The following is a 56,729-nucleotide window of genomic DNA, read 5'->3' as shown; positions in this document are numbered from 1 at the left end:
GCCTTGTTGAACGCGGTGTTTAGCTTCGCGATCGCGTCCTTCGGCATCGCCGCGGGGCCCGCCACGCCGAACCAGGTGACGGCCTCGAAGTCCTTGTAGCCGGCCTCGACCATGGTCGGCACGTCGGGCAGGTCGCGGTTGCGCTGCAGCGAGGTCACTGCCAGCGCGCGCAGCTGTCCGCTCTTGATCTGCGCGATGAGCGTCGGCACCGACGACACGTAGATCTGGATCTGCCCGCCGACGAGATCGGTCAGGCCCTGCGACGCGCCCTTGTAGGGCACGTGCGTGAGCTGGATGCCGGCGACCTTCTGGAACTGCTCGGTCGCGAGATGGGCCACGGTGCCGTTGCCCGAGCTCGCATAGTTGAGCGCGGTGGGCTTGGCCTTGGCGGCGGCGACCACGTCGGCGAGCTTCCTGTAGGGCGAGGCGGAGGACACGACCACCACCAGCGGTGCCGATGCGACGAGGCCCACCGCCGCGAGATCCTTCACCGGGTCGTAGGGCAGCTTGGCGTACAGCGAGGGGTTGATCGCGAGGTTGCTGGTCTGGCCCAGCACCAGCGTGTAGCCGTCGGGGCTGGCCTTGGCTGCCGCGTCGACGCCGATGTTGCCGCCGGAGCCGGGCTTGTTGTCGATGACGATGGTCCAGCCTTCGGAAGTAGCGACCTTGTTCGCCACTTCGCGGGCAATGATGTCCGTGCCGCCGCCCGGCGGGAAGGGTACGACGAGCTTGATCGGGCGCGCCGGATAGGCCTGCGCCAGCGCCATGCCCGAGGCGAGAAGAAGGGCGAGGCCGAGGGCCGCGCGGCGAGGGGTGGAGCCGAGGCTCGAGGTACGCATTGATCTGTCTCCGAATCGTTCGTTGGGCACCTGCAGGCCGTGCTGCGAGGCGTGGAGCGACTTTAGGTTTGCGTTCCATTCCATACAATGGTGGTCCACTGAACGGACCTTGGACCACTGTGTGAAACGAAATTCGAAGACTGGATCCGCGCTCAAGGAAGTGATCGAGATGCCCCGCGAGGCGGATGCCGAGGCCTCGGGCGGTGTCACCGCCGTCACCCGCGCGCTGCAGCTGCTCGACGCCTTCGGCATGCAGGACGAGCATCTCTCGCTCGCGGAGCTCACGCGCCGCAGCCAGATGCACAAGACGACCGCTCTGCGCCTGCTGCGCACGCTGGCGCTTGCCGGCTACGTGGTGCAGCGCGAGGACGGCGGCTGGAGGCTCGGCCCCGCGGCGGGTTGGCTGGGCGCGCGCTACCAGGCCAGCTTCGACGCCAACGGCGTGGTGGAGCCGATGCTGCTAGCCCTGTCGCAGGCAACGGGCGAGAGCGCCGCGTTCTACGTCCGCGAGGGAAATTCCAGAACCTGCCTGGCCCGCGTGGAGGGACCGCAGCCCATCCGGCACCACGCACGCATGGGCGCGATGCTGCCCCTGGACCTTGGCTCACCGGGCCGCGTGATCCTCGCGTTCTCGGGCGAGCCCGGAAAACTCTACGAGGACATCCGCAAGAAGGGCTACCACTACTCCATCGGCGAGCGCGAGAAGAACGTGGCGACGGTGTCGGCGCCCGTCTTCGGGCTGCGCTGGGCGTTGCTGGGCTCGGTGTGCATCTCGGGTCCCTCGGACCGTCTGCCCAAGGCCAAACTGCTCGGCCACGCCAAGACGATCATGAAGGCTGCGAACGAGCTCTCCTATGCGCTGGCGGGAAGGCCTACGGCGCAGACGCCTGCGGTGGTGTCGACCTGGCATCCGTGAGGGGGAGGGCTCAGGAACTCTCGCGCTGCTCGATGCGGAACGGAATCAGCACCGTCTCCGCGGGCGGCCGATGTCCCTCGCGCGTGCCGTCGATCACGCGCAGCAGCAGTTCCCCCGCCGCCTTGCCGATGCCCACGCAATCCACCGCCACGGTGGTGATGCGCGGATGGCAGGCGCGTGCGACCTCGAAGTCGCCGAAGCCCGCGATCGCGATGCGGCCGGGCACTTCCCAGCCGCGGCGCTGGCATTCCATCAGTGCGCCGAAGGCCGAGAGGTCGGACACGCAGATCACCGCGTCCACGTCGGGCCACTGGCGGATCAGCTGCGCCACGGCCTCGCCGCCCTGCGCCATCGAGATCGGCGGCTGGCCGAAGCTGATGACGCGGCCGTCGGGCAGGCCGAGTTCGCGGATCGCGTTCGCATAGCCGCGCTGGCGGTCGGCGCCGCGCGTGTCGCGGTTGGAGGTGCCGCCGATGAAGGCGATGCGCCGGTAGCCCTTGGCGTGCAGGTGGCGCACCATCGCGGCGGCGGCCTCGGCGTTCGAGAAGCCTACGGTGTGCTCGATGGGCGTGGCCGGCAGGTCCCAGGTCTCGACCACCGGCACGCCCGCTGCCTGCAGCATGGCGCGCGCGGCCGGCGTGTGCGAGCCGCCGGTGAGGATCACGCCCTCTGGCCGGCGCGCGAGCATGGCGCGCAGCAGGCGCTCCTCGGTCTCCACGCGGTAGTCGGTGTAGCCCAGCAGCACCTGCAGCCCGCGCGCTTCCACGGCGGCCGTGATGCCCTGCGCGGTTTCCGAGAAGTTGGAGTTGTTGAGCGACGGGATCAGCACCGCGACGAAGCCCGATCGCTTGCTGGAGAAGGTGCGCGCCGTCTGGTCGATGACGTAGCCCATCTCCTCGCACGCCTGAAGGATGCGCTGGCGCAGCGCCTCGGAGGTCACGCGGTCGCTGCTCGCGCTGCGGTTGAGCGCGCGGGACACCGTCATCTTCGACACGCCGACGCGCGCGGCCACGTCGGCCATCGTCGCGGGGCGGGTGAGGGCGGGAGCAGGGGCGGCGGAGGCTTTGGTCGGAGGCAAGGAGCTTCTTTCTTTCTTTCTCTCTCGGAAGGCGGGTTCGAGGATATGCGACGAGGGCCGTGCGGTGCGAGATACCGATAACTGTATGAGTGCGTAAATCGATGCGCAAAGAATACAGCGCATACCCTTGAAAGCAGAATGAAATTGCGGTCCCTGCGCCTACGGGAAAAGCCTAAGTTACCGGTATCTTTTTGATGCCACACTGCGATCCCCAGTTCAGGGAAACCAGCGCCGTGGCCATGACCATCGAAGTCTTCGACTCCCGTTTCGCTCCCGTCGCCCAGGGGGCCGGCCCGCTCGAACGCCTGTGCACCGGCGCCGTCTGGAGCGAAGGGCCGGTGTGGATGCGCGAGGACGGCTCGGTGCTGTGGAGCGACATTCCCAACAACCGCATGCTGCGCTGGCACGCCGAAGAAGGCATGAGCGTGTGGCGCGAAGGCGTGGAGTTCACCAACGGCCACACGCGCGAGGCCGACGGATCGCTGCTGCATTGCTCGCACGGCCTGCGCGCCATCGTGCGCACGCGCTTCGCGGGTTCCGGCGAAGGCCTGCAGGCGCTGCCCGACGAGGTGGTGGTCGACCGCTACCAGGGCCGCCGGCTCAACTCGCCCAACGACATCGTCGTGAAGCGCGACGGCAGCATCTGGTTCACCGATCCGCCCTACGGCATCGTCTCCGACCGCGAGGGGCACAAGGCTCAGAGCGAGTTGGGCCGCAACTACGTGTTCCGATTCGACCCGGCGAGCGGCGCACTTCGCTCGGTGAGCGACTTCGTGGAGGAGCCCAACGGGCTGGCGTTCTCACCCGACGAGCGCATCCTGTACGTGAGCGACACCTCGGCCGCGCTGCGCACCGACGGCTCGGGGCATCACCACATCGTGGCGTTCGACGTGATCGGCGGGCAGGTCCTCGCGAACCCGCGCGTGTTCGCGGTGGTGAACCCGGGGCTGGCCGACGGATTCCGCGTCGATGTGCACGGCTTCGTCTACACCAGCAGCGCGGACAGCGTGCAGGTCTACCACCCCGACGGCACGCGCCTCGCGCGCGTCGCGGTGCCGGAGAAGGTGGGCAACCTCAGCTTCGGCGGGACCGACGGCGACGAGCTCTTCGTGTGCGCGTCGACCTCGCTCTACCGCATCCGGCTGAACACGAGCGGGGCGGTGCGCGCATGAGCACGCCGCTGCTGCAGTTCCAGGCCGTGAGCAAGCGCTTCGGCGGCACGCAGGCGGTCGACAAGGTCACGCTGGACGTGCGGGGCGGAGAAATCCTCGCGCTGCTGGGCGAGAACGGCGCGGGCAAGTCCACGCTCATCAAGCTGCTCGCGGGCATCCACGCGGTGGACGACGGCGAGATTCTTTTCGACGGCCGGCCGCAGTCCGAGTGGCGGCGCGCCGACCGGCGCGAGCAGCCGGTGGCATTCATCCACCAGGACCTTGGCCTCGTCGAATGGATGACCGTCGCCGAGAACGTGGGCCTGGGCACCGGCTACCCGCGCCGCTTCGGCCTCATCGACTGGAAGGCGGCGAACGACACGGCGCGCCGTGTGATGGCGCGCGTGGGCTGCGACATCGACCCCGGCCGCCGCGTCTTCTCGCTCACGCGCGCCGAGAAGTCGCTGCTCGCCATCGGCCGCGCGCTCGAGGTGAAGGCGCGGCTGCTGGTGCTCGACGAGCCCTCGGCCAGCCTGCCGATGAGCGACGTGGAGCGCATGTTCGGCGTGCTGCGCGAACTGCGCCGCCAGGGCATGGCGATGATGTACGTGTCGCACCGGCTCGACGAGGTGATGGCCATTTCCGACCGCGCGGCCGTGATGCGCGACGGCCGGCTGGTGGCGGTGAAGACCACGGCGCAGACCAGCGAGAGCGAACTGGTGGGGCTGATCGTGGGCAAGGCGCTCTCGGCCTCGGTGCAGAAGGCGAAGGCGCCCGCGCGAAGCGAGCCCTTGCTGAAGCTCGACGGCGCCGCCAGCGGCAACGCCGGCCCGCTGAGCCTGGCCGTGCATCGCGGCGAGGTGCTGGGCCTCGTGGGCCTGCGCGGCGCGGGGCACGAGGCCATCAGCCGCGCGATCTTCGGGCGCGAGCCGCTGTCGGCCGGGCGCATGCAGCTGCTGGGCAAGGCCTGCGGCTTCACCTGCCCCGCCGATGCGATTCGCGCCGGCGTGGCCTATGTGGCTGGCGAGCGGCTCGAGGAAAACCTGGCCGGCTCGATGAGCGTGCTGGAGAACCTGTTTCCCAATTCGACGCTGCACGGCGACCGCGGCCTGGCCTTCGACCGGCCACGCCGCGAGACCGAAGGCGCGCTCGCGCTCATCCGCCGCTTCGACATCAACCCGCCCGCGCCGTCGGCCGAAGTGCAGCAGCTCTCGGGCGGCAACCAGCAGAAGGTGGTGCTGGCGCGCTGGTTCCATCTCGACAAGCCGCTGGTGGTGCTCGAGGAGCCCACCGCGGGCGTCGACGTGGGCGCCAAGCGGCAGATCTACGGCGTGCTGCGCGAGCGCGCCGAGGCCGGCACCGCGCTGGTCGTCGTCTCCACCGACTTCGAGGAGATCGCGACCGTGTGCACCCGCGTGCTCGTCTTCCGCGACGGGCTGATCGCGGCCGAGCTCACGGGCGAGGCGATCACCGTCGAAAGACTCCTGGCATTGGCAGCAGGCGCGGCGACGCGCGAGGAAGTTCCCGCATGAGCAGCTCTATCAAGTCCACGGCGCTGGAGCCCGACAAGTCCCTCGATGGCGAGGCCGTTTCCCTGGCGCAGAGCCTCGGGCGCGCGATGCCGGTGTACGGCCTCGTCGTGCTCACGGTGGCGCTCGCGCTGCTGTTCTCGGTGCTGCTGCCCGAGACTTTTCCGACGCTGTTCAACCTGCGCGCGATCCTGGCCGACAAGTCGGTGATCGCGCTGCTGGCGCTGGCCGCGACCATTCCGATGATCACCGGCAAGATCGACCTCACCGTGGGCTACGGCATCGTGCTGTGGCACATCCTCGCGATCAGCCTGCAGACGCAGCTGGGCCTGCCTTGGCCGGCGGCGGTGCTGGTGGTGCTGCTGTGCGCGGCGCTGTTCGGGGTGCTCAACGGACTGCTGGTGGAGCTCGCGCAGATCGACTCGTTCATCGCCACGCTGGGTACGGGCACGGTGATCTACGCGATGGCCATGTGGCACAGCGGCGGGCGGCAGGTGGTGGGCGAGCTTCCCGATGGCTTCGTGGGCATCGCGGGCGGCAGCCTGCTGGGGCTGCCGGTGGGCGCGTTCTACGTGCTGGCGGTGAGCCTCACGCTGTGGGTGGTGACCGAGTTCACCCCGCTGGGCCGGGCGCTCTACGTGATCGGCGCGAACCCGAAGGCGGCGCAGCTCAACGGCATTTCGGTGCGCAGGCATGTGATGGGCGCTTTCGTCGCCTCGGGGCTGCTGTCGGGCTTCGCGGGCGTGCTGCTGGCCTCGCGGCTGCAGATCGGGCAGGCGAGCGTGGGGCTCGAGTTCCTGCTGCCGGCGCTGGTGGGAGCGTTTCTCGGCTCCACCACCATCCGGCCCGGCCGCGTGAACGTGTGGGGCACGCTGGTGGGCGTGGCGATTCTCGCCATCGGCATCTCGGGCATCCAGCAGTTCGGCGGTGCCTTCTACGTGGAGCCGCTCTTCAACGGCCTGACCTTGCTGGTGTCCATCGGCATCGCGGGCTGGGCGCAGCAGCGGCGCAACCGCTCGATCAAGCGGCGCATCGCCGAGCGGCAGCTCGATCACGCGCAACCGGTTCCCTCAACGCCGTCGGAATGACTGACGGCCAACTACGACGACTGGAGACAAGCATGAAGAAGAGTGTTCCCGCGCGCACCGTCGCCGCCGCGGTGCTGGCGCTGTGCGCAGCCGCACTGGCACCGAAGGCCATGGCCGACGACTTTCTCGAAGCCGCGAAGAAAAAGGTCGAGGTCGCGACCATGACCAAGGAGAAGTGGGACGGCCCCACCGCCGGCCCGAAGGCGGCGGCAGGCAAGACCATCGTCTTCGTCGCGGGCGACATGAAGAACGGCGGCATCGTCGGCGTCAGCAAGGGGGTGGAGGAAGCGGGCCGGGCCATCGGCTGGACGGTGCGCGTCATCGACGGGCAGGGCACGGTCAGCGGGCGCACGGCCGCGCTCAACCAGGCGCTGGCGGTGAAGCCCGCGGGCATCGTGGTCGGCGGTTTCGACACCACCGAGCAGAAGGCCGCGTTCGCGGGTGCCGCCAAGTCGGGCATTCCGCTGGTCGGCTGGCACTCGGGCGAGCAGCCCGGCCCGAACGACAAGGCGGGCCTCTTCGCCAACGTGACCACGGTGACCGACGACGTGGCCGACGTTGCGGCCTCGTGGGTGGTGGCCGATTCAGGCGGCAAGGCTGGCGTGGTGATCTTCACCGACTCGCAGTACGCCATCGCGCTCTACAAGGCGCGCGCGATGGAGGCCGTCATCAAGAAGTGCGGCGGCTGCACCGTGCTGAGCTTCGAGGACAGCCCGATCGCCGAAAGCTCCACCCGCATGCCGCAGCTCACCACTGCGCTGCTGCAGCGCTTCGGCGACAAGTGGACGCACTCGCTGGCCATCAACGACCTGTACTTCGACTTCATGGGCCCTTCGCTCACCGCAGCGGGCAAGAAGGGTGACGGCGCGCCCAAGGCGGTGTCGGCCGGTGACGGCTCGGAGGCCGCGTACCAGCGCATCCGCACGCAGCGCTTCCAGGCCGGCACGGTACCGGAGCCATTGAACATGCAGGGCTGGCAGATCGTCGACGAACTCAATCGCGCCTTCGCCAAGGAGAAGTGGTCGGGCTACGTGCCCAAGGTGCACCTGGTGACGGTGGGCAACGTGGGCAAGGACGGCGGGCCGAGGAACGTGTTCGACCCGGACAACGGCTACCGCAACCAGTACAAGGCGATCTGGGGCAAGTAGGCCGCAGCCCGCGGGAAGGCCTTCAGCGGATCTCCTGGTGCATGAAGGTGGCGTTGTCGATGACGTTGTGCATCTCCAGCCCCCGCTTGTCGAACAGCTTGATGTCGGTGCTCCCGGGCGTGTATTCGAGGATGCCGAAGTTCTCGCGCTCGCCCGTGAGGTAGTACTTGGTGACGAAGGCGCCGGAGGAGACCACCTCGAACATCTTCGTCTCTCCGGCCGGCGGCAGGAATGCGTTCTCGTGGATGTCGCCGGTCAGGAAGATCGACTTGCGCCCCTGGATGATCGCGCGGAACCTGGCGTAGTCGTCGCGGTAGCGCATCCATCCGTTGCCGGTCGCGCGAATGGGCATGCCTGCGCAGATCAGCACGTAGCCCTGCTCGTCGGCCAGTTCCTGCTTCAGGTAGTCGAGCTGCTTCTGGCCGAGCAGGGGCTTGGAGTCGCCGGGGGCGGTGCTGTACCAGCGGGTGTCGAGGAAGATGGCCTTGCCGATGCGCTGCTGCTGGTGCATCAGTGGAATCGAGTAGTAGATGCCGTCGACGGCCGGGTCGAGATGCGCCGGGTTCTTCAGTTGCTCGATCTGCATGTACTGGGTGAAGAGCCTGCGGGTCTGCTGCTTCACCGGCGCGCTGACGTCCGAGCCCTGCGCGTTGTTCCAGGCGAAGTCGTGGTCGTCCCAGGTGCCGTACACACCGCCGCCGTTGCCCTGCTTCTGGCGCAGCGCGTCGCGCAGGGCCTTGAAGTTCGGCACGTTCCACTGCGCTTCGTACTTGCCCTGCATCACGTCGGCGAACTTCGCCGCGTCCCACTTCGAGGGCTCGCCCAGTTTGGGAAAGTAGTCCATGTAGATCTGGTCGCCCAGCAGGAACAGGTAGTCGGGCTGCTCCTGCGCGATGCGGTCCCAGACGTGCTGGTAGCCGTCGGGGCCGGGCTTGAAGTTCATGCACGACGTGAAGGCGATCTTCATGGGGGACTCCTCTTCCGCCGGTCTGGGCGCCGGGGTGAGGCGGATCATAGGCAGCGGCCGCGCGTTGTCCCTCCGCAGAATATGGGATGGCGCCGCGCCTTCAGGCGCGCTCTTTCTTGAGCTGGCGCAGCGCCGACTGGGCGTGGGCGACGAAGCGGTTCGCCAGCAGCGAGGCCGCGAAGTTCTCGTTGGTCACGGCGAAGATGTCGAAGGAAGGCGCGTTGCGGATCGGCCGGAAGCTGAGCCTGTCGGTCATGCAGCCGCGCGCGGTGAGGTCGTCGACGATGGCCACGCCCGCGCCCGCCGCCGCCATGGCGCAGGCGCTCTGGCCGGCGCGCACCTCGACGCGGGCGTCGGGCTGCAGCCGGTGCTGCACGCACCAGTCGGCAATGATGCGGCCCTGCGGCGTGTCGGGGCTGAAGGAGATCATGCGTTCCTTCAGGATGTCGGCAGGCGCCAGCGTGCGCCGCGCCTCCAGCGCATGGCCGCGCGGGAACACGCCGGCCAGCGTCCACTGGCCGATGGGGCGGGAGCTGAGCAGCGGGTCGTCGATGGCCAGCGTGGAGATCGCCACGTCGGCCTCGTGCGCCGCGAGGCGCTTGACCATCTCCCTCGCGAGCAGCACCTCGAAGTAGATGCGCGCGGAGGGAAACTCCTCGCCCAGCGCGGTGAGCGCACGCGGCACCATGTCCAGCCCGGTGCTGGGGCTGCACAGCACGCGCAGCGTGAGCATCTTGCCGTCCTTCAGCGCCTGGGCGCAGTCGTCGATGCGGGCCACGCCCCGGTACACCTGCTCGACTTCGGCGAAGAGCGCCTGCGCCTCGGGCGTGGCCAGCAGCCTGCCCTTGCGCCGCTCGAAGAGGCGCAGCCCCAGCTGCAGCTCGATGTGCGAGAGCATGCGGCTGATGCCCGGCTGCGAGACGTGCAGCGAGCGCGCGGCATCGGTGACGGAGCCTGCCAACATGACGGCGCGGAAGACTTCGATCTGTCGGAGGTTCATGACATCGCCCGTTCCATCGGCGTGATTCGATAACGCGATGTTATGGCGTTGCCACATGTTGGTATTTGCCGGGCCGACGGCCGCTTTCTAGCATCGGGCTTCTTTTCAAGAACAACCAGATCAAGAGGCAAACAGGACATGGCTACAGCCACAGCCGCGGCGCGCGGCATCACGCGCAGGCATGCGATCTCCGCAATCTCGGCGGCGGCCCTCGGTCGCCGCGCGCATGCCGCCGACGCCTGGCCCACGAAGCCGGTGCGCATCATCGTGCCCTTCGCACCCGGCGGGGGCGCCGACGGATCGGCCCGGGTGCTGGCCGAGGTGCTGGCGCCGCAACTGGGCCAGCCGGTGATCGTGGAGAACAAGCCCGGCGCGGGCAGCGCCATCGGTGTGATGGCGGCGTTGCAGAGCCGCGACGGCCATACGCTGCTGATGGGCAGCAACAGCATGGTGATCAACCCCTCGCTCAACCCGAAGCTGAGCTATGACGTGGCGCGCGACTTCGACGCCGTCGGCATGGTCTCGCGGCAGCCGCTGGTGCTGGTGGTGCCGGCCGACTCGAAGGCGAAGACCCTGGCCGAGCTGGTGGCGCAGGCCAAGGCGCAGCCGGGCAAACTCAGCGCCGGCAACAGCGGCACCGGCACGCTGGCGCACCTGACGGCCGAGCTGTTCGCGCAGGAGACCGGCACCTCGCTGGTCAGCGTGCCCTACAAGGGAGAGAGCGCGCTGATGCCCGACCTGATCTCGGGGCTGGTGTCGATGGGCTTCCTGAACCTGCCGAGCGTGATCGTGCACATCCGCTCGGGCCGGCTGCGCGCGCTGGCCGTGTCGTCGGCGCAACCGGTGGCGGAACTCGCTGACGTGCCTACGCTGCGCAGCCTGAAGCTGCAGAGCCTGGAGGTCGAAGGCTGGGCCACGCTGGTGGCGCCCAAGGGCAGCATTCCGGCCGAAGGGCAGGCACGGCTCGAGAAGCTGCTGGCCTCGGCGCTGCAGTCCGATGCGGTGAAGAAGCGCTTCGACGCGCTGAGCCTCGAGACCTTCATCCGTGGCCGCGAGGCCACCGCGCAGTACCTCAAGGCCGAAGGCAGCCGCTGGGGCCAGGTGGTGAAGAGCCGCGGCATCCAGGTCGAGAACTAGGATGAGCAACGAGAACATCGGAACGAGCCATGCGGTCGAGGCCGACGTGGTGGTGTGCGGCGGCGGCGTCGCGGGCACCATGGCCGCGGTGGCGGCGGCGCGGCAGGGCGCTTCGGTCGTGCTGGTCGAGCGCTATGGCTTCCTGGGCGGCAACGCCACGGCCGGGGCGGTGGCGCAGTTCAACAGCTGGCAGACCGGCAACGGCCGAACGGTGGTTGCGGGGCTGGCCGACGAGGTGGTCCGGCGGCTGCGCGCCTACGGTGGCGCACGCGAGCACGACCGCTTCGTGATGTCCACCGGCCATCACATGGACCGTGTCGAGTACGAGCCCGAGGTGCTCAAGCTGGTGCTCGACGACATGGTGGCCGAGGCCGGCGTGCGGCCGCTGCTGCACGCGAGCCTGCTCGACGTGCAGTGCGAAGCGCGTCGCGTCACGGGCCTGCGCGTGCTGACCAAGGGCGGGGTGCTGTCGTTGCGCCCCGGCGTGCTGGTCGATGCATCGGGTGACATGGATGCGCTGAAGCAGGCGGGCGCGCGCTTCCTCGAACTGGGCGGCGGCGAGGCGCTGCAGCCGGCCACGATGATGTTCCGCTTCGGTCCGATCGATTTCGGGCGCTTCGGCACGCTTTCGAAAGCCGAGCTTGCCGAACTGGCAGCCAGGGGCTATGCGCAGGGCGGGCTCGCGCGGGCGGCACTGCATTCGAGCCGCGTGCCGCATTCGGACGATGCCTGGTTCAACATCAGCCGCCTGGCCATCGATGCCGCCGATCCGATGGCGCTCGGCGGCGCCGAGATCGAAGGCCGGCGCCAGGCATGGAAAGCGGCGGAGTTCATTGCGGCCCACGTGCCCGGTTGCGGCGACGGGCGGCTGAGGGCTTTCGCCACGCAGGTGGGCGTGCGCGAGACGCGCCGGGTGGAAGGCGACCGTGTGCTCACAGCCGCCGAGCTGCTGGAGCCGGTGCAGTTCGCCGACGCCATCGCAGCGGGCGCGTACCCGATAGACATCCACCCGGCAAAGGGCGGCTCGCTGCACTACGTGCCCATGGGCGACGACCACGCCTACCAGATCCCGTACCGCAGCCTGATCCCGTCCACGCTCGACAACGCGCTGGGCGTGGGCCGGGGCATCTCGGCCAGCCACGAGGCGCTGGCTGCCATCCGGGTCATGACGATCTCGATGGCCGTGGGGCATGCGGCCGGCATCGCCGCGGCCATGGCGGCGCGGTCGGCCGGCGAGGGCATGGGTGCGCAGGTGCGGGCGGTTGCCGTGCCGGCGCTGCGCGAGGCGCTGCTGCGCGAGGGCGCCGTGCTCGCCTAGCCGTTCAGAGCCAGTTGCCGCTCTGCGGCATCTGCACCTTCTCGGCGGGGTCGCTGCCGGTCACGAACGATCCGATGACCACGCTCAGCAGCGAGATGAAGATGCTCGCGAAGAGTGCGGTCCAGAAGCCGGACACCCTGAAGCCCTTCACCAGCGCGGCCACCAGCAGGATCATCAGCGCGTTGATCACCAGCAGGAAGAGCCCGAAGGTCACCAGCGTCAGCGGCAGCGTGAGCACGATCAGCAGCGGCTTGACGATGGCATTGGCCAGGCCCAGCAGCAGCGCCGAGACCACCAGCGCGCCGGTGCTGTCGAACTTGAGCCCGCGGAAAAGATGGCTGGCCACCCACAGCGAGATGCCGGTGATGGCCCAGTGGACGAGGAAGGGAGTCAGGTTGTCGAGCATCGGTTAATTCTTCCGGGTTATCGCCCGCATTTTGGGGCGGCGATCGATTGTTACCCGGTGAAACATTGCCGGATGGGCCGTTAAGATCGCCGGCTTATGGCCAATGCGTCGATCGCCAGCATGACCCCCGCCCCGGCTTCGGCCGATGAAGCCGAATCGTGGGTACGCGGCGAGCTCATCCGCAGCCTGATGCGCTCGGCGAAGGGCTCGTACTTTGTCTCCGCCGCGCTGATGCCGGCGATGGTCGGCCTGAACTGGGCCTATGTGCCGCGCTGGGAACTGCTGATCTGGCTCCTGGCCGGCGTCATCGCCACCGCCTGCCGCGCCTGGGGGGCGCGTGTCTATGCGCTGCGCTATGCCGGGCGCAGTGCGGCCGCCCAGCAGCAGTTCACCGAGCGCTACGGCTTCGTCTGGAGCACCAGCGCTGTGGTGTGGGGCTTGTCGGTGCTGCTCTTCTTCGAGCGCACGCCGCAGGTCAACCAGTTCATGAGCTGGCTCATCGTGGCCGGCGTGGGCACCTTTCCGCTCAACGGGCTGGCGCTGCATCCGCCGCTGCTCAAGCGCTACGTCAACACGCTGTTCATCACGATGCTGGGCGCGGTGCTGATACGGCTGGTGTCCATCACGCTGCAGCATCCGCAGTTCCAGTACGGCTACCTGATGCCGATATTGCCGATCCTCCACTGGTTCCTGCTGCTGCGGGCCGGGCGGCACATCCACGAGACGGCGCGCAACAGCCTGGAGCTGCTGTTCCACAACCACATCCTCATCAAGTCGCTGACCCAGCAGCGGCAGGCGGCGGTATCGGCCGTGGCCATGAAGAACCGCTTCCTCGCCAGCGCCGCGCACGACATGCGCCAACCCGTGCTGGCACTTTCGTTGTACGCCGACTGGTTGCGCAATGAGCCCGAACTGGTTCTGGAACTCGCGCCGAAGATCGTGCGCGCCACGCACGCGGTGAATGCGCTCTTCGATTCGATGTTCGACCTGGCGCGCATCGATTCGGGCCAGGTGCGCCTGCACGTCGAGCGGGTCGACGTGCCCGAGCTGCTGCACGACCTGGAGCTGCAATACCGCCCCGTGGCCGAGAGCCGCGGCCTCGACTTCCGCGTGCACATGTGCGAGGGCTCCTTCCTCACCGACCCGATCCGCGTGCGCCGCATGATCGGCAACCTGCTGGCCAACGCGATCAAGTACACGACCGAAGGCGGCGTGCTGCTGGCCGCCCGCCAGACCCGCGACGGCCTGCGCGTGGAGGTGTGGGACACCGGCATCGGCATCGCGCCCGAGCACCTGCGCGACGTGTTCCTGGAGTTCTACAAGGTCGCCGACCACGCCGGCACTTCGGACGGCTTCGGCCTGGGCCTCGCCATCGTCGCGCGCCTCTCGCACGTGCTGGGACACCCGGTGAGCGTGCGTTCGCGCCTGGGCAGCGGCAGCGTGTTCCGCGTGGCGCTGCACGATGCCGATGAAGCGGTGGCGCAGGCGCGGGTGACGGCTTCCGGCGGTTAAGGACGAACTGCTGCTGCGTCCATCCCAATGAAAAAACCGCGCCAAGCGCGGTTTTTTCAATTCGGGAACACCGAGGAGCCGGCTTTGCCGGTCCTCAGGTGTTGCCCCCTGCAAGGGGGTTGGCGCAGCGACACGAAGTGCGCGAAGCCTGGGGGTTAGCCGGACAACAAGCCGTTGGTGCGCGCGTAGTGCAGCGCCTGGGTGCGGCTCTTCACGCCCAGCCTGCGGAACAGGCGCCACAGGTGAACCTTCACCGTGTGTTCGCTGATCTCCAGGTCGGTCGCGATGTCGCGGTTGCTCATGCCCTTGTCGAGCATGGCGATCAGCTGCGTCTGGCGCTTGGAGAGCTTGCCGCTGTTGGCGGCCGGTATCTCGTCGGCTTCGTCTTCCGAGCCGGCCATCAGGAGGCCGCGAAGGGCGGCTGCCAGCTCGTTGGAGCTGGCCGACTTCTCGATGTAGGTGTCGGCGCCGGCCTCGATGCAGGCGTCTTCCATGTCGGCGGACGGCGCGGCCGAGTACACGGCGATCGGCACGTTCGGATAGACCTGCTTGACCGCGATCACGCCCGACACGCCGTTGGTGTCCGGCAGCTTCAGGTCCAGGCAGAAAAGCGTAGGCGCACCACGCTGCTGCACGGAGCCTGCGAGCTTGTCGAGGCGTTCGAGCTCGACGATGTTCTCGGCCGGGCGCAAGCGCCGCAGGACCATCACGATCGCGTCGCGCATCAGGGGGTGGTCGTCGATGACATAAATGCTCATGTTTTCTTCCTTTGTGATCGCACCGTCTTCTCTCGTCGTGCTCACCGGCCGATAAGCCGATGGGCGTTGCCGGATCAACTCCCGCTGGTTGTGCCGGGTGTCGCTTCCGTCAGTGCCTCCAGCGCCTCTTCGACGGCGCGTATTCCTTCTGTACCGATGGGCTCCATCTGGCTGGCCAGCGCGGGCAATGCTTCGCCGCGCTGCGCCTGCAGGATTGCGATGGTACGGCCCGCTTCCTGCGGCGAGGCGAATCCACGGCTTTGCAGCAGGGTTTCGCCGCGCGCATCCAACAGCTTGAAATAGAAAAGTCCGTCCGCCTTCTCGCGGTACTGCTTGAAACTGGGTTTGGCGACCTTGGCCGCCTTGGCGACGCCCTTGTCCTTGCCGGCCGCCAGGTTGCGCAGGCCGACCGCGTGGCGCAGGCTGGCCATGAAAGGCTTCGAAAGCGCCTGCGCCTTCTCGGCGCCCAGCAGCAGGGTGCGCTCGATCTGGGCCGGGTCGTTCATCAGCGCCTCGTAGCGCTGGCGCAGCGGCGCCACTTCGAGGTCGATGCGCTCGAACAGCATCTGCTTGGCGTCGCCCCAGCCGATGCCATCGGCGTACGCCTTGCGCAGCGTCTCGGTTTCCTCGGCGCCGGCGAAGGCCTGGTAGATCTGGAAGAGCGCCGAGCCTTCGGTTTCCTTGGGCTCGCCGGGGGCGCGCGAGTCGGTCACGATGCTGGATATCTGCTTTTGCAGCTGCGCGCGCGGCGCGAACAGCGGGATCGTGTTGCCGTAGCTCTTGCTCATCTTGCGGCCGTCGAGGCCGGGCAGGGTGGCGACCGCGTCGTCGATCTCGGCCTCGGGCAGCGTGAAATGCTCGCCGTAGAGGTGGTTGAAGCGCTGCGCCATGTCGCGCGCCATCTCGATGTGCTGCACCTGGTCGCGGCCCACGGGCACCTTGTGGGCGTTGAACATCAGGATGTCGGCGCCCATGAGCACCGGGTACATGAAGAGGCCGGCCGTCACGTCGGCGTCGGGGTCCTCGCCCTTGGCCACGTTCTTGTCGAGCTGCGCCTTGTAGGCATGCGCGCGGTTGAGCACGCCCTTGCCGGTCACGCAGGTGAGGAACCAGGTCAGCTCGGGAATCTCGACGATGTCCGACTGGCGGTAGAAGGTGACGCGCTCGGGGTCGAGCCCGCAGGCCAGCCAGCTGGCGGCGATCTCGAGGGTGGAGCGCTGGATCAGGGCCGGCTCCTGCACCTTGATGAGCGCGTGGTAGTCGGCCAGGAAGAAGAAGCTCTGCACGCCGGGCGCGACGCTTTGCCGCACCGAGTGGCGGATCGAGCCGACATAGTTGCCGAGGTGCGGCGTGCCCGAAGGCGTGATGCCGGTCAGGACGCGCAGGGGAGCTTTGGAAGACGGAGCCATGGGACGGAGAGACGAAGAATTACTTAAAGCAATCTAGAGCAGGAGTGCCTTGAGCGGAGTGATCAGCAGGTTGATGACGAAGTAGCCCACGTCCATCAGCGGCCGCAGCCAGTATGTGCTGACGATGCCCGCGAGGACGAGGCCCATCACGATGAAAAAGCCGTATGGCTCGATGCGTGCCAGGAACATCTGGGCCTGGCCGCTGGGAAGAAGGCCGGCCAGCACGCGCCCGCCGTCGAGCGGCGGCAGCGGGAACAGGTTGAAGGCCCACATCACGAGGTTGACCAGGATGCCGCCTTGCGCCATCTTGATGAAAAAGGTTTCAGTGACGCCCGCCGCGACCAGCGCCACCAGCAGCAGAGCCCACAGGATCGCCTGGACGAAATTGGAAAGAGGCCCTGCCAGGGCCACCCAGACCATGTCGCGCTTCGGATGGCGCAGCCGCCCGAAGTTGACCGGCACCGGCTTGGCATAGCCGAACAGGAAGGCACCGGAGGTCGCGAAGTACAGCATCAGCGGCATCAGGATGGTCCCGATGGGGTCGATGTGCTTCACCGGATTGAGCGTGACGCGCCCCATGACCTCGGCCGTGTTGTCGCCGAAGTGGCGAGCGACGTAGCCGTGCGCCGCCTCGTGCACTGTGATCGCGAAGATCACGGGCAGCGCATAGATCAGTACTGTCTGTATGAGGTTGGAAATATCCACTGGGCGATTGTGTCAGACGGGGCGTGTTTCTCTGCCCGATTTCAAAGGCCCAGAACGGCCAGCTGGCCGCGCCCTTGGCGCACCACGACAGGGTCGTCGCCGCTGCCCATGGGCGTCAGGTCGACCACCGTGGTCGGCTGCGAAGGGCAGGCTCCGGCATCGATGACGGCGGCGATCTGCTTCTCGAAGCGCTCGCGGATGGTCTGCGCGTCGTTCAGCGCCTCGGTCTCGCCCGGGGCGATCAGCGTGGTGGCGAGCAGAGGGGCTCCGTGCAGCGACAGGAGCTCCAGCAAGACCTTGTGGTCGGGCACGCGCAGGCCGATGGTCTTGCGCTGCGGATGGCTCACGCGGCGCGGCACTTCCTTGGTGGCTTCGAGCAGGAAGGTGTAGGGGCCGGGCGTGGCCGCCTTCAGCAGGCGGTATTGCTTGTTGTCGACGCGCGCGTAGTTGGCGAGCTCGCTGAGGTCGCGGCACAGCAGCGTGAGGTGGTGCTTCTCGTCGACCTGGCGGATGCGGCGAAGCTGGTCGACCGCGTCCTTGTCGTCGAGGTGGCAGGCCAGCGCGTAGCTGGAGTCGGTGGGCACGGCCACGATATCGCCGCGCTCCAGCAGCGTGACGGCCTGCTTCAGCAGCCGCTGCTGCGGGTTCTCTGGGTGGACTTCGAAGTACTGGGCCATGATGAAGAAAGGTTCCTGGTCAGGATTCGGCGGGTTCGATGGGCACGCGGCGCTCACGCACCGTGAGCCACGCGCCGGCCGCGCCGCAGACCGCGATCATCCCCATGCCGATGAGCGAGAAGCGGTCCGGCACATGGGAAAAGACGATCCAGCCGCCAAGCATGGCGAACGCGATCTGCGCATAGAGATAAGGCGTGAGCGTGGACGCCGGCGCGCGCTGGTAGGCCAGGATCAGCATGAAGTGCCCCACCGTGCCCATGAAGCCCATGAGGCACAGCAGCGCCCACCATTCCCAGGAAGGCAGCGAGGTCCACACGAAGGGCACGACGAGCGAGACGATCAGCGTGCCCACCCAGCCGGTGTAGAAGTGCATGGTCAGCGGGTTCTCGGTCTGCGCCAGCTTGCTCGTGAGCACCTGGAACCAGGCGTTGCTCAGCACCAGCCCCAGCGGCAGCAGAACGGCCCAGCTGAACGCGCCGCCGCCTGGCCGCAGGATGACCAGCGTGCCGATGAAACCGCCCGCCACCAGCGTCCAGCGCAGCGGCGAGACGTGCTCCTTGAGCGTGGTGGCCGCCAGCAGCGTGATGACCAGCGGCGCGATCAGCACGATCGAGGTGAACTCCGCCAGCGGCATGTAGCGCAGGCTCAGGAAGGCGAAGATGCTCGATGCCAGCAGCAGCGCACCGCGCAGCGCCTGGTAGCGGGGATGCTTCGTGTGCAACAGCGCCGTGCCGCGCAGCGGCAGCAGCACCAGCGTGGTCGCCACCGCCTGGAAGGCATAGCGGAACCACACGCCCATCAGGATGGGCACGCCCAGCGTGGAGTACTTGGTGGCGGTGTCGAGCGTGGCGAAGCAGGCCACGGCCAGTATCACGAGGCCGATGCCGGCGAGGATGCGTTCCGATTCCTTGCCGAGGCTTCGCTGCTGCGCCACGCGAGCGGCTGCCAGCGCAACGGTCGCCGCGTTGTCGTTGCTGGTCCCGGGGCTTGGGCTCACTGCTGGATACGGTCGCCGAGCAGTTCCCACACGGGAGTGAGCGCGCCGGGCAGGGGCGGCAGCTTGCCGAGATCGCAGTGGCTCTCGTCGGGGCTGTGGAAATCGCTGCCGCGCGAGGCGGCGAAATCGAACTCGAGCGCCTTGTCGGCGTACTCGACGAACTCGGCCGGCGTGTGGCTGCCGGTGACGACCTCGATCGCCTTGCCGCCATGTGCCTTGAATTCGAGGAACAGCGCGTATTCCTCGTTGGCCGTGAACTTGTAGCGGCCCGGGTGGGCGATCACGGCCAGGCCCTTGGCGGCAGTGATCCAGTGCACGGCATCTTTCAGCGTGGCCCAGCGGTGCGGCACGTAGCCGGGCTTGCCTTCGGTGAGGAACTTGCGGAACACCTCGGGCGTGTCGCGGCAATGGCCCTGTTCGACGAGAAAGCGCGCGAAGTGCGTGCGCGAGATGAGTTCGGGATTGCCGACGAACTTGAGCGCGCCTTCATAGGCGCCGTGGATGCCGACCTTGGCCAGCCCCTCGGACATTTCCTGCGCCCGCTTGCCGCGGCCGCCGCGCGTGTCGTACAGGCCCTGCGAGATGGCCGCGTCGTCGGGGTCGAAGCCCAGGCCGACGATGTGCACCGTCTCGCCCGCGAAGGTCACGGAAATCTCGGTGCCGGTGAGGTAGCGCATGCCGTTGGCACGGGCCGCGGCCGCTGCGCGGTGCTGCCCGCCGATCTCGTCATGGTCGGTGAGGGCCCAGAGTTCCACCCCGTTGGCTGCGGCGCGCGCCGCCAGTTCTTCGGGCGTCAGCGTGCCGTCGGAGACCACGGAGTGGCAATGAAGATCGGCATTGAGAATGGAGGACACCCCCGCATTCTATGGGGTCTGGAACCCTGTTGCGGGCGCGTGGATACTGCAAAAGATGCTATTAAATAAATAGCATTAATGCGCCGCTGCATGCGCCTCAGCGCTGCTTGCGGAAAGCCGCCCAGGCCGCCACCGCGGTGAAGGTGGCCACGATCGCCACCACGATCCAGAAACCGTGCTTGTGGTCCGCCAGCGGGATGCCGCCCACGTTCATGCCGAACAGGCCGGCCAGGATGTTGATCGGCAGCGCAAGCACCGTGACCACCGTCAGAACGAACAGGCTGCGGTTGTTGTCCTCGTTGACGTTGGCGGCGATCTCTTCCTGCAGCAGCTTGATGCGCTCCTGCAGCGCCTGCATGTCGCGCAGCACCACCGAGAACTCCTCGGTCGAGCCGCGCAGCGCCTGCGCGTCGGGCTCCGACATCCAGCCCGGCGGCCCCTGCAGCAGCCGGAACAGCGCCGCCGGCTCGGGCGCCAGCAGCCGCTGCAGCCGCACCAGCAGCCGGCGCAGCACGCCCAGGCGCGCGCGCTTGTGGTCGAGGCGGCCAGCGAGCAGTTCGTCCTCGATGCGGTCGATGCGCGAGGTGACGCCGCGCACGATCTTCACCAGCACATCGGCCTGCGCGCGCAGCAGGTGCTCCAGCAGCTCGGTGCTGGAGCGCGGCGCGTCGCCCGCCTTCACCGCGGTGCGCAGCGCATCGACCGAGCGCAGCGGCTTGGTGCGGGCCGTGACCACGAGGCGCGGGCCGACGCCGATCCACAGCGTGGAGATGTCCGAGGGCTCGAAGCTGAACTCGAAGTGCACGTCGTTGATGACGGCGATCAGCGAATCGTCGTCGCGCTCGATGCGCGTGGAGGGCAGGCCCTCGTGCAGCGTCTCGTAGAAGGTGTCGGAGAGGTTCGCGTGCCGCACCAGCCAGCGCTCGGCGTGCGCATGGCTCAAGTTGAAATGCAGCCAGACATAGGCGGGGTTTTCCTGCCCGTCTTCGCCTTCGCAGCCGGCTCGGGCTTCGCTGGCTTCGATATTGCGCTGCCCGGCTAGCCACGCGGCGGCCTGCGCGGAGTCGATGGCCCGCGCGGGTTCGGGCGCGCGGGCGTCGAAGAGGTAGCCGCAGATCAGCCCGGCTTCGTCGCCCCCGTACGACTGGGCCGCGAGATCATGGAATGCCGACAAGATGATAAGTACGCGAGTTCAGAAGATGCGGGTGAACAGCCAGTAGAGCGAGCCCGACAGCAGCATCGCCACCGGCAGCGTCAGCACCCAGGCCAGCGCGAGGTTGCGCAGCGTCGACAACTGCAGGCCCGAGCCGCTGGCCGTCATGGTGCCGGCCACGCCGGAAGACAGCACGTGCGTGGTCGACACCGGCAGCCCGTACATGTCGGCCGCGCCGATGGTGACCATGGCCACCACCTCGGCCGAGGCGCCCTGGGCGTAGCTCAGGTGCGTCTTGCCGATCTTCTCGCCCACCGTGACCACGATGCGCTTCCAGCCGATCATCGTGCCCAGGCCCAGCGCGATGGCCACCGCCACCTTGACCCACAGCGGAATGAAGCGCGTGGCGCTGTCGAGCTCCTGGCGGAAGGTGTTCACGCGCAGCTTCGTCTCCTCGTCGAACCTGGCCGCGCCGCTCTTGTCGAGGTGGCGGATGGCCTCCGAGGCCAGGTACATGTCGTTGCGCACGTTGGCAACGGCCTCCGCCGGAACACCGGCCAGCGAGCCGTGCTGGCGCACCTGGGTGCCGATGCTGCCGGCCGTCGCGGCCAGGGCCGGCACCACGGCCGGCGTGAACTCGCGGGTGCGCACGTAGGTGGAGAGCGTGTCGCGCGCGGCAGCGGGTGCCATGGCCGGCAGCGAAGTCGGCACGCTGCGGTTCAGCGCGTTCTGCGCCATCTCGGCCACGGCCACGAACTTGACGTTCTCGTCGGCGGGCATCGCGCGGTTCAGCGCATAGGCCATCGGCACCGTGCCCACCAGGATCAGCATGATCAGGCCCATGCCCTTCTGTCCATCGTTCGAGCCGTGCGCGAAGGACACACCCGTGCAGGTGAGGATCAGCAGGCCGCGGATCCACCACGGCGGCGGCTCGGTTCCCTTGGGCTCTTCATACAGGGCGCGGTTCTTCACGAAGGCGCGCAGCGCCAGCAGCAGCAGGGCGGCGCAGCCGAAGCCGACCATGGGCGACAGCAGCAGCGAATAGCCCACCTTGGTGGCCTGCGCCCAGTCGACCCCGCTGGTGCCATCGCGCCCATGCATCAGCGCGTTGGCCACGCCCACGCCGATGATCGAGCCGATCAGCGTGTGCGACGACGATGCCGGCAGGCCCAGCCACCAGGTGCCCAGGTTCCAGATGATGGCGGCGATCAGCAGCGCGAACACCATCGCGAAGCCGGCACCCGAGCCCACCTGCAGGATGAGCTCCACCGGCAGCAGCGCGATGATGCCGAAGGCCACCGCGCCGCTGGACACCATCACGCCCAGGAAGTTGAAGAAGCCCGACCAGACCACCGCGAAGTTCGGCGGCAGCGAGTGGGTGTAGATGACGGTCGCGACCGCGTTGGCGGTGTCGTGGAAGCCGTTGACGAACTCGAAGCCCAGTGCGATCAGCAGTGCCACGCCAAGAAGTATGTAGGGCACCCAGGTGGTGACGGGCGCGCCGGAGGCGGTGACGTCGCCGACCAGGCTCCAGGCCGTGAAGAGCAGGCCGGCGGCCAGCAGGCCCACGAAGGTGATCAGCGTGAGCGGACCGGGCTTGGCGTCGAGCTTGGGCCGTTGCGCGGCGGACGCCGACGGCAACTCGGCATGCGGGGCAGCGAGCGTGTTCATGGGATTCTGGGGTGTTGGAATGGCTCCAGATGGTGTTCGCCGCGTATGACAACTACATGTCAACGGCGTCAAAACTGTCACGTAGTCGTCATTTGGGGCGAGCAGCATGCTTTTTCGTCTCCCTCTTCAATCCTTTCTCCTGCCGCCCCACCATGCTGACGAGCGCACTTCCCGACCATGAAGACCTGATGCAACGCATCGCCCGCGACCTGATCGACAGCTACGACGAAGAGCTCGAGCTGGAGATCGAGGACCGCAACATCGACGGCCTCGACCCCGCTTCGGTCACCGCGGCATCCTCCGCCGACAAGACCGCCCGCCAGGCCTACTTCAAGGAGCTGTTCCGCCTGCAGGGCGAGCTGGTCAAGCTGCAGGACTGGGTGCAGCACAGCAAGCAGAAGGTCGTCATCCTGTTCGAAGGCCGCGACGCGGCGGGCAAGGGCGGCGTCATCAAACGCATCACCCAGCGGCTGAACCCGCGCGTGGCCCGCGTGGCCGCGCTGCCGGCGCCCAACGACCGCGAACGCACCCAGTGGTATTTCCAGCGCTACGTGGCGCACCTGCCGGCGGCCGGCGAGATGGTGCTTTTCGACCGCAGCTGGTACAACCGCGCCGGCGTCGAGCGCGTCATGGGCTTCTGCTCCGACGACGAGTACGAGGAGTTCTTCCGCACCGTGCCCGAGTTCGAGAAGATGCTCGTGCGCTCGGGCATCAAGCTCATCAAGTACTGGTTCTCCATCACCGACGACGAGCAGCACATGCGCTTCCTCGGCCGCATCCACGACCCGCTCAAGCAATGGAAGCTGAGCCCCATGGACCTCGAGAGCCGCCGCCGCTGGGAGGAATACACCAAGGCGAAGGAAATCATGCTGGAGCGCACGCATATTCCGGAGGCGCCGTGGTGGGTGGTGCAGGCGGTCGACAAGAAGAAGGCGCGCCTGAACTGCATCAGCCATCTACTGGGCCAGCTGCCTTACCAGGAAGTGCCGCATCCCCCGGTCGAGCTGCCCGAGCGCGTGCGCCATGCCGACTACCTGCGCCAGCCCGTGCCGGCGAACATGATCGTTCCTGAAATCTACTGAGGCACGCGCGGTCCTTGCGGCCGGCCAAGGGTAGGCCGGCCGGCGCTTTGCGGTCACACTGCGCGCCATGGCTCGTCGTTCCACAGCTTCAGTCTTTGCCCGCGCCTACGAGCGCAACCTGCGTGCGCTCACCAAGGCCACCCTGAGCAACAGCAAGCGCATTGCGGGACAGGTCCAGCGCGCGACCGCCAAACGGCTCAAGCCGCCGCCCGGCAGGGGCGACTGGCTCAGCGGGGTGGCTGTCGGGCCGGGCGGCGCGCGCGGCTATCACCTGTTCCGGCCGGCTGGTCTCGAACTGAAGCTGGGCGAGCGCCTGCCGCTCATGGTGATGCTGCACGGCTGTGGCCAGACCGGCCGTGACTTCGCCGCGAGTACCCGCATGAACGCACTGGCCGTGCGCCAGCGCTTCCTGGTGCTCTACCCCGAACAGGACCGGATCGCCCATCCGCAGGGCTGCTGGAACTGGTACGAGCGCCGCTCCGGCAAGGCCGATGCCGAGGCCGCCACGCTGATGGCCGCCATCGACCAGGCCTGCCTGCTCTATCCCGTCGACCGCGACCGCGTGGCGCTGGCCGGCCTTTCCGCCGGCGCGAGCATGGCGGCGCTGCTCGCGACGCGCTACCCGAACCGCTTCCGCGCCGTCGTCATGCACTCGGGCGTGGCGCCCGGTGCGGCGAAGTCGCCTGCCACCGCCCTGGGCGCGATGCGCGGCGAGCACGTGCCGCCCATGCCCACCACGGCCGTCGGCAAGGCGATGGGCGCGGCGGCGGTCTTCACCACCCTGCCGCCGATGCTCGTGTTGCACGGCGATGCCGACGCGGTGGTCGCGCCGAGCAATGCCGCCAGCAGCGCTGCTGTATGGGCGACCGCCGTGGGCGCGCGGCCAGGGTTGACGCGCGAGGTGCAGCGCGGCAGGCGCCGTGCGATGCGGGTGACCGACTTCAGGCGCAAGGGGCGCACGCTCGTCACGCTGTGCGAGATCGCGGGGCTCGGCCATTCGTGGAGCGGCGGAGCGCCGAAGCTGCTGTTCAGCGACCCCGAGGGGCCCGATGCCACGCGCATGGCCTGGGCGTTTGCCGCCGCGCAGTTCAAGGCCGTTGGAGGCCCGAAGAAGGTCTAGCGGAAGGGGCGGCTATGCGGCGACCGCCCCTTCGCGCGCCGCGGCCCGCCACGCACTGGGCGCCATCCCCTTGCTGCGCTTGAAGGCCTTGCTGAACGCTGCCTCCGATTCGTAGCCCACCGCCGCGGCGATCGCCCCCATGGCAGCGTTGCCTTGCCCCAGCATGTTGCCGGCCTTGAACATGCGCCATTGCGTGAGGTACTCCAGCGGCGCCTGTCCCACCCGCTCCCGAAAACGCTGTGCGAAGGCAGAGCGCGACAGGTTCGCGACGGCGGCGAGTGCTTCCACCGTCCAGTCGTGCGCGATCTCCTTGTGCATCGCGCGCAGCGCGGGTCCGATGCGCGCATCGGCCAGCGCGGCCAGCCAGCCCGTCTGGGATTCGGCATTGGCCGCGACGTGCGCGCGCACCGCCTGAACGAACACGATGTCGGCCAGCCGGCTCACGAGCAGGCTGGACCCCAGGCCCGGCTCGCCGGTTTCCATGGCCAGCAGCTGCAGCGTGCCTTGCAGCGCAAGGGCGCGGGCCTGTTCCATCTTCACGTGGAGCAGCACCGGCAGCAGATCGAGCAGCGGCCGCGCGGCGCGCTGGTCGAAGTGGAACCAGCCGCAGATCACCGACGCCGCCGTGCCCGTGCCGCCGAGCTCCACCAGCCCGCCGATGCGGTCGCGCACGACGGAGGCGCAGCTCACGGTCGGCGTGTTCGGATGGTCGCGCAGGATGTAAGGCGTGCCGTGCGCCAGCACATAGCAGTCGCCCGCCGCCAGTGCCACCGGCTGCGCCATGCCCTCGACCTCCAGCAGGCAGCCGCCGCGCACCACGAGCCCGAAGCGTGCGCTCTCGCCCCCGGCCAGGCTCACGCCCCAGGGCGCCCCGGCCTCGAGGCGGGCGTACAGCGCGCTGCGCACTCTCATGGCCGCAAAGATGTCGTCGAGCGGGTCCATCGAAGACTCCTCCAGTGGTGGACGAATGGACAAGATTTTCGGTCTTCCGGGCATTCACTGTCCATCGGCAGCGGCGGAAACTGCGGCCTCACTTATTCAGGAACCAGCAGGAGCAGGGCCATGAACACCAGGACCGATCCCACCGACTTCACCCGACTCGCCGACCGCTACGTCGCCGTCTGGAACGAACCCGATGCCGAGGCGAGGCGCGCCGCCATCGCCGGCCTCTGGGTGCCCGACGGCGAGCATTACGTGCGCACGCTGCAGGCCAGGGGCCACGAGGCGCTGCAGCAGCGCGTCACCGGCTCGCATGAGAAGAACGTGCGCGACGCCGGCTTTCGCTTCGTCCGCGCGGGCGACGCCCAGTTCCTGCACGACGTTGTGATGTTCCATTGGCACATGGTCCCGGCCGCGGGCGGCCCGGTGGCCGCGCTCGGGCTGGAGTTCCTGGTGCTCGCCACAGACGGCCGCATCGCCACGGACTACCAGTTCATCCTGCCCACGCCCGCCGCCGCCTGAGCCTGGCCGATGACCTCCGAGGTCATTGCCTTCACGCCGCTTCCTTCCAACACTCGAATCCATCATGACGCAGTCAAACATCGCTTCGGCAGCATCGCTTTCTTCCACCGGCAGCCAGAGTCCGGACGCGACACGTCCCGGCCGGCTGGGCCTGTGGGTCATGCTCAGCGGCACCTTCCTCGTGGTGCTGGACTTCTTCATCGTCAACGTCGCGCTGCCCTCGATGCAGCGCGAACTGCAGGCGAGCGCGGGCACCCTGCAGCTGGTGGTGGCCGGCTACGGCCTCGCTACCGCCGCGGGCCTGATCACCGGCGGCCGGCTCGGCGACCTGTTCGGGCGCCGTCGCATGTTCATGCTGGGCCTGCTGCTGTTCACGCTCGCTTCGGCCGCCTGCGGCCTGGCGCCGAACGCCGAACTGCTGGTGGCGGCACGCGTGCTGCAGGGACTGGCCGGCGCGCTGCTGCAGCCGCAGGTGCTGGCGATGATCGGCCTGGCCTACACCGGGGAAGACCGGGCGCGCGCCTTCGCGGCCTATGGACTCACACTGGGGTTGGGCGCCACGCTCGGGCAACTGGTCGGCGGCCTGTTGATCCATGCCGACCTGGCGGGTCTCGGCTGGCGCAGCTGCTTTCTCATCAACGTGCCGATCGGCCTGCTGGCGCTGACGCTTGCACCGCGCGTCATTGCGCCGCTGGCGAACAGCGGCAACAGCCGCCTCGACCTCGCCGGCATGCTGCTCGTGGCCGCGGGCTCGGCGGCAGTGGTGCTGCCGCTGGTGGAAGGCCGCGAACAGGGCTGGCCGCTCTGGAGCTGGCTGTGCCTTGCTGCGGCGCTGCCGCTGCTCGCAGCCTTTGCACACCAGCAGCGCCGGCTCGCAGTGCGTGGCGGTGCGCCGCTCGTAGCTCCGGTGCTGCTCGCCAACGGCCGCTTCGGCATGGGCCTGCTCACGACGCTGGCCTTCTACGTGGGCAATGCCTCGCTCTACTTCGTGCTCGCGCTCTACCTGCAGCAGGGCCTGGCCCTCGACCCGCTCAGCTCGGGCATCGTCTTCACGGCGCTGGCGGCCGGCTTCTTCGCGACGTCGATGATGGGTGCGCGCCTCGCGCGCCGCTTCGGCGGCAAGCCGCCCATCGCGCTCGGTGCCCTTGTGCTCGCCACGGGGCATGCGCTGCAGTTCGTCAACGTGGCCGTCTGGCCCGGGCACTCGCACCTCGTGGCGTGCATGGTGCCCTTGCTTCTGGTGCAGGGCGCGGGGCTCGGCATGGTGATGGCGCCGCTGGTCTCCACCGTGCTGGCCGGCCTGCCGCCGCAGCATGCGGGCGTGGCCTCGGGCGTGATCTCGATGGTGCAGCAGGCGAGCAACGCACTGGGCGTGGCGCTGATCGGCATTCTTTTCTACGGGCGGCTCGGCGATGCGCCGGATGCGGGGGCGTATGCGAGCGCCTTCGGGGTGGCGCTGCTGTATCTGACGGTGTCGGCGCTGCTGGTGGCTGGCTTGCATCGCCGGGGCACGCGGACGGCCTAGCTACCGGAGAGCGTGGGGAGTTCCGACAGCTTCTCCGACACCCGCTTGCAGGCGGTGATCAAGTCGCGAACGATGCGTTCCTCGATGTTCATGTCGCCCTCGTATTCGCCGAGATTTCGTATCTCATGTCCCTTGGCGAGCACGCGCCATACCTCCGGCCCGAGCGACAGGGTGTGAGGAAGTACCTGGAAAACGATGAAGCGATTGCTCGATCGATACCCGTGCCATCGCAGCGCAGCGAGGCACATGGCATGCGCCGCGTTGTAGACGAGATCGAAGCGGCTTTCCAGGGAGAGCTGCGCCAGTTGGGCATCTGCCAGACGTGCCTGGCCAGAGCGCATCAGGCCGGCGAATTCACGCGCGTCGGGTGCTTCGGCAGCCAGCGGCTTCGACGGGCCGCACAGGTTTTCAAGTGGGGAGGACATGCGCGTCGCCGATCACCCAGAGCTTGGGCTGTGCCATGACGCGCGTGACGAACGATTCGCCGTCCTTGTGCTTTCGCATGAGTTCTTTCCTCGTGAACATGGTCGGATTCACTGTACGGCCGAGGCGTGCCGATACAGCGTCGAGTGCGAGAAAGAGATCCGAATACGCAAGTTCGTCACTGATCAGAAGCAGATCGATGTCGCTCGCTGCCGTGTCGCTCTTCCTGGCCACCGAGCCGAAGACGAACGCGGCTTCGATCCTGTCGGCCACCGGCGCCAGGGCTTCGCGCAGGGGGCCGGCGAGCCCGAATGTCTTTCGCACGATGCCGCACAGCTCCTCGAAGATCGGCGAGTCCGCATTGGCCTGATAGTGCTTCTGGTTGCCCACGCGCGAGGTTGCAAGCAGCCCGCTGTCGCTCAGGCACTTGAGTTCGCGCTGCACTGCTCCCGACCCGGCGCCGGTAAGCTTGATCAGTTCGCTGGAGAAAAAGCTCCGGTCCGGTTGGCCGAAGAGATAGCCCAGCACGCGCTGCTGGGTTGTCGTGAACAAGGCGTCAGCCAAGCCCGTGGGCATGTCTTGTTCCGGCGGAGGAGGTAGATATTTACCCATTTTGGGCATTTTAATGCCCAAAATGGGTTTTTGACCCGATGTTCCATGACCGGCATGACCAACGATCTTCAATCGCTCACCCAGGCCCTTCGCGACTTCGCCCAGGCCCGCGACTGGGAGCAGTTCCACTCCCCCAAGAACCTTGCCTGCGCACTTTCGGTGGAGGCCGCCGAGCTGCTCGAACACTTCCAGTGGCTCACCGAGGCCCAGAGCCGCGACCTGCCGGCCGACAAGCGCGCAGAGATCGGCACCGAGGTCGCCGACGTCTTCCTCTACCTGCTGCAGCTCGCCGACAAGCTCGGCATCGACGTGATCGAGGCCGCGCGCAGCAAGATGCTCCTCAACGCCCGCAAGTACCCCGCGCCGCCGGCCTGAGTACGTCCGTGTACGCCACCCGGCGTATTTCCCCTTTGTGGTGCATTCCGCAGACTCCCTCCCACGCCAGCCAAGGCTGTCGAAAAGGTTCAACCAACCCCGGAGCAGGAGTCCATATGCAACGTCGTTTCACCCTCAAGGCGCTCACCGCCGCCGTCGCGCTGGCCAGCATTTCTGCTGCGCCCGCATTCGCCGCCGATACCATCAAGGTCGGCGTGCTGCACTCGCTGTCGGGCACGATGGCCATCTCGGAAACCGTGTTGAAGGACACGGTGCTGATGGCGATCGACGACATCAACAAGAAGGGCGGCGTGCTGGGCAAGCAGCTCGAGCCCGTGGTGGTCGACCCTGCCTCCAACTGGCCGCTGTTCGCCGAGAAGACCAAGCAGCTGCTCGGCCAGGACAAGGTCTCGGTCATCTTCGGCTGCTGGACCTCGGTGTCGCGCAAGTCGGTGCTGCCGGTGGTCGAGGAAATGAACGGCCTGCTGTTCTACCCCGTGCAGTACGAGGGTGAAGAGCTCTCCAAGAACGTGTTCTACACGGGCGCCGCGCCCAACCAGCAGGCCATTCCGGCCGTCGACTACCTGATGAGCAAGGAAGGCGGCGGCGCCAAGCGCTGGGTGCTGCTGGGCACCGACTACGTGTACCCCCGCACCACCAACAAGATCCTGCGCGCCTACCTGAAGAGCAAGGGCGTGAAGGAATCCGACATCGACGAGAAGTACACCCCCTTCGGCCACAGCGACTACCAGACCATCGTGGCCGACATCAAGAAGTTCTCGGCCGGCGGCAAGACGGCGGTGGTCTCGACCATCAACGGCGACTCCAACGTGCCCTTCTACAAGGAACTGGGCAACGCCGGCCTGAAGGCCAAGGACGTGCCGGTGGTCGCCTTCTCGGTGGGCGAGGAGGAACTGCGCGGCGTCGACACCAAGCCGCTGGTGGGCCACCTAGCCGCATGGAACTACTTCATGTCGATCAAGAACCCGACCAACACCGCCTTCATCAAGCAGTGGAGCGAGTACGCCAAGGCCAAGAACATCGCCGGCCACAAGGACAAGCCGCTCACCAACGACCCGATGGAAGCCACCTGGATCGGCATCCACATGTGGAAGCAGGCGGTCGAGAAGGCCAAGTCGACGGACACCGACAAGGTGATCGCAGCCATGGCCGGCCAGACCTTCACCGCACCCTCGGGCATCGTCTCGAAGATGGACGAGAAGAACCACCACCTGCACAAGAGCGTGTTCATCGGCGAGATCAAGGCCGACGGCCAGTTCAACGTGGTGTGGAAGACGCCGGGTCCGGTCAAGGCCAAGCCGTGGAGCCCGTACATCGAAGGCAACGACAAGAAGCCGGATTACCCCGCTGGCAAGTCGATGTAATTGATCGACAAGCCCCTTGCCTCGCTCCCTCTCCCCTCGGGGAGAGGGCGGGGTGGGGGCAACGGCGGTCGATCGGGCCGCCGCGTTTGTTTGAAGGCCTCCGGCCCTCACCCCAACCCTCTCCCCCAGGGGAGAGGGAGCAACACGAATTTCATGATGCTTCGACGATCCCTTCACTGCGCCTTCGCCGCCATGCTCCTCCTGGCATCGGCCGCCCACGCGCTGACCGCCGACGAAGCCCGGGCCATCGCCTCCGGCGAATCCGAGGCCCGCATCGCCGCGCTCAACAAGGCCGTGCTCACGGCAGACGACAAGACGGCAGCCTTCATCCAGGCCATGTCCGACGACGCGGTCAAGTACACCGAAGACAAGGTCTTCGTGATGAAGGACGACAAAGGCTACGATCCGGTCACCGGCACCGAGCTGAAGGTGCCCGACACCGCCGAGGACGTCGTCAACAACAACCTCATGCGCGGCGCGCTCGATGCCGCGCAGGCCGCGCTCAAGCTCACGAGCAAGGACGACGCGGTGCGCGCCGAGGCCGCGCAGGCGCTCTTCAAGGAGCCCGACGAGTCGCGCCTGCCGATGGTCGAGAAGGCGCTGGCCGCCGAGACCAACCCCAAGATCAAGTCCCAGCTGGAGCTGGTGCGCGCCGCCAGCATGCTCGGCAGCGCCGACAAGGCCAAGCGCCTCGCCGCGGCCAAGGAGCTGGGCAACAACCGCAACCCCGACACCAAGCTGCTGCTCAACCAGCGCCTGGCCGACGAGACCGAGGCCGACGTCAAGGCCGCCATCGTCGCGTCCATCGCCAGCATCGACGGCGCGCTGGTCTGGGGCGACCGCATCAACGCCGTGTTCAGCGGCGTCAGCCTGGGCTCGGTGCTGCTGCTGGCCGCGCTGGGCCTGGCCATCACCTACGGGCTGATGGGCGTCATCAACATGGCCCATGGCGAGCTGATGATGATCGGCGCCTACGCCACCTACGTGATGCAGGGCATCTTCCAGAAGTACATGCCCGAGGCGGCGTTCGGCTGGTACCTGGTGGCCGCCATTCCCGTGTCGTTCCTCGCATCGGCGCTCGTGGGCGCGGTGCTGGAGCGCGGCGTGATCCGCTTCCTCTACGGCCGCCCGCTCGAGACGCTGCTGGCCACCTGGGGCATCAGCCTGATGCTGCAGCAGCTGGTGCGCTCCATCTTCGGCGCGCAGAACGTCGGCGTGGAAAACCCCGGCTGGATGAGCGGCGGCTTCACCATGCTGAGCAACGTCACGCTGCCGTGGAACCGCATCTGCATCATCGTCTTCGCTGCGCTGGTGCTGCTGGCCATGGGCTGGCTCATCGGCCGCACGCGGCTTGGCCTGTTCGTGCGCGGCGTCACGCAGAACCGCCCGATCGCCTCGTGCATGGGCGTGAACACCGCGCGCATCGACACCTATGCCTTCGCGCTCGGCTCCGGCATCGCGGGCCTGGCCGGCTGCGCGCTGAGCCAGATCGGCAACGTCGGCCCCGACCTGGGCCAGAGCTACATCGTCGACAGCTTCATGGTGGTCGTGATGGGCGGCGTGGGCCAGCTCGCGGGCACCGTGTACGCGGCGCTGGGGCTGGGCATTCTCAACAAGTTCATCGAGGGCTGGGCGGGCGCGGTGCTCGCAAAGATCGCGGTGCTCGTTTTCATCATCATCTTCATCCAGAAGCGGCCTCAAGGCATCTTCGCGATGAAGGGCCGGAGCGCAGAGGCATGAGCAAGGTCGTACTTCCAACCAAGGGGCCGCTCTTGAGCGGCAAGGGCTGGACGGCCTTCTTCGTCGCGCTCATCGTGGTGTGCGCGCTGGCGCCCGTGCTCAACATGTGGGTGCCCGTCGACAGCCCGCTGCACATGAGCGACTACGCGGTGGCGCTGGTCGGCAAGATCATGTGCTATGCGATCTGCGCGTTGGCCATGGACCTGATCTGGGGCTACACCGGCATCCTCTCGCTGGGCCACGGCCTCTTCTTCGCGCTGGGCGGCTACATGATGGGCATGTACCTCATGCGCCAGATCGGCCGCGACGGCAACTACAAGAGCGACCTGCCGGACTTCATGGTGTTCCTCGACTGGAAGACGCTGCCCTGGCACTGGACCTTCAGCGACAGCTTCATCGCCACGCTGGTGCTGATCGTCGCGGTGCCGGGCCTCATCGCCTTCGTGTTCGGCTTCTTCGCCTTCCGCTCGCGCATCAAGGGCGTGTACTTCTCGATCATCACGCAGGCCATGACCTTCGCTGCCATGCTGCTGTTCTTCCGCAACGAGACGGGCTTCGGCGGCAACAACGGTTTCACCGACTTCAAGCGCATCCTGGGCATCCCGATCGCCACGCAGGAAATGCGCATGACGCTCTTCGCGCTCACCGGCGCCACGCTGCTGGGCTTCTTCCTGTTCGCCAAGTGGCTCATCGGCAGCAAGTTCGGCCGCGTGCTGCAGGCCATCCGCGACGCCGAGACGCGCGTGATGTTCTCGGGCTACAACCCGCTGCCGTACAAGCTCACGATCTGGGTGATCTCGGCCGTCATGTGCGGCGTGGCCGGCGCGCTCTACGTGCCGCAGGTCGGCATCATCAATCCGGGTGAGATGAGCGCCGCCAATTCCATCGAGATCGCCATCTGGGCAGCGGTGGGCGGGCGCGCGACGCTGATCGGGCCGATCATCGGCGCCTTCATCGTCAACGGCGCGAAGAGCTGGCTCACGGTGGCCTATCCGGAGTACTGGCTGTACTTCCTGGGCGCCTTGTTCATTGCTGTCACGCTGTTCCTGCCGAACGGCATCGTGGGGCTGGTGCGCAAGTGGTTGTCGAGGGAGAAAAAGAAGACCACGGCGCCCGAGCCTGCGCAGGATGCGCGTCGCGCAGTCGCGGCGGAGCAGGGCGTCGAGCCCGATGCGCTGGCCTCGCTGCCGGTGGATGCGAAGGGAGCACGCGCATGACGCCAGACCTGATGGAAGCCGGCGCCGAGCGCGTCGCGCGCGCCAGCGGCATCCACTACGTGAGCGGCAGCACCGAATCGGGTGGCCGCGCCGCCGACTTCGGCCGCCACGTCACGCCGGGCGAGGTCGACGTCACGCACGGCCGCATCCTCTACCTCGAAGACGTGAGCGTGAGCTTCGATGGCTTCAAAGCCATCAACAAGCTGTCGCTGGACATCGCGCCGGGCGAGCTGCGCTGCATCATCGGACCGAACGGCGCCGGCAAGACGACGATGATGGACATCATCACCGGCAAGACCCGGCCCGACGAAGGCACGGTGTTCTTCGGCAGCACCATCGACCTGCTGCGCCACCGCGAGGCGGAAATCGCGCAGCTGGGCATCGGGCGCAAGTTCCAGAAGCCGACGGTGTTCGAGCACCTGACCGTGTTCGAGAACCTGGAACTGGCGCTGAAGACCGACAAGGGCGTGCGCTCGTCGATGCTCTTCAGGCTCGACTCTGCGCAGAGCGACCGGCTCGCCGAGGTGCTGGAGACCATCCACCTCGCCGACAGCGTCTCGCGCCTAGCCGGCAACCTGAGCCATGGGCAGAAGCAGTGGCTGGAAATCGGCATGCTGCTCATGCAGGACCCGAAGCTGCTGCTGCTCGACGAGCCCGTGGCCGGCATGACCGACGAGGAAACGGCCCGCACTGCCGAGCTCTTCCTTTCGCTCAAGGGCAAGCACTCGCTGATGGTGGTGGAGCACGACATGAGCTTCATCCGCACCATCTCCGAGATCGTCACCGTGCTGTGCGACGGCTCCGTGCTCGCGCAGGGCACGCTGGACGAAGTGCAGGCCGACGAGCGGGTGATCGAGGTCTACCTGGGCCGCTGAGGGGGAACGAACCATGCTGACAGTCAAGAACATCCACCAGTACTACGGCGGCTCCCACATCCTGCGCGACGTGAGCTTCGAGGCGAAGCTCGGCAAGGTCACCGTGCTGCTGGGCCGCAATGGCGTGGGCAAGACCACGCTGCTGAAGTCGCTCATGGGCCTGGTGCCCATCAAGAGCGGCAGCATCGAGCTCGAAGGCAAGCCGATCCACAAGGCCACGCCCTATGAGCGGGCCAGGGCCGGCATCGGCTTCGTGCCGCAGGGCCGCGAGATCTTCGCGCGGCTCACGGTCGAGGAGAACCTGCGCATGGGCCTGGCCTACAAGAGCGGCGGCACGCCCATACCGGCGGAGCTGTACGAGCTCTTCCCCGTGCTCAGGCAGATGATGAACAGAAGGGGCGGAGACCTCTCCGGCGGGCAGCAGCAGCAGCTGGCCATCGCCCGGGCGCTGGCGCCCAAGCCGCGCCTGCTGATCCTCGACGAACCCACCGAGGGCATCCAGCCCAGCATCATCAAGGACATCGGCCGCGTCATCCGCATGTTGGCCGACCGGGGCGACATGGCCATCGTGCTGTGCGAGCAGTACTACGACTTCGCCCAGGAACTGGCCGACGACTACCTCGTGATGGAACGCGGCGAAGTCATTGCGCGCGGCCTCGGCAAGGACATGGAAGCGCAGGGCGTGCGGCAGCTGGTGGCCATCTGAGTCCACGGGCGAGGCCCTCGCGGCCCTGCCAGTACAAGGTCTTCGGCATCTGCGTATCGGTGCGGTTTCAGGGTTTACCCTAAAATCGCGCCTTGCCCGCTGCCGCCGGGCACACCTCCCAGGAGCCTGGCCTTGAACGCCTCCCCACCCGCGCAGGACAGCGCGGCCACCGACATTTCTTCATTCACACTGCCTTCGGGCGCACCCGCCAGCTTCCTGCGCGCGGTGCTCGCGCTCGGGGTCGGCGGCTTCGCCATCGGCACCGGCGAGTTCGTCATCATGGGCCTGCTGCCCGAGGTCGCACGCGACATCGGCGTGAGCATCCCGCAGGCCGGCCACGTCATCAGCGCCTATGCGCTCGGCGTGGTCATCGGCGCGCCGGTGCTCGCGGTGCTGGCCGCCGGCTGGCGCCGCCGCGCGCTGCTGATCGCGCTCATGGCCGTGTTCGCGGCAGGCAACTTCGCCAGCGCCGCCGCGCCCAACTACGTGCTGCTGAACCTGCTGCGCTTCGCGGCGGGGCTGCCGCACGGCACCTACTTCGGCGTGGCCGCGCTGGTGGCCGCCACGCTCGCGCCGCCGGGGCGCCGCGCGCGGGCCGTGGGGCTCGTGATGCTGGGGCTCACCGGCGCCACGCTGGTGGGCGTGCCCATCGCGGCGTGGCTGGGCCAGTTCTTCGGCTGGCGCGCGGCCTTCGTGTTCGTGGGCCTCATCGCGCTGGTGGCCATCGCGCTGCTTCGCCGCGACATCCCCGACATGGCGCCCGCCGCCGGCGCCAGCCCCTGGCGCGAACTCGGCGCACTCAAGCGCAAGCAGGTGTGGTTCACGCTCGGCATCGCCGCCATCGGCTTCGGCGGCATGTTCTCGGTGTTCAGCTACATCAAGCCCACGCTGATCGAGGTGGCCGGCATGCCGGTGGGCGGCGTGCCCATCGTGCTCGCGCTCTTCGGCCTCGGCATGGTGGTGGGCAACCTCGTGGGCTCGCGGCTGGCCGACAAGTCGGTGATGCGCACCATCGGCGGCGTGATGGTCTACGCGGCGCTGGTGCTCGCGGTGTTCACCTTCGCGGCGCACAACGTCGTCGCGGCCGCCATCAACGTGTTCCTCATCGGCTCGACCGTGGCCATCGGCCCGGCATTGCAGATCCGCCTGATGGACGTGTCGGGCGACGCCCAGACGCTCGCGGCCGCGCTCAACCACTCGGCCTTCAACATGGCCAACGCGCTGGGCGCATGGCTCGGCGGCGTCGCGATCGCGGCGGGGCTGGGCTGGACTTCGACCGGCTGGGTCGGCGCGCTTCTGGCGCTGGCGGGGCTCGGCATCTTCGGCTGGGCGGTGGCCAGCGCACGCGCCGCTGCGCGCCGGCCCGCGGCCGTCGCCTGCTGAGCTTCGGGTCGAGATCGTTTCGCAGGGCCCCGGTTGACAGGGGCGAGCGAAGCGGACGACATTGCCGTGGATGACCTCGCCGATCACCCTGGCATGCGAAGAATGAGCTCGCGGCCTTTCCTGCCCTCGTTCTCGCGCCGGCGTCTGCTGGGCGCCGGCCTTGCGGCCGCATTCGTCGGCCATCCCTTGCCGAGGCTGCATGCACAGCCGGCAACCGCTGCACCAGGCTATCCGTTCACGCTGGGCGTCGCCTCGGGCGCGCCCCGTGCCGACGGCTTCGTGCTCTGGACGCGGCTCGCGCCGCAGCCGCTGCACGGCGGCGGCATGGGCGATGCGCCTGTCGAAGTGAACTGGGAGGTCGCCGACGACGAGAGCTTCAGGCGCGTCGTCGCCAAGGGCAGGGCCGTCGCGACAGCCGAGCTGGCGCACTCGGTGCACATCGAGGTGCAAGGCCTGCCGCCGGCGCGCTGGTACTGGTATCGCTTCACCGCTGGCGGTGCGCGCAGCCCCGCCGGCCGCACGCGCACCGCGCCAGCCGACAACGACGAAGCCCTGCAACAGCTGCGCTTCGCCTTCGCCTCCTGCCAGCACTACGAGCATGGCTACTACGCCGCCTACCGCGACATGGCCGTGCAGTCGCTCGACTTCGTGGTGCACCTGGGCGACTACATCTACGAAAGCTCCCGCAAGTCGCACCAGGTGCGCCGGCACGAGGGTGGCATCCCCACGCAGCTCGGCGAGTTCCGCGACCGCTACGCGCTCTACAAGGCCGATGCGCAGTTGCAGGCCGCACACGCCGCCTTCCCGTGGCTCGTGACCTGGGACGACCACGAAGTGGCGAACGACTACACGAACGACGAGTCGCCGCGCACGGCGGACCCAGCGCAGTTCCTCGCGATCCGCGCCGCCGCCTACCAGGCGTGGTACGAGCACATGCCCGTGCCCGCCAGCATGCGCCCGCGCGGCCCCGATGCGCTCATCTACGGCCACCACCGCTTCGGCCGCATGCTCGACCTGCTGCTGACCGACGGGCGCCAGTACCGCTCGCACCACGCCTGCCTTTCTGGCCGCAGCGCTTCGCCGCTGGCCGACTGCGCCGACCGGCTCGCGCCCGAGCGCAGCTTCTTCGGCGCGCAGCAGGAGGCCTGGCTGGCGCGCGAGTTGGCCGCGCCGCCCGCACGATGGACCGTGCTCGCCCAGCCCACGCTACTGGCCGAGGCCGACCGCAAACGCGGCGCAGAACACGGCTACTGGATGGACGGCTGGGACGGCTATGCCGCCGCCCGCGCGCGCCTGCTCGACGCGCTGGCCGAACACAAGGCGCGCGGCGGCAATGCGCTGGTCGCCAGCGGCGACGTGCACGCCTTCTGGGCCGCCGACCTGCGCCGCGGCGATGCGCAGCAGGGGCCGCTGGTCGCGACCGAGTTCGTCGGCGGCGCCATCACCTCCGAAGGGCCGAGCGCCGCCGGCGTGGCGAACATGCTCGCGAAGAATCCGCAGCTGCGCTATGGCCGGGCCGACAGGCGCGGCTATGCGCTCGCCACGCTCGATGCGCGCGGCGCCACGGTTGAGTTCCGCGCGGTGGAAGACGAGAAGACGGCCGATTCGCCGGTCGGCACCATGGCGCGCTTCTCAGTCGAGCACGGCGCGCCCGGCGTGCACGCCGAAGGCAGCTGAAACGCCCGCCCGCCTGCAGGGTCGCGCGGCCGTGCCTATGATGGCCGCCGCTCCCTTCCTTCCATCTCATCTCCTTCCCTCCAGAGCGAGAACCGAACACCATGAGCATTCCCTCCACCCGTCTCGGCCGCACCGGCCTCACCGTCTCCCGCCTCGCCCTCGGCACCATGACCTTCGGCCTGCAGACCGACGAGGCCGTGTCGCACCAGATCCTCGACAAGGCGGCCGAAGGCGGCATCAACTTCCTCGACACGGCCGACGTCTACCCGCTCGGCGGCACCATCGAGACGGCCGGCCGCACCGAGGAAATCATCGGCAACTGGCTCGAGAAGCAGGGCCCCGCGGGCCGCCGCCGCTTCGTGCTGGCGACCAAGGCGGTCAACAAGGTCGGCCCCAACAGCTGGGACCAGGGCGCCTCGCGCAAGCACCTGCTCGACGCCATCGATGCCTCGCTCAAGCGGCTGAAGACCGACCACGTCGACCTCTACCAGCTGCACATGGACGACCGCGAGACGCCGCTCGAAGAGAGCCTGGAGGCGCTCGACACCATCGTGAAGTCGGGCCGCGCGCGCTACATCGGCGTGTCCAACTTCCTGGCCTACCGCCTGGCCCGCGCGCTGGGCAAGTCCGACCTGCTGAGGCTCACGCGCTATGTGTCGGTGCAGCCGCGCTACAGCCTGCTGTTCCGCGAGATCGAGCGCGAACTGCTCCCGCTGGCGAGCGAAGAGGGCCTGGGCGTGATTCCCTACAACCCGCTGGCCGGTGGCCTGCTCACCGGCAAGTACAAGCCCGGCGGCAAGCCCGAGGAAAACACCCGCTTCACGCTCGGCACCGCCGGCGGCATGTACCAGGACCGCTACTGGAACGAACGCAGCTTCAACACCGTCACCCAGCTGCACAAGCTCGCCGATGAAGCCGGCGTGCCGCTGGCCACCCTGGCCGTGGCCTGGGTGATGGCCAACCCGCTCATCACCGCGCCGCTGCTCGGTGCGAGCCGCCCCGACCAGCTCGACGCGACCATCGCGGCGGCGGAATACAAGCTCGACCCGGCCCTCAAGCAGAAGCTGGACGATCTGACCGCCGAGTACCGCAAGGGCGACGCCCCGCGCTGAGCGGCTTTTCTCCTTCCCCCGCTGGGGGAAGGCCGGGATGGGGCAGGCCTTCGAAGAGGCGCCGCGCTTTCTTGAGCGCCGTCGTGCCCCCACCCCAGCCCTCCCCGAGCGGGGGAGGGAGGAAGACCGAAAACTGTCAAAACTGTCAGTTAGTCGACAGCGAGGGGTTTGATGCCGGCTCCTAGAGTGCCCGCATCATGGTTCTTTCCGACGCCCCATCCCTCCCGCGCGCCGCCCTCGCGCTGGCCGCCTTGCTCCTCGCGGGCTGCGCCGTCGGCCCCGACTACGTCCGCCCGCCGCTGGACGTGCCCGCCGCCTTCAAGGAAACCGGCGGCCCCTGGAAGACCGCCGCCCCGCAGACCATCGACGCCGACCATCCCTGGTGGGACGCCTTCGGCGACAGCACGCTCAGCGCGCTGATCGTGCAGGCGAACGCGGCCAACCAGAACATCCGCGTGGCCGAGGCGCAGTACCGCCAGGCGCAGGCGCTGGCCGCCGCGGCGCGTGCGGGCTTCTTCCCCACGGTGGGCCTCAACGCCGGCGCCACGCGCGCCCAGACCAACAGCACCGGCACCGTCAAGCTCGGCACCACCGACACCCTGGGCCTCGGCGCGAGCTGGGAGCCCGACATCTGGGGCGCCGTGCGCCGCTCGGTCGAGGCCGGCAATGCCGGCGCGCAGGCCAGCGCCGACGACTTGGCCGGCGCGCGGCTCAGCATCCAGACCACGCTGGCTCAGGACTACCTGCAGATCCGCGTGATCGACCTGCAGCGCAACCTCTACGCGAGCACCACCGCCGCCTACGCCAAGGCGCTCGAGCTAACCCAGCACCAGTACGCGGCCGGCACCGTGCTGCGCTCCGACGTGGCGCTGGCCGAGAGCCAACTCAAGACCGCGCAGGCGCAGGCCGTCGATCTCGAAGCCCAGCGCAGCCAGCTCGAACATGCCATCGCGGTGCTGACCGGTCAGGCGCCTGCGTCGTTCTCGCTGCCGCCGCTCGAGACCTCTTCGAACCCGCCGACCGCCGAATCGCTTTCGTCAGCCGCCGCGCTGCGCCTGCAACTCCCTGTGACGCCCGCCGGCCTGCCTTCGGAGCTGCTGGAGCGCCGCCCCGACATCGCGGGCGCAGAGCGCCGCGTGCAGGCGGCCAACGCCAACATCGGCGTGGCCAAGGCCGCCTACTACCCGCAGATCGTGCTCAGCGCCAGCGGCGGCTTCAGTGCCGCCACGCTGGGCACGCTGTTCAACACGCCCAGCCGCGTGTGGTCGCTGGGTGCGGCGCTGGCGCAGACCGTGTTCGACGGCGGCCTGCGCAAGGCTCACACCGACCAGGCCGTGGCCGCCTACGACGCCTCCGTCGCGCAATACAAGCAGACCGTGCTCGCCGGCTTCCAGCAGGTCGAAGACAACCTCGCCACCCTGCGCGTGCTCGACAACGAATCGGCACTGCAGGCCGACGCGGTGCGCGCCGCCCAGCTCGCCGAGCGCATGGCGCTGAGCCAGTACCGCGCGGGCACCGCCACCTACCTCAGCGTGGTGACGGCGCAGACGCTTTCGCTCACCAACCAGCGCACGGCCGCGCAGGTGCTCGGCCGCCAGCTGGCCGCCAGCGTCTCGCTGATCGCAGCCACGGGCGGCGGCTGGAACGCCGCTGAAACGACTTCCGGGAATTGATGCCATGACGACGACCGCAGAAACCACCACGCTTCCCCTGTTCCAGCGCCGCTCCACCTGGTTCGCGACCGCCACCCTGGTGCTCGTGCTCGGCGGCGGCGCCTGGGCGCTCACCCATCACGCGGCCAACGCCGCCAAGCCCGATGCGCCGAAGAGCCCGCCCGTGCAGGTGACCACCGCGCGCGTCGCGACCCAGACCGTGCAGGTCTACCGCTCGGGCATCGGCACCGTCGCCTCGATGGCCACCGTGACGGTCAAGGCGCGTATCGACGGCCAGCTCGACAAGGTCGGCTTCGTCGAGGGGCAGGACGTGAAGGCCGGCCAGCTGCTGGCCCAGCTCGACCCGCGCACGCTGCAGGCCCAGCTCGCGCAGGCGCAGGCCACCAAGGCCAAGGACCAGGCCACGCTGGCGAATGCCCGTGCCGACCTCAAGCGCTACACCACGCTGCTCTCGCAGGACGCCGCCACGCAGCAGCAGGTCGACACGCAGAAGGCCCTCGTCAACCAGCTCGAAGCGGCGGTGCAGAACGACGCGGCCCAGGTGCAGTACGCCGAGGTGCAACTGAGCTTCACGCGCATCACCTCGCCCATGAACGGCCGGGTGGGCGCGCGGCTGGTGGACCCGGGCAACATCGTCCACGCCGCCGATGCCAACGGGCTGGTCGTCATCAACCAGATCGACCCCATCGCCGTGCAGTTCACCCTGCCCGAAGAGGCCGTGCAGGACATCAACCGCGTGCAGCAGCAGAGCAGCCAGCCTCTTTCGGTGGTGGCCTACGACCGCAGCGGCACGCAGATGCTGGGCACCGGCAAGCTGATATTGCTGAACAACCAGATCGACACCACCAGCGGCACGGTGCAGCTCAAGGGCAGTTTCGCCAACCCGCAGCACACGCTGTGGCCGGGCCAGTTCGTCAACGTGCGGCTGCAACTCGACCGCCGGGCCGACTCGCTCACGCTGCCCGCCGCCGCGGTGCAGCGCGGCCAGGACAGCACCTACGTCTGGGCCGTCGATGCAGAGAACAAGGTCGCCAACGTGCCGGTGCACGTGGTGCAGATCGCCGACGGCACGGCCGTGATCGACAAGGGCCTGGAGGCCGGCCAGCGCGTGGTGGTCGACGGCCAGTACAAGCTCAAGCCCGGCGCCACCATCGTCGAGCCGCCGCCCGCCGCCGCTAAGAATGCCGACGGCAAGAAGGTTGCCAGCGGGAGCAGCAATTGAGCATCTCCGCCGCATTCATCAAGCGCCCCATCGGCACCACGCTGCTGGCGCTGGCCATCCTGCTGGTCGGCGCGGCGGTGTTTCCGCTGCTGCCGGTGGCGCCCCTGCCGCAGGTCGACTTTCCGACCATCCAGGTTTCTGCCAACCTGCCGGGCGCCAGCCCCGAGACCATGGCGTCGAACGTGGCGCAGCCGCTGGAGCGGCAGTTCTCGCTGATCGCGGGGCTCTCGCAGATGACATCGACCAGCGGCCTAGGCTCCACCCAGATCACGCTGCAGTTCGACCTCGACCGCAGCATCGACGCGGCCGCGCTCGACGTGCAGGCCGCCATCAACGCATCCACCGGCCAGCTGCCCGCCAACCTGCCGAGCCCGCCCACCTTCCGCAAGGTGAACCCGGCCGACGCGCCCATCCTCATCCTCTCTGTGCAGTCGAAGACGCTGCCGCTGACCGAGGTGAACGACTACGCCGACAACATCCTCGCGCAGCAGATATCGCAGATATCGGGCGTGGGCCTGGTCAACATCGGCGGCGTGCAGAAGCCGGCGGTGCGGGTGCAGGTCGACCCGGCCAAGCTCGCCGCGCTGGGCCTGAGCCTGGAAGACGTGCGCACCGTGCTCGCATCGGCCACCGTCAACGCGCCCAAGGGCACCATCGACGGGCCCAGCCAGAGCTTCACCGTCTACACGAACGACCAGCTGCTGAAGGCCAAGCCGTGGAACGACGTGGTGCTGGCCTACCGCAACGGCGCGCCCATCCGCGTGAGCGACCTTGGTGTGGCGGTCGACGGCCCCGAGAACGCCAAGATCGCCGGCTGGGCCTACGCGGGCGCCGCAGCGCCCGAGGGCAGCAACGTGCAGAACGGCCGCTCCATCGTGCTGGCCATCACCAAGCAGCCCGGCGCCAACGTCATCGAGACGGTCGACCGAATCAACGCCGCGCTGCCCAGGCTCAAGGCATCGATTCCGCCGACGGTGGAGGTCAACGCCATCATCGATCGCACGCAGACCATCCGCGCCTCGGTGAAGGACGTGGAGTTCACGCTGCTGCTGACCATCGCGCTGGTGGTGGCGGTGATCTTCGTGTTCCTGCGCAACGTGCCGGCCACGCTCATTCCCAGCGTGACGGTGCCGCTCGCGCTGCTGGGCACGGTGGCGGTGATGTACCTGCTGGGCTACAGCCTCGACAACCTCTCGCTCATGGCGCTGACCATCGCGGTCGGCTTCGTGGTGGACGACGCCATCGTCATGCTGGAAAACATCTACCGCTACGTCGAAGAGGGCATGTCGGCGGTCGAGGCCGCGTACAAGGGTGCGGGCGAGATCGGCTTCACCATCATCTCCATCTCGGTGTCGCTGGTGGCGGTGTTCATTCCGCTGCTGCTCATGGGCGGCATCGTGGGGCGGCTGTTCCGCGAGTTCGCGGTGACGGTCACGCTCACCATCGTGGTCAGCGTGGTGATCTCGCTCACGCTCACGCCCATGCTGTGCTCGCGCTTCCTGAAGAACGAGCACGGCAGCCAGCACGGGCGGCTCTACCAGCTCTTCGAGCGCGGCTTCGACGCCATGCTCGGCGCCTACAAGCGCGGGCTGCACGTGGTGCTCGACCACCAGTTCATCACGCTCATGACCTTCATCGCCACGGTGGCGGCCACGGGCGTGCTGTTCGTGTTCATTCCCAAGGGCTTCTTCCCGCAGCAGGACACGGGCTTCATCTCGGGCTTTGCAGAGTCGGCGCAGGACGCTTCCTTCGCGTCGATGAACGCCCGCATGGTCGAGCTGGCCGACGTGGTGCGCAAGGACCCGGACGTGACCGGCTTCGGCATGAACGGCAGTTCGTCCACCTACAACACCGGCAACTTCTACATCAGCCTGAAGCCCAAGGACGAGGGCCGCACCGCCAGCGCCGACGAGGTCATCGCGCGGCTGCGTCCGCAGCTTGCCAAGGTGCAGGGCGTGAACCTGTTCCTGCAGGCCGGCCAGGACATCCGCGTGGGCGGCCGGGCCTCGCGCACGCAGTACCAGTACACGGTGACCGACGCCAACCTCGACGAGCTCAACACCTGGGCGCCCAAGCTGCTGGAGCGCTTCAAGCAGCTGCCCGAGATCACCGACCTGGCCACCGACCAGCAGAACGCCGCCGCCTCGGCCGTGCTCACCATCGACCGCGACCGCGCGTCGAGCTTCGGCATCTCTCCGGCCACCATCGACGCCACGCTGTACGACGCCATCGGCCAGCGGCAGGTGGCGCAGTACTTCACCCAGCTCAACAGCTACCACGTGGTGCTGGAGGTGACGCCTGCGCTGCAGCAGGACCCGGCGCTCTTCAGCAAGCTGTACCTCAACTCGCCCATTACCGGCCAGCAGGTGCCGCTGTCGACCTTCGTGAAGGTGGACACCAGCAAGACGGCCTACCTCTCGATCAGCCACCAGGGCCAGTTCCCGGCCGTGACCATCTCGTTCAACCTCGCGCCGGGCCATGCGCTGGGCGACGCGGTGAACGCCATCAACAAGGCGCAGGCCGACATGGGGCTGCCGCAGTCGCTCACCGGCTCGTTCCAGGGCACGGCGCAAGCCTTCCAGGACTCGCTGGCCTCGCAGCCCTACCTGATCGCCGCGGCGCTGGTGGCGGTGTACATCGTGCTGGGCCTGCTGTATGAGAGCTACATCCACCCGCTGACCATTCTCTCGACGCTGCCCTCGGCCGGCGTGGGTGCGCTGCTCATATTGATGGCGGGCGGCTACGACCTGAGCGTGATCGCGCTGATCGGCATCATCCTGCTCATCGGCATCGTGAAGAAGAACGGCATCATGATGATCGACTTCGCGCTCAAGGCCGAGCGCGAGCAGGGCATGACGCCGCAGGAGGCCATCTACCAGGCCTGCCTGCTGCGCTTCCGCCCGATCATGATGACCACCATGTGCGCGCTGCTCTCGGGCCTGCCGCTGATGCTGGGCCACGGCTCGGGCTCCGAGCTGCGGCGGCCGCTGGGCTACGCGATGGTCGGCGGGCTGATACTCTCGCAGGCGCTCACGCTGTTCACGACCCCGGTGGTCTACCTGTACCTCGACCGCGCTCACTACTGGTACATGCGCCGCAAGGAAGCGCGCAAGGCCAGGAAGGCCGGCAGGGCCGAGGTAGCCGCCGAGGTGCAGCACGGATGAGCGCCACCGGTTGACGCAGCGCAAGCCCATGCCATGAAGATCCTGATTGTCGAAGACGAACTGAGAACCGCGGACTACCTCTCCAAGGGGCTGACCGAGCAGGGCTGCGCGGTCGACATGGCGCACAACGGCATCGACGGCCAGCACCTCGCGCTCACCCACGAGTACGACGTGATCGTGCTCGACGTGATGCTGCCGGGGCAGGACGGCTTCTCGGTGCTGCGCGCGCTGCGCGCCGTGAAGCAGACGCCCGTCATCATGCTCACCGCGCGCGACCGCGTGGAAGACCGCATCAAGGGCCTGCACGAAGGGGCCGACGATTACCTTGTCAAGCCCTTCTCCTTTCTCGAACTGCTGGCGCGGCTGCAGGCGCTGAACCGCCGCGGCCGCAAGCAGGAGCCGATGCAGCTGCGCATTGCCGACCTGCAGATCGACCTGCTGGCACGCAAGGCATTCCGGGGAAGCACCCGCATCGACCTCACCGCCAAGGAGTTCGCGCTGCTGGCCGTGCTGGCGCGCCGCCAGGGCGAGATCCTTTCGAAGACCGCCATCGCCGAGTTGGTGTGGGACATGAACTTCGACAGCAACACCAACGTGGTCGAGGTGGCCATCAAGCGGCTGCGCGACAAGATTGACGCGCCCTTCAGCCCGAAGCTGCTGCACACCATCCGCGGCATGGGCTACGTGATGGAACTGCGCGAGGGAGCAGGGGAGGGCGCCGCCTCGTGAAGCGCTCCATCACCGCGCGGCTGGTGCTGATGTTCGCGGCGGTGGCGCTCGCGACCTTCGCGCTGGCCGGCTTCGCGCTGCACAACGTGCTGGCGCGAGAGCTGGAGCGGCACCAGTACGAGGAGCTCGACACCACACTCAAGAGCCTGCAGTTCTGGATCAAGGCCATCGGCAGCCCCGAGCGCTGGTCGCGCGTGCAGGCGCGCATGGACGCGCTCACCCCTGAAGACGGCAGCGTGCGCTTCTGGGTGCTCAGCGACGATCCGCGCTTCCAGTACGGCAAGGGCCTGGCCGAGATCGACGGGCTCACCCGCGAGGCCAACGGTCACACCAGCGTCATCGAGCTGCCGGGGCAGGAGCGGCCGTTCCGTACCCTGTCTGTGCACATCGATCCCTTCGAGCAGCGGCCGGCGGTGCGGCTGATCGTCGGGCGCAACACCGAGCCCTATGCGCGCACGCGCCAGGCTTTCCTGAGTGCGCTGGTCGCGCTCGGGCTGGGCGCGGTGCTGGTGGTGGCCTTCTCGGGCTACTGGATCGCCCGCGTGGGATTGCGGCCGCTGGAGCGGCTGTCGAAGGAGGCGCAGGCGCTGCGGCCCAAGACGCTGTCGCAGCGGCTGCGCGCGGAGCCGCTGCCGGTGGAACTCTCGGCGCTGGCCGAAGCATTCAACGGCGCGCTGAGCCGGCTCGAAGAAGCCTACGGCCAGCTCGAAGCCTTCAACGCCGACGTGGCGCACGAGCTGCGCACGCCGCTGGCCAACCTCATCGGCAGCACGCAGGTGGCGCTCTCGCGCCAGCGCAGCGCCAGCGAGTTCCAGGAGGTGCTGCAGGCCAATCTCGAAGACCTGGAGCGGGTGCGCTCCATCGTCAACGACATGCTGTTCCTCGCGCGCGCCGACCGCGGCGAGGTGGCGACCGGGCTGGTACTCACCCCCGTGGCGCAGGAAGTGCGCAAGACCATCGAGTTCTTCGAGTTCGTGCTCGACGAGACGCGTGCCCAGGTCGTCATCGAGGGCGACGTGCAGGCCGAGGCCCGGCTGGAGAGCGCGCTCTTCCGCCGCGCGATGTCGAACCTGCTGCAGAACGCCATCGAGCATTCGAAGCCCGGCGCACAGATCGCCGTGAGGCTGCGCGAAGAGGCTGCAGCCACCTGGATCACCGTGTCGAACCCCGGCGAGCCCATCGACGCGCAGCACCTGCAGCACCTGTTCGACCGGTTCTACCGCGTCGACGAGGCCCGCAACGACGGCGGCGAGCACCACGGGCATGGCCTGGGCCTGGCCATCGTGAAAGCTGTGGCGAGCATGCACGGCGGGCAGGTCAGCGCTTCGAGCGAAGAGGGCTGGAATACCTTCGGCTTCAGCGTAGGGAATTAGCCCTCCCCCAGGCTTGCCCACTTCGTGTGGCCGCCAACCCCCTCACCGGGGGCGATGCCTGCGGCCCGGCAAAGCCGGTTCCGCGGCATCCCGCGAATGTCCGCAGGGCAGTACGTTCTTGGGCCATGCCGGAGAATCGCTGCCGGCATGAACAGCACGCAACCTCCGCAAATTCTTCCGGCATCCGGACAAGGGCAGCCATGGCGCAGCTGATGTCCCTGCTTGTGCAGAACGCGATCCTGGTGGTGTTCGCCGCCAGCTTCGCCGCGCGGCTGGGTCTGCCCGTGCCGGCTGCGGCGGTGCTGGTGCTCACGGGCGCGCTGCTGGCCGCGGGCGACGTCTCTGTGGCCGGCGTGGTGGTGGCGGCCGTCATCGCCAACCTGCTGGGCGACGGGGCGTGGTTCTATGCGGGGCGACGCTTTGGCTACCGCTTCATGCGCATGCTGTGCCGAATTTCGCTGTCGCCGGATTCGTGCGTGCGGCGCGGCGAATCCCTCATCTCCGACTGGGGCGGCCTTTCGTTGGTCGCCGCCAAGTTCGTGCCGGGCGTGTCGGTGGTGGCGCCGCCGATGGCCGGGGCGCTGGGCATGTCGGTGCGGCGCTTCATCGGCTTCGACGTCGGGGCCGCACTGGTCTGGACAGGGCTCTTCCTCGGGCTGGGCTGGGTGTTCCGCAATCAGATCCAGGAGGTGCTGGCCATCCTCGCGCAGGCAGGCGGCATTGCCACGGCAGCGGTGGCCGTGCTGCTGGCGGTGATTCTCGCGGTGCGCTACTGGCGCCGCCGCGCCTTCATGCGGCTCACGGGCATGCCGCGCATCTCGGTGGAAGAGCTGCACGAGCTGCTCAGCGGCGAGGAGCCCCCGCTGGTGATCGACGTGCGCGGCAAGGCCGGCGTGCAGGTCGACCCGCGCCGCATTCCGGGGGCGCAGTCGTACACCCTCAAGGCGTTGCAGCAGCGCAGCCTCGACCTGTCGCACGCGGCGGGGCGCGACGTGGTTCTGTACTGCAACTGCCCCAACGAGGTGTCGGCCGCGCAGGCCGCGCGGGTGCTGCTGGCGCGCGGTGCGCGGCGGGCGCTGCCGCTGACGGGCGGGCTCGACGCCTGGGTGGCCTCGGGCCGGCCGACCACGGTCGACTGAACGTCTCCAAGTGGCGCTGGCCCATGGCCTCAACGCCGACCTCGTTCTCAGGTGGCGCCGCATGGTTGACGCGAGAGGCATCACCTCGAAGGCCGGCCACCCGCAAGCCGAGTTCGTCTCGCTCACGTTGGCGCCAGGCCCTGCGGTCGGCCGGTCGCGTCGGAGAGTTACTGCCGCATCGCTGCCAGCCAACCGCAGTGCGCTGATCGAAGGACCGACGTCAAGACGGGATCACCGCGCGCCTTCCTCCTCGGCGCCCGCCGACGATGACGCGCACGACACATCGTTTCCTAGCTAAAAGACGCGCATCCAGGCATAATTTCATCAATTCTTTGAACTATTCATCCAATAATTCATTCAACGCCACACCAACCTAGCAGGCAATGAGATGAACCGTACCTCCATTGTTCGACAGGCGTTGGCTCAGGGGGCGAGGCCAACTAACGATCTTTTGGCGCTTCTCGGTACAAGCCAGCCCACCCTGTCTCGAACTATTCAGGAATTAGGACGCGAAGTCATCCGTTTCAGAGAACCGGGTGTGCGAACCCCACGCTACGCGCTTGTCCGCAGTGACCCAGTTCCTTCGCCCCAACCGGTATTTCGGGTGGACGAAGAGGGCCGGGTGACGGAATTGGGAAAGGTCAATTTTCTTTCTGGAGGCGGTACCTGGGTTGACCTGGATGGCCCGGACAGCCGCCTCCACCAAGGACTGCCGCCTGCCATGGCGTTCGCGGCGCCATCGGGCTACCTGGGCGCACGGATCGCAAAGGTGGTTGCCGCGGAGCTGAGGGTGCCTGCATCCTTGCGGGACTGGTCCGACGATCACCGCGTGAAGTTTCTTTGCTCCATGGGCTCGGACGTACCGGGATCCCTCATATGGGGAGCCAATTCGTTCGCCACGCACATGGCATCCCGACAGGTCGCGCCGATCGCGAGCGCAGACATTGCCCGGGTCTATCCACAACTTGCGACCTCCACGACCCAAACAGGCGCTGGCAGCAGCGCAGGCGGCGAGCAACCCAAGTTCACATGCGAAACCGAAACCCGCGGCCATCTCATCGTGAAGTTCGCCCGCGTCGGGACCAGATCATCGGAGATGCTCGTCCTGGAGGAGCTGGCGTTGCGTGCGCTGCAAGAGGCCGGCACGGAGGCCGCGTCAGCGCACTATTTCGAGAGCGACGGGTATGGGTTTCTCGAAGTCGAGCGTTTTGATCGAGTGGGCCGCTTTGGACGACGCGGCATGATTTCCGCCGGCGCGATCGACGACGAGCTGTTCGGCATGCGGGACAACTGGCCAGCATTCGCTCAGCGATGCGAAGAGGCGGCGATTCTCGGGGCGGACTCCGTACGCAAGGTCCTCGTCCTGACAGCCTTCTCGGAGCTGATTGGCAACGGCGATCGCCATTTCGAAAATCTCTCCCTCATGACCGATGCGCACGGCCAGCCCCGTGACGTGTCTCCGGCCTATGACATGCTCCCGATGATGTATGCGCCCGTCGGCGGCGGCATCGAGCCGGAGTTGAGGCTGGTCACCCCGTCGTTCCAATCCCTGGGAGCCAGGTCCGACGTGTGGGAGCAGGCGTTCCGTGCCTCGCACGCCTTCTGGTTGTCAGCCGCCGCAGACACGCGGCTGTCCAGCCCGATGCGCGAGATCGGCATCGGCAACGCCCAGCGGGTTACCGAGATAGTGACGCCCCTGCTGCCTGCGCTCGAATCTTCCACGCACGAGGATTCATCGGGCTCCATGGACCACCCGCGCTGAACGCACAAGGGACTGCGGCTGCACAGTGGCCGCGGGTCGTTGAGTTCCATGCAATCCTGACTCTTGGCGGACACCACCGTCATGGACTCTGGGGCCGGCTCAAGACGGGATCACCGCGCGCCTACGGCCCAAGGCCCGCGCCTGCAGAAACCCGCCCCGCGTGCTATGGTGCCCGGCCCTCGGGTTAACCCGAGGGCAGACCTCTCGCAAACCGGGATCCCTCCGTGTCCTTTCCATCCTCCGCGGCGCCCGCCGCTCGATCCGCACACCCCGCCGCGCCGGGCCTCAGCCCGGCCCTCACGCTGGTCTTCGCAGTCGCCTGCGGCCTGTGCGTGGCCAACATCTACTACGCCCAGCCGCTGATCGGCCCCATCTCCGACACGCTGCAGCTGCACGCCGGACTGGCCGGGCTCATCATGACTCTCACCCAGCTCGGCTACGGCGCGGGCCTGCTGCTGCTGGTGCCGCTGGCCGACGTGGTCGAGAACCGCCGGCTCATCGTCGGCGCGCTCTTCGGCGCGGTGATCGGGCTGGTGGGCATCGCGCTGTCGAACTCGGCTATCACCTTCCTCGCCGCTTCCTTCGTGGTCGGCACCTGCGCAGTCGCGGCCCAGGTGCTGCTGCCCTTTGCCTCGCACCTCGCGCCCGAGGCCACGCGCGGCAAGGTGGTCGGCAACATCATGGCCGGCCTGCTCGGCGGGATCATGCTGGCGCGGCCTTTCGCCAGCGTGGTGGCTTCCGCGCTGGGCTGGCGCGCGGTGTTCTGGGTGTCGGCAGTGCTGATGGCCACCCTCATCGCCGTGCTGTGGCGCGCGCTGCCGCAGCGCCGGCCGCACGCTTCCATCGGCTATGCGCGCACCATGGCTTCGCTGCCCGGCATCGTGCTGAACACGCCGCTGCTGCGCCGTCGCGGCTTCTACCAGGGGATGATGTTCTCCGCCTTCCAGGCCTTCTGGACGGCCGTGCCGCTCGCGTTGGTGCACGAGTTCGGCATGGGACAGCGCGGCATCGCGCTCTTCGCGCTGGCCGGCGCGGCGGGCGCGCTGCTGGCGCCGGTGGCAGGACGCTTGGCCGACCGGGGTTGGACGCGCCCTGCCACCGGCGGAGCCATCGCGGTCGCGCTCTTCTCCTTCGTGCTGGGCGCTATCTCCATGCACTACCGCTCGCTGGCCGGCCTCGTCGCGGCCGGCATCCTGCTCGACGGCGCGGTGCAGCTGTGCCAGGTGCTCAACTTCCGCAGCCTCTTCATGCTTGCACCCGAACTGCGCGGCCGCATCAACGGCCTGTTCATGACCTTCATCTTCATCTGCGCGGCGGTGGCATCGGGCATCGCGGCGGCGGTGTATGCCTTTCACGGGTGGAGCGGGCTGTGCCTGCTGGGCGGCGGGTATGTGGTGCTGGCGCTGCTTTACTACGCGACGGAGTTCAAGCGGGTAGCCGCTCCGGCAGCTGTGGGCGGCTGATCCGGCCCCCGAAAGGTGCGGTGGTAGCCTTGCCACCCGATGAACCTCCGCACCAAGATCGTTGCCCTGGCCGTCGCACCATTGCTCATCGCACTGGTGCTGGTGGCGCTGGCAGTGCGTCACCAGGAGCACGACTTGGCCGAGCGCGAGCGTGCCCTTATCGAGCGCAGCTACATGGCCCAGCGCCGCAGCGAGTTGCGCAGCTATGTAGACCTGGCCGTGAGCAACCTGCTGCCGCTGTACGAATCGGGCCAGGACGACGAAGCCACCCGCAACGAGGCGCTGCGCCGGCTCGCCGCGCTCAACTATGGCGACGACGGCTACTTCTTCGTGTACGACCTGGAGGGCAACTCCCTCATGCATTCGCGCCAGCCCGAGCTGGTGGGCCAGAACCTGTGGGAGCTGCGTGACTCGCACGGCCGCTACACCATCCAGGAGCTGATCAAGGGCGCGAAGGAGAACGGCGGCGGCTACGTGGAATATGAGTGGCGCAAGCCTTCGAGTGCGCAGATGGCGCCCAAGCTCGGCTACGTGACCGCGCTGCCGCGATGGAACTGGATGGTCGGCACCGGCCTGTACCTCGACGACATCCAGTCGACCATGGACACCCTCGACCGGCAGATGAACGCCAACGTCACGGCCACGCTGCTGTGGATTGCCGGCATCGCCGCGCTGTGCCTCGGCGTGGTCAGCGCCGCCGGCCTGCTGCTGAACCTGAGCGAGCACCGCACGGCAGAGGCCAAGCTGCGGCTGCTCGCGCGGCGCGTGGTGCAGTCGCAGGAAGAAGAGCGCGGCCACCTCGCGCGCGAGCTGCACGATGGCACCAGCCAGACGCTGGTGTCGGCCAAGCTGCTGATCGAATCGGCCGTCGAATCGCTCGACCGCCAGCAGCAGCCCCCGCCGCCCGCACTCGCGAAGGCGCTGCAGCGGCTCAACGATTCGCTCATCGAGGTGCGCCGCATATCGCATCGGCTGCGCCCCGCGCTGCTCGACACCCTGGGCCTGCCCGCCGCGCTGGAACGGCTGGTCGACGAGTTCAGGGAAGAGGGCGGCGGCGTCGATGCGTCGATGATGATCGGCGGCGAATCCTTCGAGCTGCAGCCCGAGGTGAAGACCGCGCTCTTCCGCCTCACGCAAGAGGCACTGACCAACGTGCGCAAGCACGCCAGGGCGCAGCACGTGCACATTGCGCTGAGCTTCGACGAAGAGGAAGGCGTGCGCCTCGAAGTGAGCGACGACGGCACCGGCTTCGACATTCAGGCCGTGCAGCTCGACCCCCGGCGCGGCATCGGCCTGCGCAACATGCGCGAGCGCATGGAGGCCATCGGCGGGCGGCTCACCATGTGCAGCAACGCCGGGCGCACATCCATCGAAGCCGAAGTGCCGGCCCGCAGCGCGAAGGCGCAGACAGCAGCAGCATGACGACCGCACCCAAGCCCACGACGCCCCCTTCGACACCCGCGACGATGGTCCGCCTCTTTCTGGTGGACGACCACCCGCTGGTGCGCGACGGCCTGCGCGCAAGGCTCGGCTCCATGCCCAACCTCGAGATCGTCGGCGAGGCCGGCAGCGCTGCCGAAGCGCTTGCGCAGGTGGAGAGCGTGCGGCCCGACCTCATGCTGGTGGACGTCGGCATGAAGGACATGAACGGCATCGACCTTGCGGCACTGCTGCTGCAACGCCAGGGCGCGCCGCACGTCGTGATGCTCAGCATGTACGACAACCCCGAGTACGTGCAGAAGGCCCTGCAGGTGGGCGCGCGCGGCTACGTGCTGAAAGACGCGCCCGCGGCAGAGATCGTCGCGGCCATCGAGGCCGTGTCGGCCGGCGGCACATTCCTGAGCCCGGCCGTGTCGAAAAAACTCTTCCGCACGCAGGAGCCCAGGCCCTTGCTCACCCCGCGCGAGAGCGAGATTCTTTCAGCGCTGGGCCGAGGCGAATCGAGCAAGCAGATCGCGCGCGACCTGGGCCTGAGCGTGCGCACGGTGGAGGCGCACCGGCAGAGCATCAAGCGCCGCCTGGGCATCGAGGGGCAGGCCGAGCTCATCAAGTACGCGGTGGAGCATGCGCGCGAATTCGGGCGCGATTCCTGAGTTGATGCAGCCGCTTCTGCAGCCTCTTTTTCGCTGATCGACCCCGCGACTGTCATCGCTTTGTGGACTGGCGCCGCCGCCTCGCGATCAAGCGAAGGAATCGGCAGGTTCTGGGCAGAAAGTCACTTCTGCGCAGCCTGGTCTTCTATACAGTGAATGCCCCTGTGGTTGAACGACCCACCAAGTGGGCATGGAGGGCAGAGCACACGAAGACCTCTCTTGAGTGAAACCGCATTGCCTTGCGGCGGGCTATCGGTGCGACTTGCATCGACGCGAACGTGAGGCGCAAAAGGCGACGGCCAAGGTGCGCGAACACCTTGACCGTCTAACCACATGACGTGCACAACCTTTGGAAAGCGAGCACACCAAATGGCTCATATGGTCGCTGCCGTCAACGAGGATTTAATTTTTTCTCATATGAGATCGATCGGGTGATGCGACCCGAGCGCGCAAGCGACGATGAATCATGCTCATATCCGCGGATTGGCTACCGGCACTTCATCGATCCGTCGCGGGCCTGCCTCGCTCTAAAAGTCGTGGATCATCCTTTCGGAGCCTATGCAGCCATTACGAGGGTTGCCCTGCCGGGTGCGTGGGTCGCATCACCGAATCGATCTCGCTCATGTCGTGCCTCCTTGTGTTGCCTGCGATGGTGTGTCCGCCGCCTGAGCAACTGCCCAGACGAAGCCGGTGAGTTCACGCGCCACGGCCACACACACCTTGTTCCTGTGCACTCCACGGGCGTCGAGCTTTGCGAAGCGCTGCGTCAGGCGTACCTGCGCCGTCCAGCCAATAGCGCACAGCTGCTGGCTCAAGCCTTCCTGGCGCCGACGTGCACGCTCACCCAATCGTGGCTTGAAGCGGTAGCTCCACGCCGCCTCGCTCAGCATCCTTCTCGCATGCGCGTTGCCAGTCTTGGTGATACTGCCTCGTGCAGTGCGCTCACCGCTGGAGCGCTCCGAGGGCACCAGACCCAAGTAACCCATGAGCTTGCGCGGATGATCGAAGCGGCTGAAGTCCCCGATCTCGGCCACCAGTGCGATGGCGCAGGTCACGTCGATGCCTCGCAGCGCCTGCAGCGCCGATACCTGTGGCGCAAAGCGCCAATTCTTGACGTACTCGAGCAGTGCTGAGCTCAGGCGCTTGAGGCGTTCATCGCTGGCCTGCACAGCCATCCAGTAGTCCATAAATGCTGCCTGCGTTGCCACCTCGGAGAAGTTCAGCTTCCCGAGCCATGCATGGTGCGCCTGCGTCCAGGAGGTCTTGCCCGGGAAGCGCACGTCGTGGCGCAACAGCAGGGCCTTGAGCTGTTGGCGCAATTGGCGCCGGTCGTTCAGCGCATCTTCGCGGGCGCGTGCCAGGTCTCGAATGGCTTCGTCCTCAGGTCGAGGCACCCACACCGCGCGCAGTTGTCCCGCACGCGAGCACTCGGCCAATTGCGCGCAGTCGCGCCGGTCGGTCTTGATGCGGTCTCCGGGACGTCGAGGCATCTTCGACGGCGCAATGACCTCGCAGCTGTAACCCTTGGCCGTCAAGGCACGCTGCAAGCCCCAGCCAGTGGGACCTGCCTCATAGACCACATGCACGGCTTCGGTGTCGCCTAGTTTGACGAGCAACTTCAGCAGCTTGGGAACGTCGTGCCTGATCGTGCCGATCACCTTGGCTGCCGCTCGCCCAGGCTCAGCCACTGCAACGGCAATGCTGTCCTTGTGAACGTCCAAACCCACGTGGATCTTGCTAATCTCTTGCATGGCCGGTCTCCTTTCCTTGCTGGTAGTGACCACGGTCTCCAGCATGTAGCTCGGCAAGCTCGCTTGCAACCTACGTCAGCGGAGACCGGCCGCTTCGCAAGCAGCGCGACCATGATGTCTAAACGAATTATGGCCGGCGCAGGAAAGCCGGCATCCGCGGACGCGACCACCACGACACGGGACCCGGCCGGTCTACTGGAGAACAAGCTGGAGCAGCTGAACTCGCTGCTCTGGTGCTTCTACGGAGCGGGGGACGGATGGTTTCAGGATGCGGGGGAGGCGCATCGGGAGAATCTGCTTTGGATTGCTTCGGATTTGGCGCGGGAGGCTGTGGCGTTGTTTCAGGAGAACGGAGGAGCGAGATGAAATTGGACTTGGGGAAGATAGGAAGACAACTGCGCGAGGGCATCTATGTCGACCACGTTTGATGTCTATTCCGGAACTGCGGAAATTCCGAAATTTGGCGAGCTGATCGAACTGGCTTCGACGCGACTTGCGGAGCGACTCCGCCGTCATGGCATTGATGTACGTCCTGAACTGAGAGTCGAGGTGAGACATCACAGAAGCCACGAGGAGGTACCAATCACGCCCGACGACGAGATGATCTGGAAAAAAGGCGAGTACGGCTGGTTTTATGTCCCAGAGGTACTGGGTGGAACTGACGTTGACTACAGGAAAGTCGAAGAGATGGATTGGGCGATGTGGCGCGAATTGCTCGAAACGAATGAGCGAGCAAGGAGCGAACGAGCTCGCATCGAATCTTGTCTGGCCACAGGACACTACTGGTCCTTTCGACGCAGCGTTGGCCAGCCTGCAATCATCAATCTCGCCTACGGAATCATCGCCGCCTCGCTGGCTGAATTGACTGATGGAATCATCTATTCGGACGACTCGGCATGGGACTACGACCGATTTCCGGCCATAGCCGCTGACTTCTATGAGTGGTACTTCAATCCCGAGATGACACCAGACCCCGATCACGCAGACTGGGCGAGGACTTGTCTTCTGAGTATTGCGAGCGATCAACGGCTCTGACGGGCCTCGAAGCAGTTGCGGACGGGACCATGACTTGGTCCCGTTCGGCCCTCTAGAAAACAAGACGAGGCAATTGAAGCTGCAGCTTTGGGGCTTGTACGGCGCCGGGGGCGGACGGTTCCAAGATGCGAAGGAGGCGCATCGAGAGAGTCTGCTTTGGATTGCTTCTGATTTGGCGCGGGAAGTGGTGGCGCTTTATCAGGGGAGAGGGGCAAGCTGACGGGCGTCTGCGACCGATGCAGCTCTGAGTGCTTGTAGTTGAGGCGGATTGAATCAGTTCAGCCTAGCGCGGCCGTTCGTCGCATGCAGCTTGTCTGCT

At 67.6% G+C, this 56,729-nt stretch carries 50 protein-coding genes (1 of these 50 running past the window's edge); 33 read left to right on the top strand and 17 right to left on the bottom strand.

The genetic code is table 11. The annotated features are described in order from the left end of the window. On the bottom strand, window positions 1-839 hold the 5' portion of the coding sequence (locus ABL844_RS24620; RefSeq protein ID WP_418129337.1) for a Bug family tripartite tricarboxylate transporter substrate binding protein. It extends 148 nt beyond the left edge of the window; only the first 839 of its 987 coding nucleotides appear in the window; the start codon lies at window positions 837-839; its stop codon lies beyond the left edge, outside the window. A gap of 169 nt (window positions 840-1,008) precedes the next feature. Here ABL844_RS24620 and ABL844_RS24615 point away from each other — a divergent pair, with 169 nt between their 5' ends. Beyond that, window positions 1,009-1,755 (top strand): IclR family transcriptional regulator, encoded by a 747-nt coding sequence (locus tag ABL844_RS24615; RefSeq protein WP_418131947.1) that lies wholly within the window; start codon window positions 1,009-1,011, stop codon window positions 1,753-1,755. A gap of 10 nt (window positions 1,756-1,765) precedes the next feature. Here the strand turns inward: ABL844_RS24615 and ABL844_RS24610 are convergent, their stop codons facing one another. After that, a complete protein-coding gene (locus ABL844_RS24610; RefSeq protein WP_418131946.1) occupies window positions 1,766-2,776 on the bottom strand; it encodes a LacI family DNA-binding transcriptional regulator in 1,011 nt (336 codons plus the stop codon). 296 nt (window positions 2,777-3,072) lie between these two features. Between ABL844_RS24610 and ABL844_RS24605 the strand changes: the two genes are divergently transcribed. Genes ABL844_RS24605 through ABL844_RS24590 form a run of 4 tightly spaced genes read left to right on the top strand, consistent with a single transcriptional unit; the run spans window position 3,073 to window position 7,749 of the window. Beyond that, a complete protein-coding gene (locus ABL844_RS24605; RefSeq protein WP_418129336.1) occupies window positions 3,073-4,005 on the top strand; it encodes an SMP-30/gluconolactonase/LRE family protein in 933 nt (310 codons plus the stop codon). Further along, window positions 4,002-5,516, top strand: coding sequence for a sugar ABC transporter ATP-binding protein (locus tag ABL844_RS24600; protein WP_418129334.1), 1,515 nt, complete (start codon window positions 4,002-4,004; stop codon window positions 5,514-5,516). The genes ABL844_RS24605 and ABL844_RS24600 overlap by 4 nt, the downstream gene beginning before the upstream one ends. Continuing rightward, window positions 5,513-6,601 carry an ABC transporter permease gene (locus tag ABL844_RS24595; RefSeq protein WP_418129333.1) on the top strand — a complete coding sequence of 363 codons (1,089 nt, stop codon included), beginning with the start codon at window positions 5,513-5,515 and terminating at the stop codon, window positions 6,599-6,601. The genes ABL844_RS24600 and ABL844_RS24595 overlap by 4 nt, the downstream gene beginning before the upstream one ends. Before the next feature lie 32 nt (window positions 6,602-6,633). Continuing rightward, a complete protein-coding gene (locus tag ABL844_RS24590) occupies window positions 6,634-7,749 on the top strand; it encodes a substrate-binding domain-containing protein (RefSeq protein ID WP_418129331.1) in 1,116 nt (371 codons plus the stop codon). Window positions 7,750-7,771: 22 nt separating this feature from the next. On the opposite strand, the gene ABL844_RS24585 is transcribed toward ABL844_RS24590, so the two are convergent. After that, complete coding sequence (locus ABL844_RS24585; RefSeq protein WP_418129330.1) at window positions 7,772-8,716, bottom strand: alkaline phosphatase D family protein; 945 nt, start codon at window positions 8,714-8,716, stop codon at window positions 7,772-7,774. Between the two features lie 100 nt (window positions 8,717-8,816). Further along, entirely contained in the window at window positions 8,817-9,716 is a 900-nt protein-coding gene (locus tag ABL844_RS24580) for a LysR family transcriptional regulator (RefSeq protein ID WP_418129328.1), read from the bottom strand. Window positions 9,717-9,854: 138 nt separating this feature from the next. On the opposite strand from ABL844_RS24580, the gene ABL844_RS24575 reads away from it, so the two are divergent. Both ABL844_RS24575 and ABL844_RS24570 read left to right on the top strand, forming a co-directional pair. Beyond that, on the top strand, window positions 9,855-10,853 hold the full coding sequence (locus ABL844_RS24575) for a Bug family tripartite tricarboxylate transporter substrate binding protein (protein WP_418129326.1): 999 nt from the start codon (window positions 9,855-9,857) through the stop codon (window positions 10,851-10,853). Window position 10,854: 1 nt separating this feature from the next. Then, window positions 10,855-12,171, top strand: coding sequence for an FAD-dependent oxidoreductase (locus ABL844_RS24570; protein WP_418129325.1), 1,317 nt, complete (start codon window positions 10,855-10,857; stop codon window positions 12,169-12,171). 4 nt (window positions 12,172-12,175) lie between these two features. Here the strand turns inward: ABL844_RS24570 and ABL844_RS24565 are convergent, their stop codons facing one another. Continuing rightward, the gene (locus tag ABL844_RS24565) at window positions 12,176-12,577 is read right to left on the bottom strand and encodes a phage holin family protein (RefSeq protein ID WP_184641111.1); all 402 of its coding nucleotides are present in this window, start codon (window positions 12,575-12,577) and stop codon (window positions 12,176-12,178) included. A 96-nt stretch (window positions 12,578-12,673) separates the two neighbouring features. Between ABL844_RS24565 and shkS the strand changes: the two genes are divergently transcribed. Further along, window positions 12,674-14,089: a surface-behavior sensor histidine kinase ShkS gene (gene shkS / locus ABL844_RS24560; protein WP_126023358.1), complete on the top strand. Its 1,416-nt coding sequence runs from the start codon at window positions 12,674-12,676 to the stop codon at window positions 14,087-14,089. A gap of 155 nt (window positions 14,090-14,244) precedes the next feature. On the opposite strand, the gene ABL844_RS24555 is transcribed toward shkS, so the two are convergent. From ABL844_RS24555 to ABL844_RS24520, 8 genes are all read right to left on the bottom strand, one after another. Then, complete coding sequence (locus ABL844_RS24555; RefSeq protein WP_418129323.1) at window positions 14,245-14,847, bottom strand: LuxR C-terminal-related transcriptional regulator; 603 nt, start codon at window positions 14,845-14,847, stop codon at window positions 14,245-14,247. Window positions 14,848-14,921: 74 nt separating this feature from the next. Continuing rightward, complete coding sequence (locus ABL844_RS24550) at window positions 14,922-16,256, bottom strand: tryptophan--tRNA ligase (RefSeq protein ID WP_418129322.1); 1,335 nt, start codon at window positions 16,254-16,256, stop codon at window positions 14,922-14,924. Between the two features lie 33 nt (window positions 16,257-16,289). Further along, window positions 16,290-16,961 carry a site-2 protease family protein gene (locus ABL844_RS24545; RefSeq protein ID WP_126023360.1) on the bottom strand — a complete coding sequence of 224 codons (672 nt, stop codon included), beginning with the start codon at window positions 16,959-16,961 and terminating at the stop codon, window positions 16,290-16,292. A 41-nt stretch (window positions 16,962-17,002) separates the two neighbouring features. Beyond that, window positions 17,003-17,638, bottom strand: a complete 636-nt coding sequence (locus ABL844_RS24540) for an L-threonylcarbamoyladenylate synthase (RefSeq protein WP_126023361.1) — start codon at window positions 17,636-17,638, stop codon at window positions 17,003-17,005. Window positions 17,639-17,657: 19 nt separating this feature from the next. After that, a complete protein-coding gene (locus ABL844_RS24535) occupies window positions 17,658-18,635 on the bottom strand; it encodes a DMT family transporter (protein ID WP_126023362.1) in 978 nt (325 codons plus the stop codon). Continuing rightward, complete coding sequence (locus ABL844_RS24530) at window positions 18,632-19,489, bottom strand: 3',5'-nucleoside bisphosphate phosphatase (protein ID WP_019657848.1); 858 nt, start codon at window positions 19,487-19,489, stop codon at window positions 18,632-18,634. Before ABL844_RS24530 ends, ABL844_RS24535 begins: the two co-directional genes overlap by 4 nt. A gap of 97 nt (window positions 19,490-19,586) precedes the next feature. Continuing rightward, the gene (locus tag ABL844_RS24525; RefSeq protein WP_418129321.1) at window positions 19,587-20,663 is read right to left on the bottom strand and encodes a transporter; all 1,077 of its coding nucleotides are present in this window, start codon (window positions 20,661-20,663) and stop codon (window positions 19,587-19,589) included. Between the two features lie 18 nt (window positions 20,664-20,681). Next, window positions 20,682-22,313: an inorganic phosphate transporter gene (locus ABL844_RS24520; protein WP_418122165.1), complete on the bottom strand. Its 1,632-nt coding sequence runs from the start codon at window positions 22,311-22,313 to the stop codon at window positions 20,682-20,684. Window positions 22,314-22,465: 152 nt separating this feature from the next. Here ABL844_RS24520 and ppk2 point away from each other — a divergent pair, with 152 nt between their 5' ends. Beyond that, the gene (gene ppk2, locus ABL844_RS24515) at window positions 22,466-23,395 is read left to right on the top strand and encodes a polyphosphate kinase 2 (protein ID WP_418129319.1); all 930 of its coding nucleotides are present in this window, start codon (window positions 22,466-22,468) and stop codon (window positions 23,393-23,395) included. A 67-nt stretch (window positions 23,396-23,462) separates the two neighbouring features. Further along, window positions 23,463-24,515 (top strand): alpha/beta hydrolase family esterase, encoded by a 1,053-nt coding sequence (locus ABL844_RS24510; protein ID WP_184641118.1) that lies wholly within the window; start codon window positions 23,463-23,465, stop codon window positions 24,513-24,515. 12 nt (window positions 24,516-24,527) lie between these two features. On the opposite strand, the gene ABL844_RS24505 is transcribed toward ABL844_RS24510, so the two are convergent. Continuing rightward, window positions 24,528-25,457 (bottom strand): AraC family transcriptional regulator, encoded by a 930-nt coding sequence (locus tag ABL844_RS24505; RefSeq protein ID WP_418129318.1) that lies wholly within the window; start codon window positions 25,455-25,457, stop codon window positions 24,528-24,530. 120 nt (window positions 25,458-25,577) lie between these two features. Here ABL844_RS24505 and ABL844_RS24500 point away from each other — a divergent pair, with 120 nt between their 5' ends. Continuing rightward, the gene (locus tag ABL844_RS24500; protein ID WP_418129316.1) at window positions 25,578-25,976 is read left to right on the top strand and encodes a hypothetical protein; all 399 of its coding nucleotides are present in this window, start codon (window positions 25,578-25,580) and stop codon (window positions 25,974-25,976) included. A 64-nt stretch (window positions 25,977-26,040) separates the two neighbouring features. After that, on the top strand, window positions 26,041-27,501 hold the full coding sequence (locus ABL844_RS24495; RefSeq protein WP_418129315.1) for an MFS transporter: 1,461 nt from the start codon (window positions 26,041-26,043) through the stop codon (window positions 27,499-27,501). Here ABL844_RS24495 and ABL844_RS24490 read toward each other — a convergent pair. Then, on the bottom strand, window positions 27,498-27,926 hold the full coding sequence (locus ABL844_RS24490; RefSeq protein ID WP_418129313.1) for a hypothetical protein: 429 nt from the start codon (window positions 27,924-27,926) through the stop codon (window positions 27,498-27,500). The two genes, ABL844_RS24495 and ABL844_RS24490, sit on opposite strands and share 4 nt — an antisense overlap. Continuing rightward, window positions 27,910-28,500 carry a nucleotidyltransferase domain-containing protein gene (locus ABL844_RS24485; protein ID WP_260319404.1) on the bottom strand — a complete coding sequence of 197 codons (591 nt, stop codon included), beginning with the start codon at window positions 28,498-28,500 and terminating at the stop codon, window positions 27,910-27,912. Before ABL844_RS24485 ends, ABL844_RS24490 begins: the two co-directional genes overlap by 17 nt. 90 nt (window positions 28,501-28,590) lie before the next feature. Here ABL844_RS24485 and ABL844_RS24480 point away from each other — a divergent pair, with 90 nt between their 5' ends. From ABL844_RS24480 to ABL844_RS24390, 19 genes are all read left to right on the top strand, one after another. After that, entirely contained in the window at window positions 28,591-28,911 is a 321-nt protein-coding gene (locus tag ABL844_RS24480; RefSeq protein ID WP_418129310.1) for a nucleotide pyrophosphohydrolase, read from the top strand. Window positions 28,912-29,027: 116 nt separating this feature from the next. Then, window positions 29,028-30,296 (top strand): urea ABC transporter substrate-binding protein, encoded by a 1,269-nt coding sequence (gene urtA, locus ABL844_RS24475; RefSeq protein WP_019657838.1) that lies wholly within the window; start codon window positions 29,028-29,030, stop codon window positions 30,294-30,296. 192 nt (window positions 30,297-30,488) lie between these two features. Beyond that, entirely contained in the window at window positions 30,489-32,036 is a 1,548-nt protein-coding gene (gene urtB / locus ABL844_RS24470; protein WP_184641124.1) for an urea ABC transporter permease subunit UrtB, read from the top strand. Further along, window positions 32,033-33,253, top strand: a complete 1,221-nt coding sequence (urtC, locus tag ABL844_RS24465; protein WP_418129308.1) for an urea ABC transporter permease subunit UrtC — start codon at window positions 32,033-32,035, stop codon at window positions 33,251-33,253. Before urtB ends, urtC begins: the two co-directional genes overlap by 4 nt. Beyond that, window positions 33,250-34,128, top strand: coding sequence for an urea ABC transporter ATP-binding protein UrtD (urtD, locus tag ABL844_RS24460; protein WP_184641126.1), 879 nt, complete (start codon window positions 33,250-33,252; stop codon window positions 34,126-34,128). Before urtC ends, urtD begins: the two co-directional genes overlap by 4 nt. A 13-nt stretch (window positions 34,129-34,141) precedes the next feature. Next, window positions 34,142-34,834 (top strand): urea ABC transporter ATP-binding subunit UrtE, encoded by a 693-nt coding sequence (urtE, locus tag ABL844_RS24455; protein WP_093197661.1) that lies wholly within the window; start codon window positions 34,142-34,144, stop codon window positions 34,832-34,834. 132 nt (window positions 34,835-34,966) lie between these two features. Further along, on the top strand, window positions 34,967-36,217 hold the full coding sequence (locus tag ABL844_RS24450) for an MFS transporter (protein ID WP_418129307.1): 1,251 nt from the start codon (window positions 34,967-34,969) through the stop codon (window positions 36,215-36,217). A 102-nt stretch (window positions 36,218-36,319) separates the two neighbouring features. Next, a complete protein-coding gene (locus ABL844_RS24445) occupies window positions 36,320-37,894 on the top strand; it encodes an alkaline phosphatase D family protein (protein ID WP_418129305.1) in 1,575 nt (524 codons plus the stop codon). A gap of 101 nt (window positions 37,895-37,995) precedes the next feature. After that, window positions 37,996-39,006, top strand: a complete 1,011-nt coding sequence (locus ABL844_RS24440; protein WP_418129304.1) for an aldo/keto reductase — start codon at window positions 37,996-37,998, stop codon at window positions 39,004-39,006. Between the two features lie 197 nt (window positions 39,007-39,203). Further along, complete coding sequence (locus ABL844_RS24435; protein ID WP_418129303.1) at window positions 39,204-40,679, top strand: efflux transporter outer membrane subunit; 1,476 nt, start codon at window positions 39,204-39,206, stop codon at window positions 40,677-40,679. Between the two features lie 4 nt (window positions 40,680-40,683). Further along, a complete protein-coding gene (locus ABL844_RS24430; protein ID WP_418129302.1) occupies window positions 40,684-41,901 on the top strand; it encodes an efflux RND transporter periplasmic adaptor subunit in 1,218 nt (405 codons plus the stop codon). Then, on the top strand, window positions 41,898-45,065 hold the full coding sequence (locus ABL844_RS24425) for an efflux RND transporter permease subunit (RefSeq protein WP_418129301.1): 3,168 nt from the start codon (window positions 41,898-41,900) through the stop codon (window positions 45,063-45,065). Before ABL844_RS24430 ends, ABL844_RS24425 begins: the two co-directional genes overlap by 4 nt. A 33-nt stretch (window positions 45,066-45,098) precedes the next feature. Next, window positions 45,099-45,794: a heavy metal response regulator transcription factor gene (locus ABL844_RS24420; protein WP_418129299.1), complete on the top strand. Its 696-nt coding sequence runs from the start codon at window positions 45,099-45,101 to the stop codon at window positions 45,792-45,794. Continuing rightward, complete coding sequence (locus ABL844_RS24415) at window positions 45,791-47,167, top strand: heavy metal sensor histidine kinase (RefSeq protein WP_126023381.1); 1,377 nt, start codon at window positions 45,791-45,793, stop codon at window positions 47,165-47,167. Before ABL844_RS24420 ends, ABL844_RS24415 begins: the two co-directional genes overlap by 4 nt. A gap of 212 nt (window positions 47,168-47,379) precedes the next feature. Then, window positions 47,380-48,306, top strand: coding sequence for a DedA family protein/thiosulfate sulfurtransferase GlpE (locus ABL844_RS24410; protein ID WP_418129298.1), 927 nt, complete (start codon window positions 47,380-47,382; stop codon window positions 48,304-48,306). Window positions 48,307-48,694: 388 nt separating this feature from the next. Next, the gene (locus ABL844_RS24405; protein WP_418129297.1) at window positions 48,695-50,068 is read left to right on the top strand and encodes a HipA domain-containing protein; all 1,374 of its coding nucleotides are present in this window, start codon (window positions 48,695-48,697) and stop codon (window positions 50,066-50,068) included. 224 nt (window positions 50,069-50,292) lie between these two features. Beyond that, window positions 50,293-51,531, top strand: a complete 1,239-nt coding sequence (locus ABL844_RS24400; protein WP_418129296.1) for an MFS transporter — start codon at window positions 50,293-50,295, stop codon at window positions 51,529-51,531. A 39-nt stretch (window positions 51,532-51,570) separates the two neighbouring features. After that, window positions 51,571-52,953 (top strand): cache domain-containing protein, encoded by a 1,383-nt coding sequence (locus ABL844_RS24395; protein ID WP_418129295.1) that lies wholly within the window; start codon window positions 51,571-51,573, stop codon window positions 52,951-52,953. After that, the gene (locus ABL844_RS24390) at window positions 52,950-53,624 is read left to right on the top strand and encodes a response regulator (RefSeq protein ID WP_418129294.1); all 675 of its coding nucleotides are present in this window, start codon (window positions 52,950-52,952) and stop codon (window positions 53,622-53,624) included. Before ABL844_RS24395 ends, ABL844_RS24390 begins: the two co-directional genes overlap by 4 nt. 620 nt (window positions 53,625-54,244) lie before the next feature. Here ABL844_RS24390 and ABL844_RS24385 read toward each other — a convergent pair. Further along, a complete protein-coding gene (locus ABL844_RS24385) occupies window positions 54,245-55,375 on the bottom strand; it encodes an IS110 family transposase (protein WP_418129293.1) in 1,131 nt (376 codons plus the stop codon). Between the two features lie 111 nt (window positions 55,376-55,486). On the opposite strand from ABL844_RS24385, the gene ABL844_RS24380 reads away from it, so the two are divergent. Next, window positions 55,487-55,741: a hypothetical protein gene (locus tag ABL844_RS24380; protein WP_418129292.1), complete on the top strand. Its 255-nt coding sequence runs from the start codon at window positions 55,487-55,489 to the stop codon at window positions 55,739-55,741. Window positions 55,742-55,786: 45 nt separating this feature from the next. Next, a complete protein-coding gene (locus tag ABL844_RS24375; protein WP_418129290.1) occupies window positions 55,787-56,410 on the top strand; it encodes a hypothetical protein in 624 nt (207 codons plus the stop codon). The last annotated feature ends 319 nt before the right edge of the window (window positions 56,411-56,729 follow it).

The organism is Variovorax sp. 278MFTsu5.1 (assembly GCF_048305045.1).
In the GTDB taxonomy this organism is placed as follows: domain Bacteria; phylum Pseudomonadota; class Gammaproteobacteria; order Burkholderiales; family Burkholderiaceae_C; genus Variovorax; species Variovorax guangxiensis.
The sequence above is the reverse complement of the archived record's forward strand: the minus strand, read 5'-3'. Positions and strand labels throughout refer to the sequence as shown.

What these genes read in the sequence shown, in the direction of transcription:
- ABL844_RS24575 (WP_418129326.1), top strand. Translation starts at nt 9,855, where the DNA reads ATGGCTACAGCCACAGCCGCGGCGCGCGGCATCACGCGCAGGCATGCG.
- ABL844_RS24505 (WP_418129318.1), bottom strand. Translation starts at nt 25,457, where the DNA reads ATGGACCCGCTCGACGACATCTTTGCGGCCATGAGAGTGCGCAGCGCG.
- ABL844_RS24605 (WP_418129336.1), top strand. Translation starts at nt 3,073, where the DNA reads ATGACCATCGAAGTCTTCGACTCCCGTTTCGCTCCCGTCGCCCAGGGG.
- ABL844_RS24500 (WP_418129316.1), top strand. Translation starts at nt 25,578, where the DNA reads ATGAACACCAGGACCGATCCCACCGACTTCACCCGACTCGCCGACCGC.
- ABL844_RS24520 (WP_418122165.1), bottom strand. Translation starts at nt 22,313, where the DNA reads ATGAACACGCTCGCTGCCCCGCATGCCGAGTTGCCGTCGGCGTCCGCC.
- ABL844_RS24410 (WP_418129298.1), top strand. Translation starts at nt 47,380, where the DNA reads ATGTCCCTGCTTGTGCAGAACGCGATCCTGGTGGTGTTCGCCGCCAGC.
- ABL844_RS24595 (WP_418129333.1), top strand. Translation starts at nt 5,513, where the DNA reads ATGAGCAGCTCTATCAAGTCCACGGCGCTGGAGCCCGACAAGTCCCTC.
- ABL844_RS24405 (WP_418129297.1), top strand. Translation starts at nt 48,695, where the DNA reads ATGAACCGTACCTCCATTGTTCGACAGGCGTTGGCTCAGGGGGCGAGG.
- ABL844_RS24600 (WP_418129334.1), top strand. Translation starts at nt 4,002, where the DNA reads ATGAGCACGCCGCTGCTGCAGTTCCAGGCCGTGAGCAAGCGCTTCGGC.
- shkS (WP_126023358.1), top strand. Translation starts at nt 12,674, where the DNA reads ATGGCCAATGCGTCGATCGCCAGCATGACCCCCGCCCCGGCTTCGGCC.
- ABL844_RS24510 (WP_184641118.1), top strand. Translation starts at nt 23,463, where the DNA reads ATGGCTCGTCGTTCCACAGCTTCAGTCTTTGCCCGCGCCTACGAGCGC.
- ABL844_RS24480 (WP_418129310.1), top strand. Translation starts at nt 28,591, where the DNA reads ATGACCAACGATCTTCAATCGCTCACCCAGGCCCTTCGCGACTTCGCC.
- ABL844_RS24590 (WP_418129331.1), top strand. Translation starts at nt 6,634, where the DNA reads ATGAAGAAGAGTGTTCCCGCGCGCACCGTCGCCGCCGCGGTGCTGGCG.
- ppk2 (WP_418129319.1), top strand. Translation starts at nt 22,466, where the DNA reads ATGCTGACGAGCGCACTTCCCGACCATGAAGACCTGATGCAACGCATC.
- ABL844_RS24570 (WP_418129325.1), top strand. Translation starts at nt 10,855, where the DNA reads ATGAGCAACGAGAACATCGGAACGAGCCATGCGGTCGAGGCCGACGTG.
- ABL844_RS24385 (WP_418129293.1), bottom strand. Translation starts at nt 55,375, where the DNA reads ATGCAAGAGATTAGCAAGATCCACGTGGGTTTGGACGTTCACAAGGAC.
- ABL844_RS24445 (WP_418129305.1), top strand. Translation starts at nt 36,320, where the DNA reads ATGAGCTCGCGGCCTTTCCTGCCCTCGTTCTCGCGCCGGCGTCTGCTG.
- ABL844_RS24485 (WP_260319404.1), bottom strand. Translation starts at nt 28,500, where the DNA reads ATGCCCACGGGCTTGGCTGACGCCTTGTTCACGACAACCCAGCAGCGC.
- urtA (WP_019657838.1), top strand. Translation starts at nt 29,028, where the DNA reads ATGCAACGTCGTTTCACCCTCAAGGCGCTCACCGCCGCCGTCGCGCTG.
- ABL844_RS24390 (WP_418129294.1), top strand. Translation starts at nt 52,950, where the DNA reads ATGACGACCGCACCCAAGCCCACGACGCCCCCTTCGACACCCGCGACG.
- ABL844_RS24565 (WP_184641111.1), bottom strand. Translation starts at nt 12,577, where the DNA reads ATGCTCGACAACCTGACTCCCTTCCTCGTCCACTGGGCCATCACCGGC.
- ABL844_RS24375 (WP_418129290.1), top strand. Translation starts at nt 55,787, where the DNA reads ATGTCGACCACGTTTGATGTCTATTCCGGAACTGCGGAAATTCCGAAA.
- ABL844_RS24440 (WP_418129304.1), top strand. Translation starts at nt 37,996, where the DNA reads ATGAGCATTCCCTCCACCCGTCTCGGCCGCACCGGCCTCACCGTCTCC.
- ABL844_RS24550 (WP_418129322.1), bottom strand. Translation starts at nt 16,256, where the DNA reads ATGGCTCCGTCTTCCAAAGCTCCCCTGCGCGTCCTGACCGGCATCACG.
- urtD (WP_184641126.1), top strand. Translation starts at nt 33,250, where the DNA reads ATGACGCCAGACCTGATGGAAGCCGGCGCCGAGCGCGTCGCGCGCGCC.
- ABL844_RS24610 (WP_418131946.1), bottom strand. Translation starts at nt 2,776, where the DNA reads ATGGCCGACGTGGCCGCGCGCGTCGGCGTGTCGAAGATGACGGTGTCC.
- ABL844_RS24495 (WP_418129315.1), top strand. Translation starts at nt 26,041, where the DNA reads ATGACGCAGTCAAACATCGCTTCGGCAGCATCGCTTTCTTCCACCGGC.
- ABL844_RS24430 (WP_418129302.1), top strand. Translation starts at nt 40,684, where the DNA reads ATGACGACGACCGCAGAAACCACCACGCTTCCCCTGTTCCAGCGCCGC.
- ABL844_RS24395 (WP_418129295.1), top strand. Translation starts at nt 51,571, where the DNA reads ATGAACCTCCGCACCAAGATCGTTGCCCTGGCCGTCGCACCATTGCTC.
- ABL844_RS24615 (WP_418131947.1), top strand. Translation starts at nt 1,009, where the DNA reads ATGCCCCGCGAGGCGGATGCCGAGGCCTCGGGCGGTGTCACCGCCGTC.
- ABL844_RS24380 (WP_418129292.1), top strand. Translation starts at nt 55,487, where the DNA reads ATGATGTCTAAACGAATTATGGCCGGCGCAGGAAAGCCGGCATCCGCG.
- ABL844_RS24555 (WP_418129323.1), bottom strand. Translation starts at nt 14,847, where the DNA reads ATGAGCATTTATGTCATCGACGACCACCCCCTGATGCGCGACGCGATC.
- urtB (WP_184641124.1), top strand. Translation starts at nt 30,489, where the DNA reads ATGCTCCTCCTGGCATCGGCCGCCCACGCGCTGACCGCCGACGAAGCC.
- ABL844_RS24585 (WP_418129330.1), bottom strand. Translation starts at nt 8,716, where the DNA reads ATGAAGATCGCCTTCACGTCGTGCATGAACTTCAAGCCCGGCCCCGAC.
- ABL844_RS24540 (WP_126023361.1), bottom strand. Translation starts at nt 17,638, where the DNA reads ATGGCCCAGTACTTCGAAGTCCACCCAGAGAACCCGCAGCAGCGGCTG.
- ABL844_RS24420 (WP_418129299.1), top strand. Translation starts at nt 45,099, where the DNA reads ATGAAGATCCTGATTGTCGAAGACGAACTGAGAACCGCGGACTACCTC.
- urtC (WP_418129308.1), top strand. Translation starts at nt 32,033, where the DNA reads ATGAGCAAGGTCGTACTTCCAACCAAGGGGCCGCTCTTGAGCGGCAAG.
- ABL844_RS24490 (WP_418129313.1), bottom strand. Translation starts at nt 27,926, where the DNA reads ATGTCCTCCCCACTTGAAAACCTGTGCGGCCCGTCGAAGCCGCTGGCT.
- ABL844_RS24435 (WP_418129303.1), top strand. Translation starts at nt 39,204, where the DNA reads ATGGTTCTTTCCGACGCCCCATCCCTCCCGCGCGCCGCCCTCGCGCTG.
- ABL844_RS24580 (WP_418129328.1), bottom strand. Translation starts at nt 9,716, where the DNA reads ATGAACCTCCGACAGATCGAAGTCTTCCGCGCCGTCATGTTGGCAGGC.
- urtE (WP_093197661.1), top strand. Translation starts at nt 34,142, where the DNA reads ATGCTGACAGTCAAGAACATCCACCAGTACTACGGCGGCTCCCACATC.